Below are 57,671 nucleotides of genomic sequence, written 5' to 3' on the forward strand. Positions count from 1 at the left end.
CTTTCAAGGTCCCCAATGCACCACCAGCTAAACGATTTAACGGTCCAAGTTTTAAGGTCTTTAAAACCTGATTGAGTATTGCTGTTGCAATCCATGTTAAAACAATAATGACCAAGACAATAAATGCAAACGCAGCAATTTTCTGCACTACAGGATCCTGACTCAGTGCAGACATAGAGGGCGCGATGATATTGGCATATTTTGCACCGACAATCAGTGCAAAGATCCATCCTATCAAGTTCGCAAAGGCTTTCACGAATCCTTGTCGCAAACCGTTTAGCCCTCCAATGAGCAATATAATCAGTAGGATAATGTCTAGGGTATTCATCGTTTAGGTCATAGCATTAACACAGTCTTTGATCAGTGTAGGACCTGTATAGATCATACCACTATAAATTTGAACTAAGCTCGCACCTGCTTGTTGTTTTGCAACAGCTTGTTCTCCCGATAAAATCCCACCGACACCAATTAAAGGAATTTTACCCTGTAATAATTTAGAAAATGCAGCTAAACACGCTGTACTCTTTTCAAATACAGGCGCACCGGACAAGCCACCCGCTTCATCGCCATACGGCAAACCTTCAACCCCTTCACGAGATAAAGTTGTATTGGTTACAATAAGCCCATCGATTTTAAACTGCAACAATTGTGAAGCAATAAATTCAATATCTGCTGCATCTAAATCTGGTGCAACTTTCAAAACAAGCGGAACATAGTGCTGCAATTCTTCGGCCAATGCTAACTGACGTTTTTTGAGTGTTTCTAACAGTTCAGTCAGTGCATGCCCACTTTGTAAAGAGCGCAGATTTTTGGTATTCGGTGAAGAAATATTCACCGTAATGTAAGACGCGTAGTGATAAACTTTTTCCAGACAAATCAAATAATCGGAAACAGCGTCCTCAACAGGTGTAGAGGCATTTTTTCCAATATTGATTCCCAAAATACCTTTAAATTTTGCTGCTTTGACATTCTCAACCAATTTGTCTACCCCATCATTATTGAATCCCATACGGTTAATGATGGCTTTGGCTTGAGGAATACGGAAAAGACGTGGATGCGGATTGCCTTCCTGCGGTTTTGGTGTAATAGTTCCAATTTCAATAAAACCAAATCCCAAACCTGCCAAGGCATCGATATATGCACCATTTTTATCCAAACCTGCAGCCAACCCAACTGGATTAGGAAACTCAATCCCCATACAAGTGACTGGTTTTGACGCAACGGTTTGACGCATCACACCCATTTTATGGGCAGATTTAAGCATGGATAATGTGAGTTCATGTGCACGCTCTGGTGCTAAAGAAAACAACAAAGGGCGAGCAAGTGAATACAACATAGCTATAAAAGTCTACTGCTTTTTAAGTTGCCACATTATAGGCACAGTATGCTGAAAAGGCTATGCTTGAACTGTGTTTATTTTCAGTACTTATTGCACCGTCGCTGTTAATTTAATCTGCGCGCCTTCTTTCACCAGTTCCATCTTTTCCAAGCTGACGCCCATCTGCGCAATTTGAGTCAGAAAGTTTGCCAGAACAGCGTAATTTTGATGTTGCGCAACAATTTGAAACTGCTCACCAACCTGCTGAGAGGCAACAGAAAGCCCTTGCTGTTGTGCAACACGTTGAATTTTATCTGCCGTGGTTAATGCCAAATCATCCGCTGGCTTCATGGTGACAACATTACTTTGCATCCACACCACAAGATCTTTCATTTCATTTAAACGCAACTGTTGTTTTTCTGCAGCTTTATGGGTATACCACAAGGCTGCACCAACCGCGGCAACAATCACAAAAATCGTTGTAAAAACAACCATGATGCGTTCACGTGCTGACATTTTTTCCAAATTGTCAGCTACTTTTTCAGACCAAATGTCTAAGCGGTTTTGAAAGTTTTCCATCGTTTTCATCATTGTATTTTCACTAAACCGACCACAGTCGCACCCTGAGTCTGAATATTACCCAATTCCGCCTTAAAACCTTGTTGGTTTAATTGCTTTACCAAAGTCTGTAATGCCTCCGAACTCTTTGCAACCAAATCCATGTTTAAGACAGAAGTTTCATAATTAACCCGATTGGCTATAATCTGATGTTGCATCAAAATTGGTCCAACACGACTGAGCAATTGCAATGCCTGTGTATTCGCACCCTGACTGAGTTCAAGTTTATTTTTAAACTGACGTTGTACGGATTCTTCTGTAATTCGCTGTTCATTGGGGAACCATTTTTTATATTGATCGACTGCAATCAATGCCGTTTGATCGGCAACTTTTTTCAGCTTAAACCAGCGTAATGTATCATAACTCAGTTGTGCAACAATCAAAGCCACCACTAAAACTGCACAAGCTTGCCAATAACGAGATATTCCCTCATTTGCCTGTTTGGCTTTAGGCAGGACATTAAATGGATGCTGCTTCGCCTTTTTGATTTCCGTAAACTGATAATTAAATGGCTCACGCTGTTCAGTTGTTGCTACAGCAAATAAACTGGTCGCTTGTGCGTCGGTCAGGGAACTATATAAAAAAGTTTTTTCTCGATCCGCAAAATCCAGATACAAACCAAGATCATCGATCGAATTGCCGAGAAACTCATTCTCACGCACCAACAATTGTCCATTAACATTAGCTAAAACCACCTGCCCACTTTCAGGAATAGGCAACATTAAAAAGTCAGGCAATAAAGCGACGATCTTTAAAGGAACCAAAGACAAAGAATGTTGCATCGTGGTAATCGTGTGTTGATTCACCCCCAACACTGAAACTTGGTCTGGTTGCTGAAAGTGCGAAAAGACTTTCATTTGGTCAATCGGTAAAATGACATACTCTTCAAGTAAATACTTAACACCATCTGCACCCAACTGTTTATATTGAGTCTTGCTAAATTTTTGCTGAAGAATCTGCACTTCACGACTTGGAAAGAAAACAACTGCTTCTTCGCCTTGGTAAAGTTTAATATCTTGAATTAATTGTTCTAGGCTCGAAGATGTGGTCCAATCACTTCCTCGAGACCATTGCCAAACCCCATTGGCTTCAGGCATCCATAAGTACAACATTTATCGTTTTCTGCCGTGTGTTCTTTTAACAATGCTTTTATACAGTTGGAATAAAGGCTTTATTTTGAGTCGATAGACCATTTGCGATGACTGTTTGCTCATAGATCCGAGCTTCTGCCAAGGCAAAAGGATTAAAATGCTCATGTGTCAGTTGTTCTGCAATATGCCCAACTACATTCATATGACATACCACCACAATACGTTCAAATGGTAATTGTGACAACCATTCAATTGCTATTTTTGCATCATCTTCAGGCTTAATTTTGTCACAGACCAATACCGATATCTCTGGAAAATAAGCCTGTATATGGGACAATGTTTCCTGTGCCCTCAATAATGTACTCACAACAAATACATCTGGGCGTACTGTTTCTTTCAAAAATTGTGCTGTTTGTTCCGCTTGTAAATGTCCACGTTCTGTTAGAGGACGTTTACTGTCCACACCATTGATCGCTGGGGCTGCTTCACCATGACGCACCAAAGTCAGTTGCATAAGATTTCCTTTTGAATACTGCACTGATTATAACGAGGCTTTGTTACAGATCTATCTCTAAATCCCAAATTGTAAGGAATTAAACCTCATTATGAGGCAACACAAATTCCACATCACTTCGATGTCCATTTTTCATCAATGAAACAGCGATATTAAGGGGTGGCGCCCCTTCGAAAATAACTTCATAGAGCGCTGTGGTTATCGGCATATAGACGTCCAGCTCTTTAGCGCGTGCATTCACTTGTACAATGGTATTGATCCCTTCTGCTGTTTGTCCCAATTCCTTTGTCGCTTGTTCAAGTGTCTTTCCAGAACCTAAGGCAAAACCAACTTGATAATTCCGACTCAATGGACTATTGCAGGTTGCAAATAAATCCCCAACCCCAGACAAGCCAAGAAATGTCAATGGATTGGCACCCAGTTTAACAGCAAATCGACTCATTTCTGCCAATGCACGGGTAAGAATCATACTTCGTGTATTTTCACCCACTTTGTACGCTACTGCCATCCCCATGGCCACTGCATAAATATTCTTTAATGCACCACCTAACTCGACACCATGCACATCATCACTGCCAAAAACCCGAAACAATGCGCTATGCAAAGCTTGTTGTACTGCATAACGAACCAACTCACTGTCACTTGCGATGACTGTACCTGCGGGTTGCCCAGCCATAATCTCTTTGGCTAAGTTTGGGCCCGAAAGTACACCATAAGGTACTTCAGGCAGTTCTTCACAAATAATATCACTCATGAAACTGAAACTTTTGGCTTCAATTCCTTTGGTCAAAGACACTACAGCTTGTGCACTAATGAATGGCTTGATCTGGCGCAACACATCTCGAAATGAATGACTGGGAATAGCAACCAAAATAATGTCACGGTCACGCACCGCTTTTTCCAAATTTGACTCAGCACGTAAACCTGCTTCTAATTGAAAGTCGGGAAGATAGCGCTTATTGATATGTGTAGTATTGATTTCATTTGCGATGGCTTCGTCACGAATCCAGATCATGGTATCACAACCATTGCGTACTGCCGTGTTCGCCATTGCGGTACCAAAACTACCGCCCCCCAATACAGTCACACGCAGTGCTGTCTTTTGATCCAATACTACGGGTTCAATTAAATCTTTAAATCGTAAATCCGACATTATTATTATCCTAAAAACTAATCCTGAAATATTACATGTGAATGTTTAACGAGTTTTCAGACTTGAGCTCTCGTTATTTTGTGATTAATTCTGCCAAAAATGAACATATGCTTGAGTGTCATTTTCGGGACGCGGTGCAATTTCTTTTGCAGCTGTCCCCACGTAAACAATACCTGAAATTAAATCACGATCTGCCAAACCAAGTGCTGACTTTAAGTGTTTAGATTCAACCACCGCCCCACTACGCCACATCGTTGCAAAACCTTGAGCCTGTAAAGACAACAAAAAATTTTGAATCGCTGCACCACTACTTAATATTTGCTCGAAAAATGGAACTTTGGGATGATCTTGAAATTTAGTCACAGCCAAAACCAAAATCGGTGCGCGAAACGGGTGATGTTTTACCCTTTCAATTTGAGCAGAGTCAGTTTCCCCTAAATCCGCAATAGATTGAGCCAACAATTCTCCAAACGCCTCACGCTGTTGACCTTCGACCACAATAAATTGTGTTGGTTTTAAACGATGATGGTCTGGCGCAGCAAGTGCTGCCTGAAATGCAATATTCAGTTGCTGATGTGATGGCGCAGGCTCAATCAATTGACCAATCGATTGACGTTTGTGGATATTGTCATGTACTGCTTTGAAATTTAAATCTGACATTGACCTAGCTGTAATCTATTTAAATGGACTGTTTGTAAGATTAGCATACTCTAAAATCATTAAGCTATCTCAGCAAAAATTTACTCAACAGCCACGTCAATTTTTTAAAGAAAATGCTCAAGCTGAATTTTAGTTCTGAAAATTGTTATGTTCAACCCATAGCCGTATTTATCAATAAGACCAATAAAAACTGCAAAAATTATACATGTTTTTCAATATTTAGCACATATTCTATGTTCAAATCATGGCTAATTAAAAAATTCTTTTATTTAATCAACGATAATTTGGAGTCATTATGAATAAATTAACAGCGCTTTCGCTCCTAGCCAGTTCTGCACTATTTCTAAGCGCATGTGCATCCAACCCAACTCAAACTTTAGCCATTCAAAAAGCCGACAATCAATATGAAGTCACAGGTTTAGGTAAAGATCAAATTACTGCAAAAAACAATGCCATTGTTGCTGCCAACAAAACTTGTGGCAAAAAAGCCGCACCCGTCTTAATCAATGAAAAAACTGAATATCATGGAACTTTAAATGGTGTGGTCGATGAACAGACTGGCAAAATGATCACTGCTGCGGCTGGAGTGATCGGTTCTGTCATGGGCAAAAACTACGGAATCGAAAAAGATACTGACTACCAAACCACTTTAACTTTTAGCTGTAAAACCAATTAATCTGATGATTTCAATTAAACATCCCACCTAATGAACCGTCCCAATAATTTGGAAGTTTGATTAAGTGGGATTTTTAGTTTGATCTGTATCAATTGAATTTAAATGCTCAACAATAACCTTCCAAGCGCGTCAAAGGTAATTTCTGTCCAATGGCCTTTTCAATCGTCGGTAAATTAAAGGCATCGTCTTCTGACAAGAAACTGATACTAACCCCCTGAGTTCCTGCACGCCCTGTACGCCCAATACGGTGTACATAATCATCAGACTGTTCAGGGAGGGTAAAATTGATCACATGCGATACACCATCAACATGAATACCACGACCAGCAACATCTGTTGCAATCATAATATTATGTTTACCATTTTTAAATTGATCCAACATTTTCAAACGCTTATCTTGTGCAATCTCGCCAGAAAGCATGACCACTTTATAACCATCCGCCTTTAAATGATCATACAATTTACGGACCTGATCACGGCGATTGGCAAAAATCATCACTTTTTCAATCGGTTCATCCGTTAAAATTTCACGCAATAACTTATATTTGTCTTTCTTTTCGACGACATAAACGCGTTGTTCTACATCCGCATTGGTTTTCTTTTCTGGTTCAATTTCTACTGTGACGGGTTCGAAAAGCCATTGCTGTGCGAGATTAAGCACATCATAACTGAAAGTAGCGGAAAACATTAAAGTTTGACGTTGTTCTTTACGTGGAGAGAAACGTACAATACGTTTTACTGAAGGGATAAAGCCCATATCCAATAAACGGTCAGCTTCATCAATGACCAAAAACTCGATTTGATCTAACCAAATTTCCTTCTGTTCAGTAAAATCAATTAAACGACCAGGTGTCGCAACTAAAATATCAACAAACCCTTGATCCAACTGCTTTCGCTGCTTGTCAAAATCTACACCACCCACCAACGTGACGACATTTAAATCACTATATTTCACCAAATCCTTGGCGTCATTTTCAATTTGAATCGCCAACTCTCGTGTCGGAGCAAGAATCAAAGCACGCGGCTCTCCGCGATAGCGTTGCGTCTGAATCGGATTGGTAAGTAAATCATTAATAATACTGACTAAAAATGCAGCGGTTTTTCCCGTACCAGTTTGAGCACGCCCGATTGCATCATGTCCTGCCAAAGTATATTTCAATACTTTCTGTTGGATGGGGGTCATTTCTTTAAACCCTAAAGCATCAATCGCTTGTTTAAGTTGCGGATGTAAATTAAGGGTTTCGAAACCTGATGACATAAATACGAGCTCTAGCTGTAGACACTTTGAATTGTGCCCATTATAAACAAAAAACGCCCCAATTTATAAAAAATTGGAGCGCCACTTAAATTTTTAAAAATTTAAGATTAGTCTAAAGGCTGAACTTCTTCAGCTTGAAAACCTTTTTGACCTTGCACAACGCTGAATTCAACACGCTGACCGTCACGAAGTGAACGATGACCTTCACCTTGAATAGCACGGAAATGAACGAAAACGTCATCACCGCCTGCGCGTTGGATAAAGCCGAAGCCTTTAGTGTCGTTGAACCATTTAACTACGCCTTGTTCACGAGCTGTCATAAGTTAATCCTCAGTTATTAAGAAAAGGGACCACCCGGTGTTGCAAACAGCAGAGCAAACAAAGTTTTAAAATATTTTGTAATTTCAAAGCTTGTAATCATTCTGTAAAACTATTAACAAAATCCCGGTTACATCCATTTGTAATAGGGTTCAAAACAACAATTGTTTCTGATAAATCCTAAATACGCAACGAGCTTAACATGGGTTTATGACAATTAATAGAATTTTTTTTGATAATTATTTTCGATATCAAGCTTATTTTTTATACACCTTGAATATTATATTTTATCAACGCAAGAATATTGCAAATTGTGTTGGGTAGTTCTAAGAAACTTGCTAAAATACTACGTCCTTAACAGTGTTATATTTTTGCCATAAAATGAATAAAACTTTAGGTCAGACACCTATTGATACAAACCCAACCGAAATTGACAGTATGGGTAAACCTTGCCCGATGCCTTTGTTAATGTTGAAACGTGAATTAAAAAAAGCTGTGCCACAGCAAATGTTCTTGTTAAAGTCATCTGACCCACACAGTATGATCGACATTTCCCGTTACTGTGAAATGCATCAGCTTGACTGCCAATTGACTCAAGTATCTGAGCATGAATTTCATTACTTAATTGAATCTTAATTATTTTCAATTAAAATTTATTTTTGCAAATTTGCATATATGTTTACATTTCTATACCCAAATTTTCTTACTTATGTACAATATTCGAATTAAGATGAATGCATTAGTAATACGACCAAATTCCTATAAGGAGAACTCATGAGTGACAGCAGCAATCAGTTGATGCCCCTGTCCTTATCTGCACCAGGTGTTAACTTAGGTGCTTATATCAGCACCGTAAATCAGATTCCTATCTTGACAGCTGAGCAAGAGAAAGAGTTGGCTGATCGTTATTTCTATGATCAAGATTTAGATGCTGCAAAAATGTTAGTGATGTCTCACTTACGTTTCGTAGTTCATATTGCCCGTAGTTATGCAGGTTATGGCTTACCACAGGGTGACTTAATTCAAGAAGGCAATCTCGGTTTAATGAAGGCTGTTAAACGCTTTGACCCTAATATGGGGGTTCGTTTAGTGTCTTTTGCAGTGCATTGGATCAAGGCTGAGATTCATGAATATGTGATCCGCAACTGGCGAATTGTAAAAATTGCAACGACAAAAGCACAACGTAAATTATTTTTTAATTTGCGCAGTCTTAAAAAATCGAGCAAAAAACTCACTCTTGAAGAAGCACAATCGATTGCCAAGGACCTGAACGTTACACCAGAGCAAGTCTTGGAAATGGAAGGTCGCTTGACTGCTTATGATGCAGCTTTTGAAGCTCAAGGTGATGATGACGATGAAGGCTCAACGCATGTTGCTCCCGCCCTATATCTAGAAGATAATCGTTACGATCCAGCGCGTTTAGTTGAAGAAGAAGATTACGAAGAACAAAGCACCTCCGCTTTGCATGATGCAATGGAACAGTTAGACGATCGCTCAAGAAACATTTTGCAACGCCGTTGGTTAGATGATGATAAATCTACATTACACGAGTTAGCGGCAGAATATAATGTTTCAGCCGAGCGTATTCGCCAATTGGAAAAAAATGCCATGGATAAAATTAAGATTGCCATGTCATCCAACTAATTTCCATCTGCAAATACATTGGTTTGAATAAAAGGGCGATCTGCCCTTTTATTTTACCTAGCGTTTTATTGAATCTCACATCTTCATAGATTTTGCCTTTAATCCGAGTTAAATTTTATGTTATGGTTATGCGCAAATTGATGCAGATGAATGGCTTATGTGGATTGCAATTTCAGCACTGAATTTAGCACTTGCAGTAATCTTAGGTGCATTTGGGGCACATGGCTTAAAAGCCCGAGCAACAGAAGCACAATTGGCTTGGTGGCAAACTGCAACGGATTATTTCTTCTATCATGCCCTGGGTTTATTGGCATTGGCAGTACTCAGTAAAGTCATTCCACAACTTCCAATCAAAGCCAGTTTTTTGCTGATCCAGATTGGAATCCTATTTTTTTGCGGTTCATTATATATCATGGCACTCGGTTTACCGCGTGGCTTGGGTGCAATTACACCGATTGGCGGTGCACTGATGATCGCTGGCTGGCTGGTGCTTGCCTGGAATGCCTTAAAATACGCGAAATAAATCTGTTTTGATTTTTTTAAATCACAATTTGCGCAATCGAATGGAATGTCTATGCAAATTTTCTTAAATGGTGAGCCCCAAGAAACCTCTTGCCAAAATCTTCTACAACTGGTTCAAGAACTTTCGCTGGAAGGTAAACGCTTTGCAGTTGAAATGAATGAAATGATTATTTCCAAAAGCAAACTTGAACTCACCCCTATTGCTGAAAAAGACCGTATTGAAATCATTCATGCGGTTGGTGGCGGCTAATTTGGAGCTCTCCCATGCTAGATTTACCTATTGAAAACTCTCCACTGATAATTGGTTCACGCACCTTCCAGTCCCGTCTTCTTGTCGGTACCGGCAAATATAAGGACTTGCAGGAAACAGATTTAGCCATCCAAGCCAGTGGTGCCGAAATTGTCACCGTTGCAATTCGACGTGTAAATATTGGGCAGAATCCAGATCAACCTAATTTGCTGTCAGTGATCCCGCCTGAAAAATATACTCTCCTTCCCAATACTGCAGGTTGTTTTGATGCCAATAGTGCGGTACGTACCTGTATGTTGGCTCGTGAACTGTTAGATGGGCATAACTTGGTTAAACTGGAGGTATTAGGTGATGAGAAAACCCTTTACCCTAACGTAACTGCAACACTGGAAGCTGCGCGCACATTGATTGATGATGGTTTTGAAGTGATGGTTTACACATCGGATGATCCTATTGTGGCCCAAGAGCTTGAAAGCATGGGCTGTGTTGCGATTATGCCTTTGGGTAGTCTGATTGGTTCCGGTCTTGGAATTTTAAATCCACATACCATTTCCATCATCAAAGAAAATGCGAGGGTTCCAGTATTGGTTGATGCTGGTGTCGGTACTGCAAGTGATGCAGCAATTGCAATGGAATTGGGTTGTGATGGTGTTTTGATGAATACTGCAATTGCTGCCGCACAAAATCCCATTTTGATGGCTTCAGCAATGAAAAAAGCTGTAGAAGCGGGTCGTGAAGCTTATTTAGCAGGTCGTATGCCACGTAAACGCATGGCAAATGCAAGTTCACCTGAGACAGGTTATTTCTTTAAATAGCTGCCATCAAATCGCTTCTTGATGATTCACTGAAAGACTTAAATTACCTAACTGTATTTTTCGAAATTCTTTTAGGCTTAAATATCTTAGGGTCTGTTGACATTTCATAAATGCTTTGCACTGTCGCAAATATGGACAAATTGTCAGCAGCCCCTAATAAATCAATTGAGAAAAATTATGTTTAAAATAATAAATACGAGTCTTTTTCTTATTGCCTGTTCACCCATCATAAGTTTTGCAAATCAGCCATCGGATGCTTTAAAAAAATTTGTACCACACGATTGGGAAATACTCAGCCAAGCCAGAGGTGATTTGAATCAGGACGGAAAAACTGACATTGCACTGCTGATTCAACCCAAAAACAAACATCAACACAACCGGAAGCTTTTGGTTCTATTTGATAAAGATCAACGACCACAACTCAAATTCAGTCAACACATTCCAAACTGGACCTACCATGCAAGTGAAAAGTGTACCGACGATGCTTTAGATGATTCCTCCTTGAGAATAAACCATCAACGTTTAGAATTGATATTCAGTAGCATGTCATCATGTAGTAATACCTATGGTTTAGTCACGACGTACAGTTTTAAATTAAACAATAGCCACTTCGATTTAATTGGTTATGACTCATCTTATCTAGATAAAATTAATGGTAAACAAGACGAAATTAGTATTAACTTTCTGACGCATAAAGCCAAACTAAGCTCGACTGCAAATATTTTTGCTGAAGTTGAAACACCACCTAAAGTGATTTGGAAAACAATCAAGTCAGCAAAAAGTTATACTCTGGAAAATATTCCTTGGGAGAATGAAGCGTTAGTTCTCAACTTTAGTGTTCAGTGGATTGGAGAAAAACAATGAAGAATAAAATACCGCTAATTTTATTTTGCATGCTAACTACATATTCAGCTTTTCTTTGGGCTGATACTCGAACAAGCTATCAATCCTTTGTCCCTCAAAACTGGAACATACTTAGCAGAGCACAAGGTGACTTAAATGGTGATCAGCAGCCAGATCTTGCCTTGATTATTGAGGATACTGATCCAAAAAATATTGTCAAAAATGATCGTTTAGGCAATCCTCAGCTCAATTTAAACCGTCGAAAATTATTGATTCTACTTAAATCCCCTCAAGGTTATCGTCTTGTAGCAAGTAATTCCACTTTACCAAGTGAAGGAGACCCGGAATCCCCTTGTCTTGCTGATCCTTTAGGCGAAGACAATTCACTCAGCATCAAAAATGGATTAGTGCAAATTAATTTACATTATTGGCTCAGCTGTGGTTCGTGGTATGTGAGCAATCATCTTTTTACTTTCCGCTACCAAAACCAATCTTTTAAGTTGATAGGCTATGATACTACTGACATTCATCGAGCATCTGGCGAAATCAATGCGAAAAGTATCAATTTTTTAACAGGAAAAATCAAAAAAACTTCGGGTGGCGATGCTTTTGAAAATCAAAAAGCCTCTCAGCAAGAATCTTGGTCAAAGTTAAAACAAAAATATACACTCACATTAGAACAAATTGATTTCAAGCATTATGGAGAATATGAATAAAGTAGTTTGAAACCTGATCAAGCCAATATTAGATTGATGATAAAACTTCATTCATTAGATCTCTTCCATAAATCAAAAATGATCATATGGAACAAGCCATAGGGATAATAAAAATTTCCTCTCTGTTAGAAAAAAGATTCAGATCAGGAGATTATATGCTGGTTAATAGTTTGAAAAAGGGCTTATCAGAGAAAACGCTTATAAATTTCATAGGATCAAAATAATGTATGGTGAAAAATTATTCTATCTATTTTTTGCATTCATAAACTGCTCAAACTGGGTTATGGCAGATGCCATTGAAACCAAACTTCAAGTTTTTATTCCCCCAAGGCTGGAAAATACTCAGCGAAGCTGAAGGTGACTTAAATAGGGATCAGCAGGCAGATCTGGTGTTAATTCTTGAAAACACTGATCAAAAAAATATTGTGAATGATGGCTCATATGATAAAAACCAGAAAATTCACGACTCAACCTAAATGAGCGCAAATTGCTGGTTCTATTTAAAGATGATCAAACTTACCGCCAGATTGCCAATAATGATTCACTTACAAGGGAAAGCAATAGTGAAAAGAAATGCCTAATTGATCCTCTAATTGTAGACCACTCCCCCATCATCCAGAATGGATAACTCAAAATCTCTTTAAATTTTGGATTTCTTTGTGAATCATAGGGGGATTTTTAATAATGTATATACATTCCGTTATCAAAACCAAGTATTTAATCTAATTGGTTACGATTTACATTAATTTGATCGACCATCAGGTAATAGTCGTAGTGACAGTACTGATTTTTTAACCAGAAGATTCAAACAAAGCTTAAACACTCCTGAGCTTAATCTTAAACACACTCCACAAATATCATAGTCAAAATTAAACAAAGCATCTTTACTCAAGTTGGAGCAGATCAATTTTGGGCTGTATCGCCACCGCTAGCTTCTCGTAAAGCAGGAAACAACTGTTTAATGAAAAGTGGTTTTACAACCCATGTGCTAAAACTCGAATTTTGATTTCAGCCACATGGTCTTTGACTTCAAGCTGATATTTTTGCATATGTTCAGTGTGTAAGTGAGCATTCAGATACTCAATACTTTCCCATTTTTCAAGCATGACAATCAAATCAGCATCCCGAGTTTGATAATTCACATCAACATTGGCATCCACCAAAAGCTGATAGCCATGACAGCCCTGTTCTTGCAATACTATTGGTGTAATTTTTTTAAAAGCTTGAATGATCTGTTCTTTATGTGGGCCATTCGGATGGGCATAAATTTCAGCAATAATCGTCAACATTTTACGTTCCTCAGCATTTTGAATGAGTTATTGATTTGCATATCTTAAGCAAAAAGTCGATGCAAATGATCACGATATTGCTGCTCATATTGCCTAACTTGAGGTGCTTTAATCACATCATTTACAATAAAGGTGTCTAGGCTGTGCATCCCTAAAAATTGATTGGCTTTATGGAAAGGTAAATAAACACCATCTACACCCACACCATGGAAGAATTGTTCTGGATCATCAAATGCATCTATAGGTGCATTCCATGTTAGTGACAACATATACTTTTTGTCATGGATCAATCCACCTGAACCATATTTTTTTGACACATCAGAACGTGTACGACCATCATTGGCATATAAGCTTCCATGACCTGTTGTGAATACATCATCGATATACTTTTTCATTGTCCAAGGCGCCCCCATCCACCAACCTGGCATTTGGTAAATCACTGTATCTGCCCAAAGGTATTTTTCTACTTCTTCCTGAGCATCGTAACTTGCGTCTGTACGAGTCACTTTCACAGAATGTCCTAAATCTGAAAGTACCTGTTCAGCCAAAGCGGTTAAAGTATCGTTTAGCTCACCATTTGAATGTGCAAACTGTTTTGCGCCATTTACAATCAGAATCTTACTCATTACTCACCTGTGTATCGTCAATGTTTTAAACCAATGGCGTCACTATAATGATAATTTTTAGTGTAAAAAATGCATGAATAAGCAAAATATTATTGACTAAAAGTCAACAATAACCTTAAACAATTGATTGAGATATCTGAGCGAAATCGATAGAAATTGATCAAGCATAAAAAAAAACACCCGAAGGTGTTTTTTAAATGATTTTTGCGTCAAGGAATTAAACCTTCATCTCGCATTGCAATCTGCACAGATTGGCGTTCAGCCACTTTATTGCGTAAAGCTACAATATTGGTAAACGGCGTTAAATCATGCTGAATATAGTTCGACCAGTTGGTGAGTACAAATAAATACGCATCTGCTGGACCAAAACGGTCATTGACCAAATAATCATATTCAGATTCAGCGAGATAGTCATCTATATACTTCAACATCTTATCCAATGTTGCATAACCACGTACTTTTTCGTCTTCGGTAATTGCTGGATCAAAAAATACAGCATATTCATCATGTAATTCAGAGTTTAAATAACCTAGCCATTCCAATACTTTGGCACGTCCCAAACCTGATGGTGGGATCAAATCTTGTTTTGGGTCATGTTGAGCAATGAATGGAAGAACTGCGACATTTTCAGTCAAAATCAGACCTGGATTGATTTCTAAAGCTGGAACATAACCTTTAGGATTAATTTCGTAATAATCTGCACCCTTTTCTGTTTTATGTGTTTTTAAATCAACACGTTCAAGGTCAAAATCAACATTAATTTCATTCAATAAAATATGAGCAGCTAAAGAACATGCACCTGGTGAATAATATAACTTCATATCTAATCCTTGTTATATGACTGTTTAAGTTGTAAATGGCTTTATCGGCAATTTCAAGTCAAGAAACATAAAACTGCAAATCAGCATAGATTTATAAAATAGCTACAACTTGAATATTCAGCAAAATGAAGACTTTTTCAAGTCAAACTTAGCTGCATTTTCACTAAAAGATGTTTTAACATACGCATCTTTAAAGAATGATGAAAGGTCTATAGTGATTAGTCTAAAAAAGACAGAATGGTTGTCCAATATCCGTACAGATGTACTTGCTGGACTAGTTGTGGGCTTAGCACTTATTCCTGAATCTATTGCTTTTTCTGCAATTGCGGGTGTTGATCCTCAAGTGGGTCTGTATGCTTCTTTTTGTATCGCTGTCACTATTGCTTTTTTTGGTGGTCGCACAGCCATGATTTCTGCAGCCACAGGCGCTATGGCATTGCTTATGGTAACTTTGGTCAAAGATCATGGTCTACAATATTTATTTGCTACCACAATCTTAACTGGCATCATTCAAATCCTCGCAGGCTATTTCAAAGTCGCAAAATTAATGCGTTTTGTTTCTCAGTCTGTGGTGTATGGATTTGTGAATGCATTGGCAATTTTAATTTTTGTCGCACAAATTCCCGAATTGCAACGTATGGATTTGACCGCCTATCTATTTGTTGGATTAGGACTACTTGTTGTCTATTTATTTCCTTATATCCCCAAAATTGGCAAACTGATTCCCTCACCTTTGGTATGCATCATTGTACTTAGTCTGGTCGCAATTTTGTTCAGCACGGATATGCGTACTGTAAGTGATTTAGGTAAATTTCCTGATACATTGCCTATTTTCCTTATTCCTGAAATACCGCTTAACCTTGATACTTTAAAAATTATTTTTCCTTATGCAGTCACTTTGGCAACTGTCGGTTTACTTGAAACCATGATGACAACTACCATTGTTAATGAAGTCACGCAAACTGAAGGTGATCGCCATAAAGAATGTCGTGGTCAAGGTATTGCGAATATAGCCAGTGGATTTATGGGCGGTATGGCAGGTTGTGCAATGATTGGACAATCGATTATCAATGTTTCTTCAGGTGCACGTACACGTTTGTCAACACTGGTCGCTGGAGTATTTTTACTGTGTTTGGTGGTCTTTTTTAAAAATTGGTTGGCTTATATTCCAATGGCTGCTTTGGTAGCAATTATGATTATGGTGGCATTCACAACTTTTAATTGGGACTCACTCAAAAACTTTTCCAAACATCCGAAACAAAGTAATACAGTCATGCTGACAGTAGTTGTTATTGTATTGATGACCCATAACTTAGCTTTGGGAGTATTGGTTGGTGTTCTATTATCTGCACTGTTCTTGGTAAATAAACTTGAAAGTGAAGTTCGAGTGCATTCTGAATTGTTAAACGATAGCCGCCACTATTATATTTATGGACAAATCTTTTTTAGCAGTGCCGAAAAGTTTTTCCAATTTTTTAATTTTCATGAAGCAACAGAAAAAGTCATCATTGATTTAACGCATGCACATATTTGGGATATCACCTCGGTCAATATGTTAAAGCAAGTACAAAATAAATTTCTACAGAATAATATTCAAGTTGAAGTGATTGGTATGAATGAAGCAAGCCGTATGCTTGTAGATCAATTTAGTACATCAGCAGAAAGCACTACTTCATGATCTGAGAAGTGATATAAAGCATGAAGTTTTGTAGCATCACTGCGAGTAAATCACATGTTTGAAATTTAAACGGCATCAGCTTAGGTTGTATGCTGTTTGTTTTCCGCAGGCAATCTACAAAAAACTCTAATTTTCATGTTCTAAATCATGTTTAAGTCGTAAAATACCTATTATCAGGTATAGCGCAGTAGCTAAATATCTGAAAAACTAGATACATTAAGCATCAACGAGCTTTTTGACATCATGAACAATGAGTTAAGTCTACCTGTACCTGTCATCATTGTAGAGGATGAACCGCTTATACAAAAAAGACTGGCTGATATATTGGTGAATATTGGGTATTCAACATCAGATTTAGCTTTTGCTCAAAGTCTAGCACAAGCCAAAGAATTACTTGAAATATATTCTGCATCTTTTGCCTTGGTTGATTTAGGACTTCCAGACGGAAATGGAATTGAATTTATAGAAATTTTAAAAAACTATGATCCGACCATCACGGTTTTAGTGATTTCGGCATGGAGTACTGAAGATGCGATTCTCAACGCATTAAGTGCAGGTGCAACAGGATATGTACTCAAAGAACGTGATGATATTGAAGTCGCACTTTCAATCAGAAGTGTTTTACGGGGCGGCGCACCTATTGATCCATTTATTGCTCAAAAAATTTTAAAAAAATTACACTTCAATGAAAAAAATGATGGCAACAAATCCATAACTGGCCAAAAAACAACTGAAAATGAGAGTATTTTATCAAAAAGAGAACTTGGAATTTTAGAGCTGGTTTCACAAGGTTTAAGCAATAAGGAAATTGCAGATCTACTTAATTTATCTCGCTATACCGTTGAATCTCATATTAAACATATTTATCGGAAACTTGCGGTATGCAACAGAGCAAAAGCCATCGATACAGCACGCAACATGGGATTACTCAATTAACACTCAATGTTATTGGTTTTCTGTATCTGCTTTTAGCAACTCTGCAAACTGCATGTTTTGCTCAAGCAAATCTGTTGAATCAAAGTCTTGAGGGAGATGCACATTGCCATTTTCAAATTCTCAATATACAAGTTGCCCAAGCGAAGGCAAATCAGCCAGAACGTGTTCCTCAAACAGGATGGGAGCATGTTCAGTTACCCGATGATTGGGAAAAGCGTTGGCATCATTATACAGGTAGTGCATGGTATAAAATTCAATGGCGTTATCAATGTAGTCAAGACCATCAAGCCATTGCGCTTTTGATAGAACGCATTAATTTAGCTGGTGCGATTTATAGTAATAATGAATTGTTATGGAAAGATAAGTCTCTCGTTGAACCTTTATCAAGAAGTTGGAACATGCCTAGATATTGGGTTCTTCCTTCATCCTCTGTTCAAAATCACAAAAATGAAATTTTAGTCCGTGTTGTTGGTGTTTCTTCACAACATTCTGGGTTAGGCAAAATTCGATTTGGGCGTGCAGAAGATATTGTTAATCAAAATGATCAACTGATTTTCGAACGACGTACTTTATTTTTAATCAATATAATCATCAGCTTTGTTCTTGGAACCATTGGCTTTACGATTTGGCTATTCAGGCGTGAAGAAAAAGCCTTTGGCTGGTTTGGCCTAACCTCATTTTTCTGGGTGTTATTTGCGTATAACATTATATCGACGGTACCTATTCCATTTACAGATACTTTATTTACGGCTCGACTTAATTTAATTTTTTTAGTCGGTTACGTATATTGTCTATGTTTATTTGCGTGGCGGTTTGCGCTTCAACAATACACATATCTTGAACGTTTACTTTTAGCAAGCTTCATCATTTGCATCTTGGCATTACTCTTTACGCCTAACGCATATTTGGACAAAATCTTACTGATTACATTTCTTTATGCAGGTCTGGTATTTATTTTTAACTGCCTGCTGTTTCAATGGGTTGCATTTAAAAAACCCAAAGTCGACATTTTACTTTTAGCTTTTATTTTTTTGATTTATCTGGTGATTATCGTTCATGACCTCTACACCATGCTCAATTATGATGATCAACACCTCTATTGGACACCATTTGCAGCACCAATCACAAGTTTGGCAATTTCATTTATTCTGGCTTATCGAATCTCACAAAATGTTTCCCGAATTGAAAAGTTCAATCAAACACTTGAAGAAACGGTTGAGACAGTTACTTTTCATTTGGAACAGTCTTTAGAGAAAAAACACCAACTGCAAATCGATAATATGCGTTTACAGGAACGTTTGAATTTGTCTCATGAATTACATGATGGGCTGGGTGGTTCAATTGTACGTTCAATGATTTTACTTGAGCATAGTGAACATATCGAAAAACAACAAGTCCTCTCCATGTTTAAACTTTTACGGAATGATCTCCGACAAGTGATTGACTCAGGTACAAGCTTAGGTGAAAAAGTTCCAGAAAATCCGATCATATGGGCTGCACCATTACGCCATCGATTTGTTCAACTTTTCGAAGAAATGGAAATTGAATCGACATGGATATTTGCTGAGAATTGGTTACTGAAACCACCACCTTTGATTTGTTTAACCTTATCACGTGTGGCGGAAGAAGCCTTGACCAATATTATAAAACATAGCCAAGCTTCAGATGTCGAGGTTGCTCTGGTTGAAAATGCACGTCAACAATTGGTTTTAACCGTTCAAGACAATGGTATTGGTTTTGAAGTTGATCAAGTCCAGTCAGGGCTGCATGTTGGATTACAAAGCATGCAGGTTCGCGTAAAGCGAATTGGAGGGAGCTTTGAGATACATTCACAGCAAGGATTTACTGTAATACGTGCCGTCTTACCCCTAAAAGATAAGAATGAATAAATTTTAAAATCAAAAAGAGAAACTAAATCTCTAGTTTCTCTTTCCTTAAATTGTTCGAGCCTATTTCTTTTTAGGGCGTGCCAAAACCGAGGTTACTGTCAATAACACCAAGCCAATTAAAGACCACAGCCCTGTGCTTCCTCCACTACTTTTAGCCCCTGTTGTAGGTGAATCATTTAAATCTAAATCTACAACAACTGGGTCATGGTCAGAAGAACGGAATGCATCTGTACTGTAGAAAGATGCAATTTGCTCTTCTGTTTTAAACTCTTCGTTGTAATCAAGAGCCGTAGGTTCATCAGCATTGATGTGCCATGCAAAAGTACGTTTAACCATTGGATATAAGTTGGCATCTGCAATGGCATGATCTAAATTACCTGCACCACCATTCCCTGTTGCATCACTCGCAACACCAAAGACATAACTATAAGCGAATTTACCTTGACCAATTTTTTCATCATTTAACAATACCTTATAGTTGGCTTTTTCAAAGGCTAAGATTGGATCTTCTTTGGCATAACTGTTCATATCTCCAACCAATAAATAATGAGGCTTTTCAGCTTTAGTCGGATTGGTTGCAATCCATTGAATCAATTTTTGTACTGCAGTTACACGGGTAGGATTCCAGCAGCCTTGACCATCATTTTGGTTGGCTTCAGGTGATGCCTTATCATCAGGACAACTGCCTTTAGATTTTAAATGGTTGGGTATAACCGTAAAAGTTTTCCCGCCAGTCACGGCTTGGAAGCTTTGCGCCATAGTGACACGATTTTTCTGCGTCAAATCATCATAAACCACTGGGTTACCCACAGTTTTTACACGCTTACTATTATAGATAATCGCAACTGCGATCACATCAGTTCCTAATTTATCCATATTTGGTGGAATAACATATTTCCAATCTGCCCCCAAAGCCTTGGTTAAATAAGCGACTGCACTTTTATCACCATAACCATTGTTGGCAATTTCCATCAAACCATATACATCTGCATCAATGGTTTTAATTGCGTTGACGATTTTTGCATGTTGGCGGTTAAATTCTGAAGCAGTGTTTGCACCACGATCAGGTTTAACGCCAATCAAAGGAGAATTGTCATAGTTTAAGACATTGAATGCAGCAACACGGACTTGCTTAGTATCTTTAGCAGGAACATTTGCATTTCGAGAATTAGTATCTTTGACAATTTCAGGTAAGGTTTTATTTTGAACTGGCTGGATACGCCAGGCATTAAAACGATATTCTAAAATCCCTTCAACATTCTTTAACTGATAACCTGTCCGTAAGGTATTGGCAGCATTAAAATTTACTGGAAGCCAAGGTGTTCTATTTTGATTATTATAACCATCATCTAAAATAATTTTTGATAACAGGTTGGTTTTGGCTAGTGCAACTGCTTCTGCTGATTTTGCAGGATATAAGTTGGTCGGGATATATAAACGTCCCAGACTTAATGACAGCTGACCATAACGACCATAATCATAGTTTTCACTGACCGTTAAAGTTTGTGGCATTTTCACCAACATCCCTTGATAACGTTTAGGTGAATTGCCTGTTGCATCCGTTAAATTTGAAAATGGAAGTTGAACCGGTGTTGCACTGACTAAGTTGGCAGCTTGATTATTACAGGTACCAATATTGTTACTGAGTTGATCAAGCTGTAACTGATTTTGATAAGTCGTTAAACGTCCCTTAAGAATCACTTCCTCACCCGCTTTTCCACCAATGACTGGACTTCCAGCAGGAATATATACAAAAATTGCATTACTCAAATTCGCTTTGGCTTTTGTGTCAGGCGTTTGGATATAAAAACCTGAAAATCCATCCTGATAACGATAGTCGGCGGTAATGACCCCTCGAACGATGTACTGCTGATTCTGTGTAGCAGACTGCAAATCTGCAATAGGAGTATCAGCTGTGCTACAACTCAAAGCATTTCCTGTTGGCGGGGTTGTTGTGTCTGCACCTAAATAGGTATTGAAGGCATTACGATCTGACCATTTTGTCCACTCGCTATCCAAGTCGAAGGCGCTATTGGGATCTACTGAACTCACATCATTTTTATTTTTTATTCTGCTTAGGCTATTTTGATAACTGGTAATCGTTGTTCCCCAACCTCCACTTGCTGGACGTTCACCAATACGCCCAAAACGATCGACTGGAGTTCCTTTATATAAAAGAACCAATGCATCATCACCATTGAATGTCAAACCAGCGACTTGATTTACCTTAGTTCCAATTTCTGCTTGTAATTCACTGCGACCCAAAATAAATTTTGCTTTGCCGGCGAGATTTCCCTGTAAGGCAAATGTTGCTGATTTGCTCGTTACCCCATTGGTGTATTGCTGAATTTCATAATCCGCGAGATTAACTGCTGTTGCATCTGGATTATAAATTTCTAATCCTTTTTTATTGGCAGCACCATCGATATATTGACTAAACATCAATTGTGCATGGCTTGAAAATGAACAACCCAATAAAGCAAGGCTTAAACATAGAGTATGTGGTTTTAAAATTTGCATGATTTTTAACATTTGTTGAAATTTACAGCAGATTAATTTTTATTAATGACAATATCGTGAATTCAGATCATCCGATTGCAAGCTTTTGCCCCGGGATGGCTGATCAAATATCATAGCAATTTAAAATAAAGTGCTAAAATATCTGATTTTCAGATGTTTTTGTATAAAAAAGCACCCTTTCGGGTGCAAGAGCATGGAACTTTAATAAAAATATAAAGGATCGAAAATTAAATCATTCACTGCATTTGCTGTAATTTAGCCACTTCTTGTTGCTTGAGTAGATTACGCTGAATCTTTCCACTAGAAGTTTTTGGCAAGTTTGCGACAAATTCAATTTCACGCGGGTATGAATGTTTGGATAGACGTGATCGAACATAGTTTTGTAATTTAACATTTAATTCATCTGAGGCTAAAAATTGCGGCTTGAGTACAATAAAAGCTTTAACGATTTCTGTTCGTTCTGGATCAGGCTTTCCAATCACTGCTGATTCCAAAACTTCGCTACATTCAAGTAGTGTACTTTCTACATCAAAGGGTCCAACACGATAGCCTGACGTTGTAATGACATCGTCTGCACGCCCAATAAAATCAATTCCGCCTAACTCATTGAGTCGAACTGTATCACCTGTTAAATAATACTTTCCGACAAAAGATTTGCGGTTATTTCCGCCATACCCTTTAAACCAGGTGAGTGATGATTTTTCAAAATCAATTGCCAAAGTTCCTATTTCTCCAGGTTCCACCTCTTTGTGGTCTTGATTTAAAACTGCAAAACGATGTCCAGGATTTGCAAAACCCGCAGAACCTACCTTGACGGGGTGAGATAATGCATGATGATTACCGATCACCATACCCAATTCTGTTTGTCCATATTGATCATATATGTTGACGCCAAGATCATGGTTAAACCAATGGATTACTTCAGGCGTTAAAGGCTCTCCCGCACTGCTGACTACACGTAAATGGTCTTTGATTGAAGCATCAAATTTTTCTTTAAAACCAAAGAACATACGAAAAGCTGTGGGAGATCCAGTCAAATTACTGACTTTGTACTTTTCAATAATTTCCAATGCATGGTCTACACTGAAGGCACGTTCATCCATGATAATGCTGTGTCCCAACCCCAATGGTCCGGTGATACCATAATATAAGCCATATGCCCACCCCGGATCCGCCAGATTCCAAAACGAGTCTTCTTCACGTAGATCAACGGCATGACGCATATATTCTTTAAATGCTAAAACAGCTTTGAGAGGCACAGGAACTGACTTGGCTAAACCCGTGGTTCCTGAAGTAAACATCATTAAGAAATCATCTTCAAAAGTTAACATAACCGGATGATGTATTGCTGATTGCTTGGCCAACTCCCCCCAAAAATCAGCTTCTTTACTCTGACAAAAATCAGAGGCATGAACAGTCAGAATATGAGGTAATTCAATTTGATCCAATTTGCTACGTTGTTCTTGATTGGTGACCATTAACTGCGTATTGGCAGCTGTAATACGATGTTCAATTGCTTTAGATTCAAAAGCAGTAAACAAAGGTTGATAGATTGCGCCAATTCGCCATGTGGCCAAAATGGTAATAAGTAATTCAGGCGTACGTGGTAATAATCCAGCAATACAATCTCCAGAATTTAAACCAATTGATTGGAAATAATTTGCCAACTGTCCAGAAGCCTCTGCAAGCTGCTCAAATGTCCATTGTGCTGATTCGCCTTTTTTTCCTTCCCAGATCAAAGCAACTTTATTTAAACCGACAAAACGCCCACAACACTCTTCATAGGCATTCATCGACTCTGGGTTTCCAACCAATTGTTCATTGATCAACTTGGCATAATCAAATTCCAGATAAGCCTGTTCCAGTGTTTTCATGTCAATATCCTTGTCTTTGTCAACACACCATCTCGATGTGCAATTCCATATCTGTGTTCTAGCTTTTATTGAACTGCTAAATCATTCAGCATTTGTTCCAGTGCTTATAGATAAACATGATTAGAATTCATACACAATTTCCAAATACCTCAATTCTGCTGCGGTATTTGGACATGTATAACGGTGCGAAAAATACCCATAAAAAGACCAGCATGATGCTGGCCTCTCGATCAATTTGATAGCATCTTTCAGCTTTGCATCATTCAGTTACGGCGCGTGCAATCACTAAACGTTGGATATCGGATGCCCCTTCATAAATCTGACTGACACGAACATCTCGATAAATTCGCTCAACAGGAAAGTCAGAAACATAGCCATAGCCACCATGTATCTGTATGGCATCAGAACAGACTTTTTCTGCGATTTCCGAGGCAAAAAGTTTTGCCATCGATGCCTCTTTTAAACAAGGCAAACCCGCATCTTTCAAACTTGCAGCATGGTAAATCAACTGACGTGCTGCCTCGATTTGAGTTGCCATATCGGCAAGACGAAATGCCACAGCTTGGTGCTGAACCAGTTCTACACCAAAAGCTTTACGTTGACTGGCGTATTCAACGGCAGCTTCTAATGCTGCACGAGCCATACCTACACATTGCGATGCAATACCAATTCGTCCTGACTCTAAATTCGATAAGGCAATTTTGTAGCCTTCACCTTCATTGCCCAATAAGTTTTCAGCAGGAATTCGACAATTTTCAAAAACAATCGTCGCAGTATCTGAACAACGTTGCCCCATTTTGTCTTCAATGCGGGAAACGATATATCCCTTTGTATCAGTTGGAACAATAAAGCAAGAAATTCCCTTTTTGCCAGCTGTCTTATCTGTCATGGCGAACACAATTGCAACTTGTGCATTTTGTCCCGACGTAATGAATTGTTTGGTACCATTAATGACCCATGCATCGCCATCACGTTCAGCTTTACATAACAAAGCACCAGCATCTGAACCTGCCTGTGGCTCTGTTAAGCAAAAGCAACCAAGCCAGCGACCTGTTGCCAAAGGCATTAAATAATCTTGTTTCTGCTGTGCTGAACCATATTTTTGGATAATTCCACAAGGTAATGAGTTTTGTACACTGACAATCGTAGAAATTGCTCCATCACCTGCTGCAATTTCTTCAATCGCGACAACCAAAGACATATAGTCCAAACCAGCACCCCCCCATTGCTCGGCTACGGTCATTCCCAATGCCCCCAAATCTCCCAGTGCTGCTAATTGCACTTTCGGAAATTGTGAATGCTTATCTCGCTCAGCAGCCGTTGGCTTGAGTTCATTTTGAGCATAATTGCGCATCATTTCCTGAACCATCTTTTGATCATCATTGAGTATCATTCGAGTATCCCTCTCAGTGGGTTTTAAAAGATTTTGAACATGACTGTCCTGATGCCAAGCTCAAGCATGTAAATAAATCAATGAAATTAAGGTCAAATTTGTCCAATACCGCCTTTTGAGCAGTATGGGACATTATTTTTTAGGTGTTTTACTTTACAAATGGCAAGATCAATAGCTGAAGCTAAGTGCTTTTGAAATGCATAAATGAGATTAGACTTACTTCGGTTGCATACGGATTGCACCATCTAAACGAATTGTTTCTCCGTTTAAATAACTATTTTCACAAATATGTCCCACAAGCTGTGCAAACTCTTCAGGTTTTGCCAGACGTTTTGGAAAAGGCACCATTTCACCTAAAGCATCTTGAACATTTTGTGGCAAAGCTTTCAGCATCGGTGTTTCCATAATACCAGGTGCAATGGTCATGACACGAATGGCATGCTGCGACAGCTCTCTTGCCAAAGGTAAAGTCATTGCGACAACAGCACCTTTGGACGCCGCGTATGCAGTTTGCCCAATTTGCCCATCAAAAGCCGCCACTGAAGCAGTGTTGATAATGACGCCACGCTCTTCTTCTCCGGCTGCAAGTTCATAACGTGAAATCACATCTGCAGCAAAGCGAAGCATATTAAACGTTCCTGATACGTTAATATTTAAAACCTTCTGAAATGCATCCAAGGCATGAATGCCGTTTTTCCCCAAAACCTTTGCAGAAGGACCGATACCTGCACAATTGATCAAACCATTGAGCTGTCTGTGATCTTGTTCTAGTTGCTTAAAGAATTGTTCTACCGCAGTTTCATTGGTCACATCCAATTGAACAAATTTGGATTTTTCACCAAGACGCTTTTGCATTTCTTCACCAAGCTCATGATTCATATCCACCATGATCACGCTTGCCCCTTGAGCAACCAAATATGATGCAGTTGCAGCACCGAGACCAGATGCTCCACCTGTTACAACAAAGACTTTTCCTTCAATTTTCATTTTTCTTCCTTATTCATTGTTAAATAAATAGCGATAGATTTTAAATTAAACCTATTTTCGACTTAAGATGAAGAGTAAACATAGTCAAGCTTGAGTACAATTTCCAAAAGTTGCATCCTGTATGATGGATTTGGACAATTTAAAAATTTTAAGTAACTTAACCACTCATTAAATGCGCTCACAAGATAATGGAATATAATGTGAACAATCAACATTTCATTGAAAGTAAAGGAACCATATCAATTACACTCGTCCATGAGGCACTGATTGGTGCCAAAAATAAAGGATTCAACATTGAAAAAATCTTGGCCAATGCTGAGATTCCACTTGAGCTTTTTTATGCACCCAAGGCACGGGTTGCAGTTTCAAGCTATGCAAAACTTTGGACTGAAATTGCAGATCAAATGAATGATGAATTTTTTGGTATGGATTCTCATCAAATGCGTCGGGGCTGCTATAAATTACTGTCAAAAATGGTCATGCAAGCTGAAACACTTCATATTGCCATCGAACAAATTCTACAATTTTTTAATTTTGTACTTGATGATTTTTCAAGTAAATTGCTGATTGATGAAAACTATGCCTACATTGTCATTACAAATAAATTACAACCCAAAGCCATGTTTTGCTATGCTACCTATATCATGCTGATTCATAGTTTGATCTGTTGGCTAGCTGATCAACGCATTCTGCTTAAACAATTGCAATTAAAATGCACAGCCCCTGAAGATGATCAAGATTATCGTGTTCGTTTTTGTGACAATATCAGTTATCAAACCGATGAAAACTACCTGCAATTCGATGCAAGCTACTTAAAGATTCCCGTTAAACGTGACCAAAAATCTTGGCATGCATTTATCAAAAGCAGCCCTGAAAGTCTGCTATTAAGATTTAAGAATCCTTTGGCATTGAGTTCTATAGTACGCAAAAAATTACTTTCTCTTTCACCTTGTGCTTGGTTGGAGCTGGGTGAATTAGCTGAACAACTGAATATTTCGGAAGCAACGATCCAACGTCGTTTAAAAAGCGAAGGTACAAGCTATCAACAGCTTAAAAATGATATCCGCTGTGATATGGCAATTGATCTTCTAACCACAACAACGCATACCTTACAAGACATCAGTGAATTATTGAATTTTCAAGATGCAAGTGCATTTCACCGTGCTTTTAAAAAATGGACTGGCGTAAGTCCTGGCGCTTATCGAGAACATAAACATTGAATCTAAAACGGATGGAAGTAGACGGCTTTCAAGGAATGAGATCATCATCTTGATCAAATAGATATCGAAGGTATTTTATTCGCCTAAAATTCAAAAGCTGTACTCTGATTTACAGCTTATCTGAACATGGTTGCAAATTCACCATTATTAGTATATTTTTCACCCAACTCAAAGCAGTCTTTTCTGCTTACTCCCTGTGGTACCCTCCTCCCCTTTAATCAGCTTTCAGGTCACTAACATGATTAAGATGATTGATGTACTAGAACAAAATCTAGTTCAAAATTTTATCCACTCCCTTTCTGCTCAAACTGAACATCTAGATGAGTTGATAGAAGGAATTTTAAAAGCTTCAGACCCTGATGTTGCAGATGCAATCAATGACTTTCTGAATATGAACAATGCTTCGGATCTTGCTCAAGCACTTGATATCCACCAAGAACGTATTGAAGCGATTCAATCAGGTTTGGCAATGAAAAAAGAAAATATTGCAGATACAGCGAAAATTGTAGCACTCTGTCTTGCGCTTGAAACCAACGCCTTGGACCGAGTTGAAGTTGCGGATAGCCTCGAAGATTTTCCAATATAAAGACAGGCTCAAAAAAAACGGCTCATCATGAAGCCGTTTTTTTATATCTAAATCGCAAAAAATGCTAAGATTTTTTTTCACTATTGCTTTCAGTTAATCTTCTTTATCTGAAGCAAGCTGACAGGTACAAATATTATTGATGAAAATCAAAACATTAATGAATTAAATATCGATAATTCTGTTTTATTGAAGTGCTTATCAATTATTATTTTTTGTGCTGATGTCATAAAAAATATACAAATCTACTCTGTTTTTCTCTTTGAACTTTAATGGGGTATTTATGAAATTTTTTGCTCAAAAAATGACGGCTTTAGTCTCTGGCTTTACACTGAGTTTAGCGGTGACATCATCTTTCGCTGTCGTCCCAACAACACTAAAACTCGACTATGCTTACTATGCGCCAACAAGTTTAGTGGTTAAAGAGCAAAAATTATTAGAAAAAGCCTTACCGAAAACAGCAATCAAATGGGTATTTAGTCAAGGTAGTAATCGTTCACTTGAGTATCTAAACAGTGGCAGTATTGACTTTGCATCCACCGCTGGTCTGGCAGCTGTATTGAGTCGCGCCAATGGAAGTCCAATCAAAACGGTTTATATTCAAAGCCAGCCAGAATGGACAGCTTTGGTCGTGGCTAAAAATTCAACCATCAAATCATTGAAAGACTTAAAGAGTAAGAAAATAGCAGCAACCAAAGGGACTGACCCATTCCTTTTTACGCTTCAGGCACTTGAAACTGTTGGTTTAAATAAACGCGATGTTCAATTGGTCCATTTGCAGCATCCAGATGGTAAAACCGCCCTGGAACGTGGTCAGGTCGATGCATGGGCTGGGCTTGACCCGTTGATGGCTTCAGCACAGTTACAGTCAGGTGCTAAGCTTCTGTATCGTAATATTTCATTTAATAGCTATAGTGTTTTAAGTGTTAAAGATCAATTTGCAACACAAAGTCCTGAGGCTATAAGTGCCGTGATCAAAGCTTATGAGCAAGCACGTCAATGGGCGAAAGCAAATCCTGATAAACTTGCAGAGCTGTTGGCGCGTGAAGCAAAATTACCACTTGAGGTCGCCAAACTTCAGCTCAGCCGAACCAATCTCGACCAAAACATTCCAACTGCAAAACATATCAATGCCTTAAAAAAAGCTGGAACAATTTTGAATGAAGAAGAGTTGGTACGCAAAGGCACCAATGTCAACCTAGTCGTTGATCAGTTATTTGACAGTAAATATGCACAAAAAGTTGTTGGAAAATAATGAATAAAATCTCTGCTTCAGCGTCAAATACAATTGTGCCTACTGAGGTTAAAGGTTCTGCAGTCAAAGCCAATTTATTGAAATGGCTAAAAGCAATCACCGTCCCTGTTTTGATCTTGCTCATATGCGAATATCTTGTTCAAACGGGCTGGATTGAACCCTATTTACTCCCAGCCCCCAGCAGTTTACTTGAATCATTTCGAGATCTGGCACAAGGTGACTTATTCACACATGTATATACCAGTACATGGCGAGTTTTCTTCGGCTTTTTTGTAGGAAGTGGGCTTGGGCTTATCTTTGCAATCGCTGTAGGTTTAAACCAACAGATTGAAGCATTTTTAGAACCAACATTCTCTGCAATCAAATCAATCCCCAGCCTTGCATGGATTCCTCTATTGCTATTATGGCTAGGAATTGATGAAGCTTCTAAAATTACTTTAATCGCCATTGGCGCATTCTTCCCCACCTATACCAATACAGTTTCAGCCATTCACAATGTAGATAAAAAATTATTTGAAGTCGCCAAAGTCTATCGACTAAGCCCTATACAAACAATTTTTCAAATCGTTCTCCCTGCTGCTTCACCAGGAATTTTAGTGGGGCTGAGAAATAGTTTAAGTTTGGCTTGGATGTTTATGATTGCCGCCGAACTGATTGCAGCAACACAAGGGATCGGTTATTTACTCAGTGATGGTCGAGAAACTTCACGACCTGACATTGTTATTATCGCGATCATTTTATTGGCTGTACTGGGTAAACTAACAGATACGCTGATGAAATGGATTGAAAACTGGTTTTTGCGTTGGCGCACTTAAATCAAGTTAAATACGGCTTTTGCTGAGCCGTATTCTTAATTTTCCTATCTGTAACTTGCATTTATGGTTTTTCCTATGGAACACTGTTGCCGTTACATATAGGTAGACCGTATGATCATTCGTGATAAAAGTAATAGCTTCGCCCTTCTTTTTGCTTGGCATGGCACCATTCTTCCCAAAGTCTTGCCTGCATTGGCATTCGTTGTGCTGATCTCCACCGTTTTAGTGTATTTATCTTCCCACCATTATTTTACTTTTCCTGCTGTGCCTGCAATTGGATTTACTGTATTTGGTATTATCCTTTCTATTTTCTTAAGCTTCAGAAATACAGCTTGTTATGACCGCTGGTGGGAAGGTCGTAAATTATGGGGTGCATTGATCGCTACTTCCCGTCATATTTCACGTGACAGTCATGTTTTATCAGAACAGCAACGCCAAGTGCTCATGTATCGTGTCATGCTTTTTACATGCTTACTCAGGAATCGTCTACGCAATCAAAATCAATCCATTGAATTTTATATAAACAAAGTTGGCTTTGATGATTCAACTTTTAACCATCTCTCTCAACACATGAATGCTGCTCAATATGTCTTAGAACATATTCAAAAATCCTTGGTGACCTCGCTTCATCACGGTGAAATTTCGGATATTATTTATCAGGGGTTAAATCAACATATTGTTACTTTGGGGAATATTCAAGCAGGTTGTGATCGCATACTCAGCACCCCATTACCTTATTCTTACTCAGTCTTGTTGCATCGTACCGTATATTGCTTCTGCTTAATCTTGCCTTTTAGCCTAGAAGCCAGTCTCGGTATCTGGACACCTGTCATTGTGAGTCTAATTGCTTATCTGTTTTTAGGTTTAGATGCTTTAAGTGCGCAACTTGAAGAACCTTTTGGCCTACAAGAAAATGATTTGCCTTTGGATGCAATTACCCGATTAATCGAAAGAGAAATGCTGAGCTCACTGGGCGAGGATTTGCTCGAACCGATTCAATTGGTCAAAAGTAATTTGACTTAACATGACTTTTTTAATTGTTCGGTTTTAACACTGCATGATTTTAGCTTCGATCAGCATGCAGATAAACCGCAATATATTTGAACTGAAGTTGTGAAAATGATCTCTTGATACGGTTCAGGAAAAAGCTGCTTTTGACACACCCTAGATGTTTAGAATAAAAGCATGGATAAATAAAAAAGCTTGACCAAGTGATCTAATCAAACATTTGGTCAAGCCTTTTTGGACAACAAGGGATTAATTTGGCCACTGACCTAAAGTTACACGATTATTGCCACCATAATCTTTGACCGTTCGAACTTGTTTAAAACCCGCACCTTTAAATATCTGCTGTACGGCTTCTGCCTGATCATAACCATGTTCAAGTACGATCCATCCCTGCGTCGCAAGCCATTTTTTACCCTGCTGAATAATATGTTCAATGTCGGCTAAACCATGATGATCAGCAACCAACGCACGTTCAGGTTCAGAAGCAAGCTGCGACATATGTTCATCTTCAGCGTCGATATAAGGAGGATTAGAAACAATCACATCAAAATACTGCCGATTCAATGCCTTAAACCAGCTACCCAAGTAAAACTTCACCTGCTGCAAATCGTGCTTTTCAGCATTATGTAATGCAACCTCCAATGTCGGCTCATAAATATCCGTAGCAATCACGGACCAGTTCGGACGTTCACTTGCCAATGATAAAGCAATCGCACCAGTACCTGTACCAAGATCAACAATACGACAATCTTCTGGTAAATCTAAATGTAGTACTGTTTCAACCAAAACTTCCGTATCAGGACGAGGAACCAAAGTATCTTTGGTTACTGTTAAATCTAAAGTCCAAAATGGCTGCGAACCTGTCACATAAGCCAACGGTTCACCAGCGGCAATACGTGCCAAACCATCGGTATACTGCTGTACTTGCTCAGTCGTTAATTCCTGTGTTGATTTAAGCGCCAAATCAAAAGCATCAATTTTTAGAATATGTTCAAGTAACCAAGCATTCTCTTGACGCTCATAACTTTCTGCCTCTCCGCGTAAGGCCAATGCCTGTGCAATATTCATTAGCCACCGTTTTGTTGAGCAAGCATTGCCAATTGATCAGCTTGATATTCACGGTGCAAACTATCCAAAAGTTCAGTCAAATCACCTTCCATCACAGCATCCAACTTATATAAAGTTAAATTGATACGGTGATCAGTCATACGACCTTGTGGATAATTATAGGTTCGAATTCGTTCTGAACGATCACCCGACCCGACTAAATCACGACGCATTTCAGAAGTTGCAGCATCGGCAGCAGCACGTTTTGCATTTTCTAAACGTGAAGCTAATAACGCCATCGCTTTGGCTTTGTTTTTATGCTGCGAACGCTCATCCTGACATTCTACGACTGTTCCCGTCGGAATATGGGTAATACGGACTGCTGAATCCGTTTTGTTAATGTGCTGACCACCTGCACCGGATGCACGATAGGTATCGATTCGTAAATCAGCAGGATTAATATCGACTGTAGTATCAACATCAACTTCTGGAAGAATTGCGACTGTACAAGCAGAAGTATGTACTCGGCCTTGCGACTCTGTTGCCGGGACACGTTGTACACGATGCGCACCACTTTCAAACTTCAAGCGTCCATAAACGCCTTCACCATTGACCAGGCATATGATTTCTTTATAGCCACCATGTTCACCTTCATTTTCAGATAAAATTTCAATACGCCAATTTTGTGACTCAGCATATTTGCTATACATACGGAATAAATCACCTGAAAAAATCGCGGCTTCATCGCCACCTGTTCCCGCACGAATCTCCAAATATGCCGAGTTAGCGTCATTGGGGTCTTTAGGAATCATGAGAATATTCAACTCAGATTCGAGTTGTTCAATTAAAGCCTTATTCTCTTTGATTTCCTCAACAGCCATATCCTTAAAATCTGGATCGCTTAACATCACTTCAGCTGTTTCAATATCTTCTTCAGCCTGCTTATACTTTTTCCACACTTCAGTAATTTCTGATAAATCATTATGCTCACGTGATAAATTGCGAAAGCGTTTATTGTCAGAAATCACTTCAACATCTGCCAATAATGCCTCTAATTCTTCATGTCGATCACAAAGTTGATCTAATCGTAAACGTAACGATTCTTTCATTTTAAATACATTCTCAAGCTAAGCCTTAGCCACATTTCAAGATTTAAATACAATCTCAATCACACGGCTAAGAAAATTCTAAAATTGTGTATAGTTTACCGATTCTGCCATTTAAATGACACATTTATATAGGCTTTCAGCCATGAACTTAACGAATTTATAGATTGATCTACATGCTTTATGCCTATTCATACCAGCATAGTCTTCATCATCTCTCCTTTTTGTCCTGCTGTTTGCATGTTTTAAAATCACTTTTAATAGAAAACATACATTCAGATACCAAACGTTATCAATTTTCGGATTCATCTCCACAATTTTTGAAAAAACTTTTGTTACATTTGCTTCATCGAATACAGATAGAGCTGTCCAACTAAGGACATGGAGCAACACATGAAATTTAATACAATCTTATTTAGTACTGCATTAGCAGTCACATCAATGTTTACAGTAGGTGCCCATGCTGACAACTCAACACGTATTGCAGCAACTTCGGCTTTAGGAAGTGTTGTAGGTACAGCTGTAGGTAAACAGATTGGCGGCAATACTGGTGCAATGATTGGTTCAGCCGTTGGGGGTGCTGGTGGTGCAGCAGCTTCAACCAATAGAAGAGACCGTACAGCTGCTGCTATTGGTGGTGGTTTAGGTGGTGTTGGTGGCTATACCGTAGGTAAAAATATGGGCGGTACTACTGGCGGCTACATTGGTGCAGCAGCTGGTGCAGCGGGTGGTTCTGTTTTAGGGAAAAAAGTTTCTCAAGATCGTCATGCAGATCAACGCAAGTACAATAAAAAGTACTACAAAAAACATCGTCGTCATCACTAATTGATTGACAATATCATCGAGCACCTTCGGGTGCTTTTTGTATTGTTTCATCATAGACAATTCATCTTTTGTGCGGAGGTATAAGACCTTCCCTCACCCTTGGCAAACCGTACTTCTTAGTTTTGGTATATCTCGAATATTAAAGTCAGATCAATTTAAAATGAGATTGTAGACAGTGTAAACTGTCAAGATTTTCTTTAGTTGATAAAGGTAAATCCAACAATATATGGGCTTGCTTATTGGTCCACCATCATTTTATCTTTTTTAATTCACTGTATGTTTTTCGCCTCGACATGATTGCCATATTGCTATCTTAGTATGGGCTTAATACTAAGGGTTCTATTTAAAAAATTTAATATTCACATAATATGAATCAATTAAAGACGAAGAAATACAATCTAGAAACAAAACACAGAAATTGCTTACATTCAAATCCATAATTATTGCTATATGTTTCGCTATTCTGCACTCAGGTTAAATAATTTGAAGAAGCTTCGAGAAGGAGTTTGAAATGAAACTACAAGCAATACTTGGTGCAACAGTTCTTGCAGCAACACTGGTGACAACTGCACATGCAGGTAATTCAACCAATACCGCCTTAACATCTGCGCTTGGCGGTGTAGTCGGCGCAGCGATTGGTCAACAAATGGGTGGCTCAACTGGAGCAATGATCGGTTCAGCGATTGGTGGTGGTGTTGGTGCTGGCGCCGCATCCAATAAACGTGACCGCAATGGTGCAATCATTGGTGGCGCTTTAGGCAGTGCAGGTGGTTATACGGTAGGTCGCAATGTGACAGGTACCTCAACAGGGGGTTATATTGGCGCTGGTCTTGGTGCTGCTGGTGGTTCAGCTTTAGGTAAAAAAGTCAGTGAAGATCGTCGTTATGATGATCGCTATGACAGTCGCTATGGGCGTTATAATGATCGTTACGATCGAGGCTATGGCTACCGCAATGTTGACTACCGTTATAACGATCGTAACTATCGTCATGATAACGGGCATCACTATGGTCAATACAAAAACAAGAATCGTTGGAACAATTGGAAAAATTAATTCGATTATTCAATGGATATAAAGATTTTTAATCAAGCACCGATAGGTGCTTGATGTGTTTTTGCACTAATACAAATTACATCAGCACCCACAAATATCGATAATTTTCGATATACATTACTCCACTTATATCGTACTATTTCGATATATGATTATATCGAGTGGAAAAATGACACCTTTGAATGATTCAGTATTAAACAATACCAAGTTTTCCATTTTAGAGCTTGCACCTGTTCGCGAAGATCAAACGGTTGCGTTCTCTCTCAAACACACGTTAGAACTTGCGCAACATGCCGAGAGTTTGGGTTTTGATCGTCTTTGGCTGGCTGAACATCATAATATGGACGGCATTGCCAGTTCTGCAACAGCAGTACTATTGAGCTATATTTTGGCAAATACAGACTCTATAAAAGTAGGTTCAGGCGGAATTATGTTACCCAATCATGCGCCCCTCGTTGTTGCAGAACAATTTGGTACTTTGGCAACACTTTATCCGGATCGTATCGAATTAGGTTTAGGACGTGCTCCCGGGACTGATCCTCTGACCATGCGTGCATTAAGACGTGGTCGTCAAGAAACCGAAGATCAATTTCCACAAGATGTCTTGGAGATCTTGAGCTATTTTGCAGATGCTCATCCAAATCAAAGAATTAAGGCTACTCCTGGACAAGGCACACATGTTCCTGTGTGGCTTTTAGGTTCAAGTCTATTTAGCGCACAACTCGCTGCAAAATTAGGACTTCCCTACTCGTTTGCATCACATTTTGCACCGAGAATGTTGGGGCAAGCCATTCAGCTTTATCGTGAAAACTTTCAACCTTCCGAATATTTGGATCAGCCTTTCGTTTCTATGGGTGTACCCACTGTCGTCGCTCAAACAGATGAAGAAGCTGAATATCTTGCAACCAGTGTCTATTTGCGAATTCAAGCTTTGCTGACTGGGCAAAGTTTAAAACTCAGACCACCTGTTGAAAACATGGAAGGTCGATGGTCTGTTTCAGAAAAAATGGCTGTACAAAATTTCCTCGCGATGGCACAAATAGGCTCGCCAGAAACAGTAAAAAAAGGCTTGACTCGACTTCTTGAACAATATCAAGTGGATGAATTTATTTTTACTTGTGATATCTATGACACATCGAAACGTTTAGATAACTTTAGCTTATTAATGGATTTAAAAAAATAATACAAACCTATTGCCTTTTCCTCTTTACCAAAATGAAATGTGAGTTTTCATTTTGGTTTTTTTTGATTTCAATATTATTAAGCCATTAATTTAATTATGAATATATAATTAACTATTTTTTAAAGCACGAATCAATTCAGCAGAAAAATGAAAAGATTTGCCATCTCTTTTCAAATCAGCATAATAGAACATATAAAAATCAGTAGAATATCAACAAGGAACAACAATGAATCAATATATCAATAAGCCAACACCCGCTTTTGTTGCCGTAAGCTGGGTGGCTTTGCTTGCTGGTGCTGCCGCCTATTGTGTGGGTCTGTTTAATGCACAAATTCTCTTAAATGAAAAAGGCTATTATCTCATCTTGATTCTCTATGGATTATTTTCTGCCGTTTCATTGCAGAAAATTGTTCGAGACAAGCTAGAAGGACAACAAGTAACGTCTATATATTATGGCTTATGCTGGGCTTCAGTAGTAATTTGTGTTGTGCTTTTGGCATTAGGATTATGGAATGCCAACATGACACTAAGCGAAAAGGGTTTTTATATCATGGCATTTTTGCTCAGTCTATTCGGAGCTGTTGCCGTACAGAAAAATATTCGTGATTTGGAATACCTGAGAACACATACACAGCCTGAATTGGGACATTCAGTTACACCGCAAATGGAAATAAAAGAAATTGAAACACAAGAGGATAAACTTTAATTTATTCCATACCTTGATGAGCAATCAAAGTAAAGAATCAGACCATTCCATTTCAATCCCTAAAGTAAATGATTGATTGAACACTTCGCCTGACTTTTTGTTGGGCTTTTTAAAATCGAAAAATATGCAGTGAGAATCCAACTCATTGATTATCACTCTTTTAAACTTTAAATTTAAATAGATTCAATCTATTAAAAAATAAATCACACACTCTTCTCACAATCTGTATAAGACCATAAAGCCAGCTAAATATAAATGATTGAAATAAAAGACTTGCATGAATAATTATGCTGCTTGACTGTATCTTAATGATCTGTAGTTAAATTGATATTTTTATCACTTCACTATGAATAATTTCGCCAATCTATTTAAAATTAAATGAAATAAAATAAGCAACGGTATTGACCAATGACCATGCAGAACAATTGAGCTCTACACAGATATCATGGGCAGGTATCGACAACAATCCAGATATTCGGGCAGATCAGAAATAGGAAAAATTTTTAAATCTGAGAATTACAAGATCATGCTTTAGATGCTGTTTTAGCAGATTTCTTATTACAGCATTGCATCTATAAAATATGACTAGGGAGATTTTGAAAAAGCTTTACCTCCGTAGATGAAGTGGGTTATATCAGTAAATGTCACGATTTTCTGCGACTTATAAATAAAAAAAGGAATAATTATGCTCAACAGGAACAAGAGCCAAAATGAAGGTTTTTTTCAAAACCAATCAGAGTTTTTTAAACAATACACAGGTAAAATCATTGCATCTTCAGAAATTAAATTACATGACTTTTCTGGATTAAAAGTTGCAATTATTGGAATTGATCAGTTTACGGTAACGCAGCTTGATCAGCTTTTACAGCATGCTGAACGCGTCAAAGTTTTCCAAATTTCTCCCGTTTTTGTATTACCTCAAACAGAACGCGGCATAAATAAACTTATTTCACATCCTCTGATTATTAAAAATCGTCGTTTATTTAACCATCGTATTAAATCAATGTTGGCAATCCGATATTTAGATGCTCAAGTTCAAGACCAGTGGTTAAAACGACAGCTTATGCCTAATCTGGCAATGAAAAATAAAGTCTTTTTGAAATCCGATGATTATTACACGGCCTTACAACACCCTCGTTGCAAGCACATTGCTTGGCCGATTGTAAAAATTACCTCCCATTCAATACAAGGCATGGATGGAATAGAGCATGTCGTTGATGTAATAATTCGTACCTACACATCGTAAACATGAATAAATTAAAAGAAGGAGGCATTCCCTGCTTCCTTTTATTTTGTCTGTCCGATATAGCGATAACGATTGCCAGTCTTTTGATAGCGTAAGTAATGATCCGTCAATTTTCCAGAATTATTGATGAGCATAATATCGACATTCTTCAAGTCTTTAGAAATACGGATAAAGTCATTCAACGGACGCTCCCAATCCTGGCAATCGTTTGCAACGTCTATTGAGTCCAAATTTTTCGTTTTTGTTTCAAAAATTTGCACTGGGGCGAATTTATCTTGGTTCAATATGAATGAATTTATACGATAAGTTCTTGAACATGTACTCCCAACAAAAAGACTAGTAATGAAGTACACATCCTTATTTTCAATTTTAACTTGCGCAATGTTATCGATAAATCCAACTTCTGCTAAATCTTGAGTGATTGGCGCAGTTTTAGCTTTCAATTGAATCAAATTGGTAAACTCCCGCATGGTACCCCCACCAGAAATATCCATCGTATAAAATTTAATTTTGCGGTCTGGACTAAAATGAATTTTCAACATTTTCTTTTCAGTCAGTTTAGGAAAAGAATAAGCGAAACTTGCAGGATCCTTTCTTATTTTAGTTTTAATTGCGTTGGAAATATTTTCATTGTACTGATCGCATTCGTTTCGTGATGAACAACCTGCTTGATAATATTTCTGAATCAGAGTGGTTTCAAAATCCTTTAAAGATTCTGCATGTAACTGCGTTATCATCATGCCCGATAGGCAAAAAAACATAGAAATTGAATTTATTTTTAATATCTTTTTCATATAACTACTCAACATTATCATGATACTCCATAATTATTTTAAAAGAGCAAAATGTGCATTCTGCTCTTTGTCGTGCTTCTATTATATCCACAAGATAATTATTAAAGACGACTTATCCGATTCTGCGTTTTAAGCCTGTCATTTGCAGTACACGTGTTGAAATTTCTTCAATCGACATTTCCGAAACATTCAAATATTTGATTCCTTCAGAAATATAGATTCCTTCTACAGCACGAAGTTCCATCTGACATTGTGAAAAACTTGCATATCGGCTATTGGCTTTTCGTTCTGAACGAATTGCGACCAGACGCTCGGCATCGATCATCAAACCAAACAACTTATTTTTGTGTTCTTTCAGTACCGCTGGCAATCTATTATCGTCTAAATCTTCTTCAGTTAATGGATAGTTCGCCACGCGAATTCCAAATTGCAAAGAGAGATAAATGGATGTTGGTGTTTTACCTGAACGTGAGACACCTATTAAAATCAAATCCGCTTTGTCATAGTGCCGTGTGCGTGCACCATCGTCATTGTCTAAAGCAAAATGTACGGCATCAATACGTGCTTTATAAGACTCAGAATCGGTTACTGCATGGGTCTGTCCGACTAAAGTTGTAGGCTGAGTTCCTAAAACATCAGACAATTTACTAATAAGCCCTTCAAAAACATCAAGATTTACTGCATTTGCCGTATTAATAATGTCACGCACATAAGGGTCAACCAAAGTATCGAATACCAAGGGTTGCTGACCATCTTTATCGGCTCTTCGATTGATTTCTTCAACTACATTCATCGCCGCTTCTTCAGACGTAATATAGGGAATGATATGAATATCGAACTTTACATGGGGAAATTGCGCTAATAACGAATGTCCAAGGGTTTCAGCTGTGATCGCTGTACCATCAGAAATAAAAAATACGCTCCGCTTTATTTGGTTACTTTCTGACATTAAAAATCTCCTCAAACATTTGTCTTAGCGATGTATAATCTTTATAGTAAGCCCATCTTACATGACTATCACTTAGTTGAATCAAAATGCTAAGTTTTTTGTTATAATTTCATGCCAAGATAGTGATTAATACTGCATAAGTGGAGTAACAACTTTGGAAGCACGCGTAATCGGTCTGGAAAAATTAGGTAAACACGACGTTGAGATCGTGGGTGGTAAAAACTCTTCACTTGGGGAAATGATCAGCCATTTAGCAAATGCTGGCGTATCTGTACCAGGTGGATTTGCAACGACTGCTGATGCATATCGCGAATTCCTAGAGCAAAGTGGCTTAAATGCTAAAATCAATGCAGAGCTTGCAACATTAAATGTTGATGATGTGATTGCACTTGCTGAAACTGGCGCAAAAATCCGCCAATGGATTGTAGAAACTCCACTTACTACAGGTCTAGAGGCTGAAGTTCGCGAAGCATTTGCTGCACTTTCTAATGGCAATCCTGACATTGCCGTGGCTGTTCGTTCTTCTGCAACTGCAGAAGATTTACCTGATGCTTCATTTGCTGGTCAACAAGAAACTTTCTTAAACATTCGCGGTATCGACAACGTTTTGATCGCAATTAAAGAAGTTTTTGCTTCTCTTTATAATGACCGTGCGATTGCTTACCGTGTACACCAAAACTTTGCACATGACATCGTTGCCCTGTCTGCAGGCGTTCAACGTATGGTTCGCTCTGAAACTGGTGCTGCGGGTGTAATGTTTACACTCGATACAGAATCTGGTTTCCGTGAAGCAGTATTTATTACTGCTTCTTATGGTTTAGGTGAGATGGTTGTACAAGGTGCAGTTAACCCTGACGAATTCTATATTTCAAAACCACTTCTTAAAAATGGCAAACATGCTGTTATCCGTCGTAACCTTGGTTCTAAACACCAAAAAATGATTTATGGTGAAGAAGGTGCTGCAGGTAAATCTGTGGTTGTGGTTGATGTTGAAAAAGCTGATCGCCAACAATTTGCTCTTAATGATTTAGAGCTTCAAGAGCTTGCTAAACAGGCATTGATTATTGAAGAACACTATCAAGCGCCTATGGATATTGAATGGGCAAAAGATGGTGATGATGGTCAGATCTACATTGTCCAAGCACGCCCTGAAACAGTCAAAAGCCGTGAAAATGTTGGCACAATGGAACGTTACCTTCTTAAACAAAAAGGCACTGTTCTTTGCGAAGGACGTTCAATCGGTCAACGTATCGGTTCAGGTAAAGTGCGAATCGTAACGTCTATTAAAGAAATGGATAAAGTACAAGAAGGTGACGTACTTGTTTCAGACATGACTGACCCAGACTGGGAACCAGTGATGAAACGTGCAGCTGCAATCGTCACCAACCGTGGCGGTCGTACTTGTCACGCAGCCATTATTGCTCGTGAATTAGGGGTTCCTGCAATTGTCGGTTGTGGCAATGCAACAGAAGTACTTGTGGATGGGCAGGAAGTGACTGTCTCTTGTGCTGAAGGTGATACAGGCTTTATTTATGAAGGTTCGTTAGATTTTGAAATCCAACGTAATTCTATTGAATCTATGCCTAAACTTCCGTTTAAAATTATGATGAACGTTGGTAACCCTGACCGCGCATTTGACTTCGCTCAGATTCCAAACGAAGGTATTGGTCTTGCACGTTTAGAGTTCATTATCAACCGTATGATCGGTGTACACCCGAAAGCATTGTTAAATATTGACAGCCTGCCACGCGAAACTCGTGCTGCTGTTATGGCACGTACTGCAGGTTATGCATCTCCAATCGAATTCTATGTTGAAAAATTGGTTGAAGGTATTTCTACGCTTGCAGCTGCATTTGCAGATAAACCAGTGATTGTTCGTATGTCTGACTTTAAGTCAAATGAATATGCGAACTTAATCGGTGGTAAGCTCTATGAGCCTGAAGAAGAAAACCCAATGCTTGGTTTCCGTGGCGCTAGCCGTTATGTATCTGACAATTTCCGTGACTGTTTCGAACTTGAATGCCGTGCATTGAAAAAAGCACGTGATGAAATGGGCTTAACCAATATTCAAATCATGATTCCTTTTGTACGTACTGTATCTGAAGCGAAGCGTGTAATTGAATTATTGGCTCAAAATGGTCTGAAACGTGGTGAAAACGGTCTCAAAGTGATCATGATGTGTGAATTGCCAACCAATGCATTATTGGCTGAACAATTCCTTGAACATTTCGACGGTTTCTCAATCGGTTCAAATGATTTAACTCAATTGACCCTTGGTTTAGACCGTGACTCAGGCATTGTTTCTCATCTATTTGATGAACGTGATGCTGCGGTTAAAGCCCTTCTTTCTATGGCAATTCATGCGTGCCGTAAAGCAGGCAAATATGTGGGTATTTGTGGTCAAGGTCCTTCTGACCATCCAGATCTTGCAAAGTGGCTAATGGAACAAGGTATTGAGTCTGTATCTTTAAATCCTGACTCTGTACTAGATACTTGGTTCTTCCTTGCAGAAGAAAAAACCAAACAGGCTTAATCAGCACACTCAAAAAGACCCTCCTGTAGGGTCTTTTTTTGTTTTTAACAATCATACCGATTTCTTGAATACATTTACTTTCAAATGTTGAACATGTGATTGTGTATTAAAATTCTCCCCACAGACATTCGAAGTTAAACATATCTTCAAAATATTTATTCTTTATAAAAGCAACATGATATTGCTTCATATTTTAAGATTTCGTGTAAATTTAATATTAATATAAGCAAAAATCGAGTATACATAGTGAATTACAAGGTAGATGACTATGGCTAATGATCTGCTTAGCCAACCTCTGCTGTTTTTGTATTTTAGATTTATTTTGAGAATTGAGTTTTATGCAAATTTACTTGGCGAGAAATAACCAACAAGCTGGACCCTATTCAATAGAACAACTGAATCAGATGCTTGCGAGCCAGCAGGTATTATTAACTGATTTAGCTTGGCATCAAGGAATGACTGAATGGAAAGCACTTGGTGAACTTACACAAGGTAAACTTGTCTATGAACCTGTTGGTTATATTGCACCGACAACTTTTACACCTGAACATCCCGCTCAGCAAAACCAAGCAATTACCAACATAAAAGTTGAAAGATCCACTAAAAAAGCAATTAAAGCTGCACCTGTAGGCAAGCGTATTTCAGCAAAACTCGTCGATTTTGCAGTATTGTTTTTACCGCAAATTCTTGCGATTGCTTATTTTATGCCTGAAAGTGCAGTCAACATTGCTGAAGGCGGATTTTCTAGAGAAAGCCAAATGCAGATCGCTGAAATAATCAGTAAAAGCATACCAAACTATGTCAATATTGGTTTAATGATATTCGTATTGGCAATCTTGATTATTCAATGTTTTATGATTACTAAGTCTGGTCAGTCGATTGGTAAAAAAATATTCAAACTTCAAATCGTTGATGTGAATACCAATGAACTACCGGGGTCATTCAGAGGCTTTTTTGTACGTTCGTTTTTATTTCTAATTCTCTCTCAGTTGATGAGCATTGTTCCACTTATTGCAATTGTATTTATTGTTGATTTATTTATGTTTTTTTCAAAAAATAACTTTGCACTCCATGATCGTCTAGCAAAAACCAAAGTGATTGATCTTGCAGAATAAATGAAATGGCGGTGACCCCGCCATTTTTGATACTAAATCACGAAAAAATAATAATTTATGTTTTTGTTTTTTTTATAATTCCGACTAAAAATATCAGGTATTTTTACATTAATATATTCATGCCCTATCTATAGCTAAGTTTGCCGATATGAGGCATAATGCCCTACAACGTAGCGGTGTCAGATCATTGAGAATGTTTTCTATTTGTAAACAATAGTCATTTTCAATCATGCGACACTTTAATCGCTATCCCATATTTATATAGGGAATGGGACTCTTCACCGAGGTTGTAAAATGAGACAAACGACTTTAGCTGTATTGTCTTTATCTGCGATGGCTGCACTCTTAACAGGGTGTGGTGGTGATTTAGTACTTCTAAACTCGAAAGGTCCAGTTGCTGAAGGTCAAAGTAGCCTGATGATGACTGCGATCTACTTAATGCTTTTGGTCGTAATTCCTTCGATCTTAATGGCATTGTGGTTTGGTTGGAAATATCGCGCGTCGAATAAAGATGCAGACTATAAACCTACATGGGCACACTCGACTGCAATTGAAATTGTCGTATGGGGTATCCCGTGTATTATTATTGCTATTCTTGCGTATTTAACATGGTGGGGTTCACATAAGTATGATCCTTACAGACCATTAACAAATACTCAAGGTCAGATGGAAGAACATTTAAAAATTCAAGCTGTCGCTGAACAATTTAAATGGGTATTTATCTATCCTGAACAACAGATAGCTACAATTAACGAAGTTCGTTTCCCAGTCAATAAACCAATTGAATTTCAAATCACTTCTAACTTCACAATGAACTCTTTCTTCATTCCTAAGTTAGCAGGTCAGGTTTATGCAATGGCAGGTATGCAAACTAAGTTACATATGCTTGCAGAACATCCAAGTCCAGCAGAAGGCTACCGTGGATTCTCAGCGAACTATAGTGGCTATGGCTTTACGCAAATGCGTTTCCGTGCTCACGCTGTTTCTGATGCTGATTTCAACGCATGGGTAGAAGCAATCAAGGCAGGCAAAGGTACTTCAATTAATCCTGAAGCCATCCAAAAAGCTACACTTGATGCGACTGAATTTGCTACGCTCAAAGATGGTGACCGTTCTAAACACCAGATTGAAGCAATGCTGAACAATGCGCATACGCCAGAAGAAATTAAAGCTGCACACGAAGCTGAACGTAAAGGTCCATTCCCTACTAAGCCTCATCCTGTGACTTATTATTCTTCAGTTACGCCTGACTTGTTCAAGAGCATTATCAACACTTACATGAGCAACTATCATGGTGCAGACCATGCAGGTGCTGAACATGCAGGTGCTGAACATGCAACTGCTTCTGTAGGGGAATAAGACATGTCTTTGTTATTAGGTAAACTCAATTGGGACGCGATCCCTAAAGAGCCTATTGTACTTGTGACAATGGTCGTTATGGCCCTTGGCGCAATTGCAGTTTTAGGCGGTATCACCTATTTCAAAAAATGGGGATATCTCTGGAATGTATGGTTTAAATCAGTAGACCATAAAAAAATCGGTATTATGTATATCCTTGTATCTGTAGTGATGCTACTTCGTGGCTTCGCTGATGCAATCATGATGCGTCTTCAACTGTTCCTTGCAAAAGGTGGCGGTGAAGGTTATTTACATCCAGACCACTACGATCAGATCTTCACCGCACATGGTGTAATTATGATCTTCTTCGTAGCCATGGGTCTAGTTGTAGGGATGATGAACATTACTGTACCACTTCAAATTGGTGCACGTGACGTTGCATTCCCATTATTGAACTCTGTAAGTTTCTGGTTATTTGCTGGTGCTGCTGGTTTGATGATGGTTTCGCTTGTATTAGGTGAATTTGCTGCGACTGGTTGGATGGCTTACCCTCCACTTTCAGGCATTCAATATTCTCCTGGTGTTGGTGTTGACTACTATATCTGGGCACTTCAGGTTTCGGGTCTAGGTACGCTTCTGACAGGTGTTAACTTCTTTGTTACCATCATTAAAATGCGTGCGCCTGGTATGAAACTTATGGACATGCCGATCTTTACTTGGACTGCACTTTGTACAGCCGTTTTGATCATCGCATCGTTCCCAGTATTAACAGCAACTATTGCAATGTTAACACTGGACCGTTACTTCGATTTCCACTTCTTCACCAACGAGCTTGGCGGTAGCCCAATGCTTTACGTGAACTTGATTTGGACTTGGGGTCACCCAGAAGTTTATATCTTGGTATTGCCTGCTTTTGGTCTTTACTCAGAAATCGTTTCAACGTTCTCTCGTAAAACGTTATTCGGTTACAAATCTATGGTGTATGCAACAATTGCAATTACTGTACTGGCATTTGTCGTATGGTTACACCACTTCTTTACCATGGGTGCTGGTGCCAACGTTAACGCGTTCTTCGGTATCATGACCATGATTATTGCGATTCCTACTGGTGTGAAAATCTTCTCTTGGTTATTCACCATGTATAAGGGTCGTATTACATTTACATCACCAATGTACTGGACACTTGGTTTCCTTGTGACTTTCGGTATCGGTGGTTTAACTGGTGTATTAATGGCTGTTCCACCAGCTGACTTCTTAGTACACAACTCATTGTTCCTGATCGCTCACTTCCATAACGTAATTATTGGTGGTGTAGTATTCGGTATGTTCGCAGGTATCACTTTCTACTGGCCAAAAATGTTTGGTTGGAAGTTAAATGAGACTTGGGGCAAAGCATCTTTCTGGTTCTGGTTCTTTGGTTTCTATTTTGCATTCATGCCACTTTATATCCTTGGTTTCATGGGTATGACTCGTCGTTTGAATACATATGACAACCCTGAATGGGATCCGTACCTGGCAATCGCTTTGTTTGGTGCTGTACTTGTCGCTATCGGTATTGCTTGTTTCTTAATGCAAGTCATCGTAGGTTTCTTACAACGCCATGACAACATGGACCACACTGGCGATCCATGGGATGGTCGTGTACTTGAATGGTCTACTTCTTCCCCTGCTCCGTTCTATAACTTTGCTGAAATTCCAAAAATCAATGGCATTGATACTTTCTGGAATGACAAAGAAAACGGTGTTGCTTATGCACGTCCTGAGAAATATGAAGATATTCATATGCCAACCGACCGTGCTGCAGGCTTTGTTATCGCGTTGTTCATTACATCAATGGGCTTTGCTTTAATCTGGCATATCTGGTGGTTAGTCGTTGTAACTTTCCTTGGTGCTGTTATTAGCTTCATCGTAAGTTCATTCACTAAAAAAGTGGACTACTATGTACCTGCTGCTGAAGTAGAACGTATCGAAAATGAACGTTATGCTTTACTTGAAAAACACTTGAAGAAGGACTAAGGATATGGCTGAAGTACTTCATCACGACAACCATGGACATGATGAACATCATCATCACGATGATACAGACATCACCGTCTTTGGTTTCTGGACATACTTGATGAGTGACTTGATTTTATTCGGTACACTCTTCATCGCGTTCGCTGTATTAAGCAGTCATATTCCGCCTGGTACGCCAAGTCCCAAAGAGTTATTCGGTGAGTCTTTAGGTTTCGTCCTTGTAGAAACTTTTGCTCTCTTGATTTCTTCTGTGACTTTTGGTTTTGCGGTTCTTGCTTCTTACAAGAAAAATGTCAACCAAGTGCTTATGTGGTTAATTATCACTTGGCTCTTTGGTGCAACATTCATCGGTATGGAACTTTATGAGTTCAATCATTTAGTTCACGCTGGTCATGGTCCGAGCCACAGCGCGTTTTTATCTGCGTTCTTCACACTTGTTGGTACGCACGGTATTCACGTAACTTCTGGTTTAGTCTGGATGATCGTGTTGATGGTTCAAATCAAGAAATATGGTTTGACACTACCTAATACGCGTCGTCTTGCTTGCCTAAGCTTGTTCTGGCACTTCCTTGACATCGTTTGGATCTGTGTATTCAGCGTAGTTTATTTACTGGGAGCTTTATAATGAGTCATGATCATAATGCTGCTGGTGCTTCGCACGGAAACATCAAACAATACTCGATCGGTTTCATCCTTTCTGTCGTTTTGACCATCATCCCATTTGGGATGGTGATGAAAGGCATGACTGGTGGTGCAGTTGTTGCAACAATCGCGATCACCGCTGTTGCTCAGGTTCTTGTACAGTTGATTTTCTTCTTGCACATGAACTCATCTTCTGAACAGCGCTGGAATGTGATTGCATTCATCTATACGATTCTGACGATTGCAGTTCTCTTAATTGGTTCTGTATGGATCATGAACTACTTACATTCAAACATGATGCTCTAGGGTGTCATGTTGAAAAAATATCTATTCCTGACTAAGCCAGGAATTCTCTTTGGTAACTTCGTTACCACTTTGGGCGGCTTTTTCTTAGCCGCTCAAGGTTCAGTAGATTTCCTTTTACTTCTCATCACACTCATTGGTACAACACTTGTTGTTGCTTCCGGTTGTGTTGTGAATAATGTCATTGACCAAGACATTGACCAAAAAATGCAACGCACAATGAATCGTGCGCTTGTCAAAAAGACCATCAGTCCAACAGTTGCTTTATTTTTTTCTGCTGTACTTGGTTTAATTGGCTTTGCTTTGTTGTGGTTTTTTGTCAACGCCTACGCATTTGGCTTTGCTGTACTTGGCTTTGTTGTGTATGTGATTTTTTATAGTCTTTGGAGTAAGCGTACTACAATTCATCAAACTGTGATTGGGAGTATTTCTGGCGCAAGCCCTCCTGTAATTGGATATACTGCTGTTTCCAATGAATTTGATATTGCTGCTTTGCTGATTTTTTTAGCTTATGCGCTTTGGCAAATGCCACATTCTTGGGGAATTGCAATCTATCGTTTTGACGACTATAAAAATGCAGATATTCCTATTTTACCTGTAGCACGTTCGATTTTTCGAACCAAAGTTGAAAGTTTGATTTATGTTGTACTTTTTGCTGCGGTTTTAAATGGTTTATATTGTTTTGGCTATACCAACATTTTTTTCTTAATCACGTTTAATGCTTTGTGTGCTTATTGGCTGTATTTGTCAATTATCGGGTTTAAAGCAGAAAATGATCAGGTTTGGGCAAGAAAATATTTTTTGTATTCAGTAATTTTAATTACAGCGCTCAGTTTTAGCTTTAGTTTTAGTTACGTCTCCCCTGCACCACATTTGCCACTGTTTTAAAAAAGATAGAGTTTACTCTATCTTTTTTTATCTGCATAAATAAAATTAAAATATTAAAATCCTTATTATAATGATAAGCACTTTATGCTTTTTAAAAATAAAATACTTCAATATGTCCTTTTTGTCGGTTTACCTTTGGTTGTTTATCCTACTTCTGGTTTTGCTGGCGCTGCGCAAGAAGTCGCATCACCAACTTTTGACCTAAACACTCATCAATATCGTATATTAAACCTCCCCGTACTCTATCCAACCAACGACAATAGAACTAACATAATGCTACTGCTAAGTGACAAAGGTTTAGCAACTATCAAAGCATTTGAAGTTGATAAAATGAGTTTATGGGATACGTCTAGTGGCTTAGTCCCTTTTTATCCCACCGAATTAACTCAAGCATCTGAAAATAAGATCCCAAACAAACGTGCTTTTTATAATGTAAATGATCACGTCTATGATGAGCGCTGTATAACGCTAAAATCTGGTGCTGAAGTTTTTCTTAAACAAGTTTCAAATCACAAAAAAATGTCTCAAGACGAAAAAAGTAGCTTGTTAGAACAACGAAATCAGATCAAAGATTGTCAACAAACAATTCCACTGATTCAAGTCAATGCACAATGGACACAGTCCGCTCAACAGTATGCTTCTTATTTAAATGGGATCATTTTATTTTATAAAGCTAACTATTCCTCAGCAACTAAAATATTTACAGCATTAAGCCAAGTTAATGACCCTTGGTTAAAAGAAACAGCTCAATACATGCTCATCCGCACTACATTAAATGAGCTGTATAGCCAGTCATTAGGAACTTACGGCGATTTAGACACTCAAAAAGTTGATCAATCGCTTCTTAAAACTTTTTTTAATCGCATTACTGATTATTTTAAGCTTTACCCTAAAGGTCAATACGTAGCCAGTGCCAGAGGTCTTTTACGTCGAGGCTACTGGATTGCCAATCAACAAGATGCGCTAGTTAAAGAGATGATTTGGCAGATGGATCACCCCAAATCAGATTATTACAATCTCGACATGTCCACATTTGCGGCCGAAATAGATCGTAAGGTCTTTGGTTTAGAAAACTTCAACGCAAAAACGCTCAATGATCCTTTCTTTTTAGCCATCTATGATCTTATGCATATGCGTCAGAGTGATTCTACGCAGTACCGGCCAATTAGCTGGTCTGAGTTAAATGCACAAAAACCTGTATTTAAGGAACAACCTGAACTGTTCCGTTATTTACAAGCTGTTCATTTACATTTTATTCAAAAAAAATCACAAGATGCATTAAATTATTTACCAGAACAAAAAATCAATTCCATTCAAAATTATTTAGAACTCAGCCAATACACGCTTAAAGGGGTTATTCTTGAAAAAAGTAGTGATAAGAATCTGGTTGAACAATATTGGAATCATTTATTCGCAATTTCTTCTAATCCTTATCAAAAAAATTTGGCAGAAGTCGCCCTAGCGATTCATTATAAAAACACCAATAACCAAAATGCCTTTTTAGGAAATAATTCAAAAATCAAACAAGCAAGCTTACAGAAAGCATTCATTACTCAAATTGCCGATGTCAAAGCATTGGAAAGCATTATTACTGCCAAAGACAGTTCATCAGATAAAAAGAATCTGGCTTTATATACATTATTAAATAAAAGCTTAATGACTCAAAACTATATGGTATTCAACAAAGCCTATACCACATGGTTACCTCAAGATGCCTCAGAATACAAAGCATACAACAGTAAAATTAAAGCTTATAAGTCAGAACCCCTCTTTGAAGTTTTTGTTTGGAATGGTCATGAAATTACACCAACGCTCAAATGCCCTAAATTAAGTGCCTTAACAGCTGGCTTAGAAAAAAATCCGAAAAATTTAACTTATCGTTTATGCCTAGGCGAATATATGCGTAATCAAGGCAGTGCTTTAGAAAATTTTTATGGTGACTATTACTATGGTCCAAGTTTTAGCCAGTCGAAAAATGCCTTTATAGGTGAAACTTTTAGTCGTGGTGAGGTTTATAAAGAAATTATTAAATCGAATTCTAAAAGTGAGTTACAAGCTTATGCACTTTATCGCGCTGTTATGTGTTATTCGCCGAGTAGTATAAATGTCTGTGGTGGCACAGACGCTACAAAATCCACACGCAAACGATGGTACGCACAGATTAAACGTGACTATCCAAATACCACATGGGCAAAATCTTTAAAATATTATTGGTAGCTGATTCATGCTTAAACAGATTTTCTCGGCTCTACTGACAATCCAATGTTGTTTAGGATTAATGGCATGTCAACCGAGTCAATCTGCGACAGCCTCAGATCAGGTCAATGCAAATGACTACAATGCCTTTTGGATTTGGGGAAATATCAAGTCTGCGCCTTACTTAAGTAAAGCAAAGGAAATCTATATTTTACAAGGTGAAGTTAGGCTGGAGAAAAATTCCAACCAATCTATCTTGATCCAACAGGGCATTTCTGTGGTTAAAATTCCACATCAGAAAGTATGGTTAGTTTTTCGAAATCATCATTTAAATTGGCAAAGCACTGAAATAGAAAAAATTTTACAACGCGTTCGACAGTGGGAAAGTGCAGGCAATCATATTCAAGGTATTCAAATTGACTTTGATGCACCAACTAAAAATTTAAAAGCATATGGCTTATATCTACAACAGCTTAGAAAGCAGTTACCACAGCATTATCAACTCAGCATCACCAGTTTGATGGATTGGGCCAATCTGCGTGATCCAGATACACTTAGGCTATTTAGAGAAAATATTGATGAGATGGTGATTCAAACTTATCAAGGCTCTACGACTATTCCAAATTATCAGACTTATTTGACCAAGGCTTCAACATTGAAACTGCCTTATAAAATTGGCTTGGTACAACATGGTAAATGGGATCAGCAACTTAAATTTGATACTGATCCAAACTTTAAGGGCTATGTGGTGTTTTTATTACGACAAAATAAATCATAAATTAATCCAACCCATAAATTCACGTTTTTGTTTTAATCAATTTATCTTCTAATTGAGTAACCCAATTAACTTCCAAAAAAAACTGAGTCGTTCTCAAACCGAGCAAACAAATCATCCATTCTTTCAGCATATTTAAGATCCAATTGATGCCATAGTTCTTGGGGAAGTGGGATAAATTCCAATGTGTCTGAACCCTCAGAAGCTTTACTGAAACGGATTTCATACTCAGGATGTAAAATTTCATTGAGTGCTCGTAAAGTTGTATCACGATCAGCACCTTTACCTTGATAAGGTATAAGCAATGATTTTTCACCGAACTGAATTGTAATGGTAAATCCCTGTTTATTATCAGCACCTTCAAGTTTTGCAGACAGTTGACCAGTTTCTAGAATTTTTTCACAATATTCAATAATTGCATTATCTTCTTCTCCCCAATCCACCACCATGACAATGTCATAACGTCCATCAAAAACATTGAAATAGAAGTCTTGGTTAGGATTTTCAATATAAGATTCAATAGTTTCAAGTTTTTCAGCACTGTAGTTTGTCATAATGGATATCCATGTTTTTATTATTTTTAATCTAAATAATTGCTCCGTGAAATTCAATCTTGGTTCTGTATAATATTTACGGGCTCTCCCAATAAATAATTGAATAATAAATTGTGTTTGCTTACAAACTTTCCTATAATAGGCGCTCGCAATTTTTGCGGCATAATCTATTGCTTTTAACTATTGTCTAAAGCATTACAGATTGTGACTCCTTGCTTCATTCTTTTTGAATGGGGCTGTATAAACCGTAAGGAGCTGACAATGCGTCACTACGAAATCGTAATTCTGGTACACCCAGACCAAAGCGATCAAGTTGTGGGAATGGTAGAACGCTACATTTCTCACATCAAAGATGCTGAAGGTCAAATTCACCGTCTTGAAGATTGGGGCCGTCGCCAATTGGCTTACCCAATTAACAAAATTCATAAAGCGCACTACATTTTGATGAACATCGAATGTAACCAAACTACGCTAAATGAATTAGAAGAATTGTTCCGTTATAACGATGCAATCCTTCGTAACGTGATTATCCGTCGTGAACACGCAATCACTGAAGAATCATTACTTGCTAAGAGTGCTGAAGAAAAACGTGCGCGTAAAGCTCAACGTGAAGAAGCACAACAAGCTCAAGATTCTGTTGAAGCATAAGGAGAACATCAATGGCACGTTTTTACCGTCGTCGCAAGTTCTGCCGCTTTACAGCTGAGAACGTTACGTACATCGACTACAAAGATATCGACACTTTAAAACAGTACATCACTGAAAATGGCAAGATTGTTCCTAGCCGTATTACAGGTACTAAAGCTCGTTACCAACGTCAATTGGCGCTTGCTATTAAACAAGCTCGCTACTTAGCGTTGATTCCTTACACTGACAATCATAAGTGAGGTTGAGCCGTGGATATTATCTTATTACAACGCATTAAAAACCTTGGTAAATTAGGCGATAAAGTATCAGTTAAAGCTGGTTACGGCCGTAACTACTTAATCCCTCAAGGTAAAGCAGTTGCTGCGACTGAAGCAAACACTGCTGCTTTTGAAGCTCGTCGTGCAGAACTTGAGAAAGCTGAAGCTGAAGTTTTAGCTGCTGCTCAAGCACGTGCTGATCAATTGAACGAAGTGAATATCGTTATTACTGCGAAAGCGGGTGATGAAGGTAAACTATTTGGTTCAATCGGTACTCGTGACATCGCTGACGCGTTAACAAATGCTGGTCTTGTTGTAGACCGTGCAGAAGTTCGTTTACCGAACGGTGCGCTTCGTCACACTGGTGAATTCAACATCGCAATCCAATTGCATCATGATGTTGTTGCTGAAGTTCTCGTTACAATCGTATCTGAGTAATTTCCGACCAAAAAAAAGAGCATACTTTTGTATGCTCTTTTTTTATCTTTAAATTTTGACTTTTATCAAAGTCTTTTACTCTACACATCCCTGGCTTATCGGTATTACTGTTAGATACTTTTCGCATTTTGCATTAAGATAAGTGAATACTCTAGTATATCCATACATCACGTTAATCACGTTTTCGTACGATTTAAAATCAAGGTCTTATATGTCTCAGGCAACCGCCACAGCTCAACAGAATTCTTTTAATGCTGATGCAAAAAATAAAGACAATGCACAGTTAAAAGAATTTCGTACGCCACCCCATAATCTGGCAATTGAACAAGCTGTACTTGCTGCATTAATGACTGTCGCTGAGTCTTTTGAACAAGTCAGCGATACTTTAAATGAAAATGATTTTTACGCAACGCGCCATAAATATATCTTTCGTGCAATCGAGAAACTTGCTCAAGAAAGTTCTCCCTATGATGCAGTTTTAGTCAATGATTGGTTAATTAAACAAAATTTACTAGATGCTATCGGTGGTGAAGAATATTTGATGCAATTGATGGCGGATTCCCCTTCAAGTTTTTATAACTTAGAAACCTATGCTGGGAAAATTAAGGAATTTGCGACTTTAAGAAATATGATTAAGGTCGGTAATGAGATTCTGCAAAATGCATATGACACCAAAGGCCGTGATGTCAGTGAAATTTTAGATCTTGCTGAGACCAATATTTTCTCTATTGCAGAACAACATAACAATAATGCTAAGGCACAAGGTCCTAAAGCAATTACTTCCGTAGTTGCTGACGTATTTGATAAATTAAATGAACTATCGCAACTGGACGGCAATATCACAGGTTTAACCACAGGTTTTATGGAGCTAGACAATAAAACTTCAGGTATGCAACCCGGAGATATGATTATTGTCGCAGCTCGTCCGTCCATGGGGAAAACCACATTTGCCATGAATCTGGTTGAAAGTGTTTTGTTCAACTGTGATTTACCAGCATTGGTTTTCTCAATGGAAATGCCAGCAGATTCCATTGCAATGCGCTTGATCTCAGCTTACGGTAAAGTCCATCAAGGACATTTACGTTCAGGAAAACTGGATGGTGATGAATGGTCTAAAGTGACTGGTACAATTTTACAGCTTCAAGAAAAGCACCTCTATATCGATGACTCTTCTGCACTCCCGCCAACAGAGGTCCGTGCCCGTGCACGGCGTATTGCCAAACAACATGGTGGCAAGCTGGGATGTATCATGATCGATTATCTACAGTTAATGAAAGTGCCCGGTATGGGCGATAACCGTGTAGGTGAGATTGGTGAAATTTCACGAAGCTTAAAAGCGCTTGCTAAAGAAATGATGTGCCCTGTTATTGCATTATCACAGCTTAACCGTTCTTTGGAGAACCGTCCAAACAAACGCCCAGTTATGTCAGACTTACGTGAATCAGGTGCGATTGAGCAGGATGCCGATTTAATTATGTTTATCTACCGTGATGAGGTATATAACAAAGAATCAAAAGAAGCCGGGACTGCTGAAATCATCATTGGTAAACAGCGTAATGGACCTATTGGTACAGTACGCCTCGCCTTTGAAGGTCAGTATACGCGATTCAGTAACCTATCTCCTGAGTACTATGCTCAGTATGAAGACGAAGAATAAGTTTGATCTTAGCCGTAAAGAGACTTTTACTCAAATCTTGGATTTTAAAGTCTCTTTCAATTCATCAATATTTCTGATCCAGTCGTCATAGTCATCTGAATCCTGCCATAGCTCATCCAATTCAGAACTTTCAGAAGTCAATAAATTTAATGCAAGCAAAGCTTTTGGAATCAAGGCATAATTGTGCTTATTTTTATTCTGCGCCAACCATTTTTCTACAGATTCAGGAAAGTATTCGTTATCCGCAATCTCCTCTGTAAAAGATTTAGCTAAAACTTCTGCTGCTGCATAGGCAATACATCCCAGATCAGCATCAATAAACTCTTCTGTGGTCATATCGATGATTTGATCAAACGCATCCTCAATTACGTCATAACCGTCATGCTCTTTGAATTCATATGCCCAATCACTGGCTGTATCATTCCCAAAAGGTTCATGTGACCATGTTCCCATACACGTCTACCTTAATCATGAAGCTGAATATAAAATGTACGATTTTGTAAAAAAAATAAAGATCAATATTTTTACAAATTATGTTTAGCCAAAAGTACAAGAATTTTATCGATACAAAATCAATAACCCATTAAAAACATAAATGTTCATGTCCATTTAGTCTTGATCGGACTACAATAATCTTGGTTCTGATCATGATCTTTTTAAGACAACATAGAACCATCACTACATTTCCAACAGCATAATTTCATCAGTTTTATGCTGTATTTGCCATTCCCAAGGAGTAACCAGGGTGCGCCAAGCAACAGTTTATATTGACAGCGAAGCGCTGCAATATAATTTAAACCGTGTCAAACAACTTGCCCCAACCGCTAAAATTGTCAGTATGGTAAAAGCCAATGCATATGGTCATGGCGTCAAGGATTGCTTAGCCGCCTTAAATTCAACCGATGCTTTTGGAGTCGCCTGCCTTGAGGAAGCTTTGCAAATTCGTGAATTGGGATATCAACAACCGATTACCCTGATTGAAGGTATTTTTAGTGTAGATGAAATGCCAATCGTTCTCGACAATCACCTCGAAGTAATGGTTCATCACCAACAACAAGTTGATTGGTTGCGCACTCATAAAGAACAATATATCAAAAAAGGGCTTAAAGTCTGGATCAAGCTCAATAGTGGCATGAACCGTCTGGGCTTTAAAGTTCCAGAAATAATTGAAGTCATCCATTTGCTCAAAGCAGATGGCTTTAATTGTGTCTTGGCAATGCACTTTGCCAATGCTGATGTCGAATCTCATCCGTTAAATGAACAGCAAAAGCAACAATTTTTACAGGTTAAAGCAGCCTGTTCACCCATTTTAGCCTCATGTTGTAACTCTGCTGCTATTTTTAAATGGCCTGAACTCAATTTTGATTTTGTGCGACCGGGAATCATGCTTTATGGTGCTTCACCATTTGCTGAGCAATCTGCACATGATCTTGATATTCGACCCGTAATGACATTTACCGCAGAGATCATTGCTTTAAATCATATTCAAGCAGGAGAATCTGTAGGTTATGGTTCCACTTTCATTGCCGAGCAAGAAATGGATATTGCCATTGTATCTATCGGCTATGGTGATGGGTATCCCCGTGCTTATCTCAAACAAAACTATGTTTCTGTTCATGGAAAAGCAACACGCGTTATTGGTCGTGTCGCCATGGACATGATCGCCATTGATGTCACTGGATTGAATGCACCGATTGGAACAGTGGTCGAGCTTTGGGGTAAAAATCGTTTAGTCGATGATGTAGCGACAGCAAATGGTACAATCGGCTATGAATTATTATGCCGTATGACTGGTCGTCCAAAACGTAAAAAAATTTAAATATTTTGCTGTTTTTGTTGTGCGTGCCGTACAGAATAAAAATCATGAATATGATAGAGATATGCCCAATATCTCTATCAGTCAGAAAAAAGATGCAATGCTTGGTAGCATAGGCAAAACTGTCATAGCACGACGCATAACCTGTTTAAATTTAGCAACAAGATGGATGTCTTTTAAGTTAATGCTTGAAACATAATAAAGTTGAACTAATTCCATGTTCTTAACATTTAAAAATGATCATGGAGATGAAAATAGTCCATAAAGATTAAATTTTAATTAATGCCGCTTTCGA

Annotated in this window: 58 protein-coding genes (1 of these 58 only partly in view); 36 read left to right on the forward strand and 22 right to left on the reverse strand. The window is 38.4% G+C overall.

Translation table 11 applies throughout. From position 1 onward, the window contains the following. The 7 genes from OSH00_RS15370 to OSH00_RS15400 all read right to left on the reverse strand — a co-directional run. Window positions 1-328 carry the 5' portion of a CvpA family protein gene (locus OSH00_RS15370; RefSeq protein WP_266131174.1) on the reverse strand. It extends 263 nt beyond the left edge of the window, so only the first 328 of its 591 coding nucleotides appear in the window; its start codon is at window positions 326-328; its stop codon lies beyond the left edge, outside the window. A 3-nt stretch (window positions 329-331) separates the two neighbouring features. Beyond that, the gene (locus OSH00_RS15375; protein WP_266131175.1) at window positions 332-1,336 is read right to left on the reverse strand and encodes a quinone-dependent dihydroorotate dehydrogenase; all 1,005 of its coding nucleotides are present in this window, start codon (window positions 1,334-1,336) and stop codon (window positions 332-334) included. Window positions 1,337-1,426: 90 nt separating this feature from the next. Next, on the reverse strand, window positions 1,427-1,906 hold the full coding sequence (gene gspM / locus OSH00_RS15380; protein ID WP_266131264.1) for a type II secretion system protein GspM: 480 nt from the start codon (window positions 1,904-1,906) through the stop codon (window positions 1,427-1,429). Beyond that, a complete protein-coding gene (gene gspL, locus OSH00_RS15385; RefSeq protein ID WP_266131176.1) occupies window positions 1,906-3,048 on the reverse strand; it encodes a type II secretion system protein GspL in 1,143 nt (380 codons plus the stop codon). Before gspL ends, gspM begins: the two co-directional genes overlap by 1 nt. A gap of 37 nt (window positions 3,049-3,085) precedes the next feature. Beyond that, window positions 3,086-3,541 carry a phosphohistidine phosphatase SixA gene (gene sixA / locus OSH00_RS15390; protein WP_266131177.1) on the reverse strand — a complete coding sequence of 152 codons (456 nt, stop codon included), beginning with the start codon at window positions 3,539-3,541 and terminating at the stop codon, window positions 3,086-3,088. Between the two features lie 79 nt (window positions 3,542-3,620). Continuing rightward, the gene (locus OSH00_RS15395; protein WP_266131178.1) at window positions 3,621-4,694 is read right to left on the reverse strand and encodes an NAD(P)H-dependent glycerol-3-phosphate dehydrogenase; all 1,074 of its coding nucleotides are present in this window, start codon (window positions 4,692-4,694) and stop codon (window positions 3,621-3,623) included. Between the two features lie 84 nt (window positions 4,695-4,778). Then, entirely contained in the window at window positions 4,779-5,354 is a 576-nt protein-coding gene (locus OSH00_RS15400) for a nitroreductase family protein (RefSeq protein ID WP_266131179.1), read from the reverse strand. A 295-nt stretch (window positions 5,355-5,649) separates the two neighbouring features. Here OSH00_RS15400 and OSH00_RS15405 point away from each other — a divergent pair, with 295 nt between their 5' ends. Next, window positions 5,650-6,030, forward strand: coding sequence for a hypothetical protein (locus OSH00_RS15405; protein WP_266131180.1), 381 nt, complete (start codon window positions 5,650-5,652; stop codon window positions 6,028-6,030). A 106-nt stretch (window positions 6,031-6,136) separates the two neighbouring features. On the opposite strand, the gene rhlB is transcribed toward OSH00_RS15405, so the two are convergent. Continuing rightward, the gene (gene rhlB, locus OSH00_RS15410; RefSeq protein WP_266131181.1) at window positions 6,137-7,288 is read right to left on the reverse strand and encodes an ATP-dependent RNA helicase RhlB; all 1,152 of its coding nucleotides are present in this window, start codon (window positions 7,286-7,288) and stop codon (window positions 6,137-6,139) included. A gap of 107 nt (window positions 7,289-7,395) precedes the next feature. After that, entirely contained in the window at window positions 7,396-7,608 is a 213-nt protein-coding gene (locus tag OSH00_RS15415; RefSeq protein ID WP_004824348.1) for a cold-shock protein, read from the reverse strand. A gap of 379 nt (window positions 7,609-7,987) precedes the next feature. Between OSH00_RS15415 and OSH00_RS15420 the strand changes: the two genes are divergently transcribed. The 8 genes from OSH00_RS15420 to OSH00_RS15455 all read left to right on the forward strand — a co-directional run bounded on the left by OSH00_RS15420 (window position 7,988) and on the right by OSH00_RS15455 (window position 12,872). Then, complete coding sequence (locus OSH00_RS15420; RefSeq protein WP_266131182.1) at window positions 7,988-8,242, forward strand: sulfurtransferase TusA family protein; 255 nt, start codon at window positions 7,988-7,990, stop codon at window positions 8,240-8,242. 138 nt (window positions 8,243-8,380) lie between these two features. Continuing rightward, the gene (gene rpoH, locus OSH00_RS15425) at window positions 8,381-9,250 is read left to right on the forward strand and encodes an RNA polymerase sigma factor RpoH (RefSeq protein WP_004824351.1); all 870 of its coding nucleotides are present in this window, start codon (window positions 8,381-8,383) and stop codon (window positions 9,248-9,250) included. 157 nt (window positions 9,251-9,407) lie between these two features. After that, the gene (locus tag OSH00_RS15430) at window positions 9,408-9,773 is read left to right on the forward strand and encodes a DUF423 domain-containing protein (RefSeq protein ID WP_196075632.1); all 366 of its coding nucleotides are present in this window, start codon (window positions 9,408-9,410) and stop codon (window positions 9,771-9,773) included. Window positions 9,774-9,824: 51 nt separating this feature from the next. Beyond that, window positions 9,825-10,022, forward strand: a complete 198-nt coding sequence (thiS, locus tag OSH00_RS15435; RefSeq protein WP_004824354.1) for a sulfur carrier protein ThiS — start codon at window positions 9,825-9,827, stop codon at window positions 10,020-10,022. Window positions 10,023-10,051: 29 nt separating this feature from the next. Further along, entirely contained in the window at window positions 10,052-10,837 is a 786-nt protein-coding gene (locus OSH00_RS15440) for a thiazole synthase (RefSeq protein ID WP_266131265.1), read from the forward strand. A gap of 177 nt (window positions 10,838-11,014) precedes the next feature. Further along, complete coding sequence (locus OSH00_RS15445; RefSeq protein WP_266131183.1) at window positions 11,015-11,701, forward strand: hypothetical protein; 687 nt, start codon at window positions 11,015-11,017, stop codon at window positions 11,699-11,701. Beyond that, window positions 11,698-12,396 (forward strand): hypothetical protein, encoded by a 699-nt coding sequence (locus OSH00_RS15450; protein WP_266131184.1) that lies wholly within the window; start codon window positions 11,698-11,700, stop codon window positions 12,394-12,396. Before OSH00_RS15445 ends, OSH00_RS15450 begins: the two co-directional genes overlap by 4 nt. A 290-nt stretch (window positions 12,397-12,686) precedes the next feature. Next, complete coding sequence (locus OSH00_RS15455; RefSeq protein WP_266131185.1) at window positions 12,687-12,872, forward strand: hypothetical protein; 186 nt, start codon at window positions 12,687-12,689, stop codon at window positions 12,870-12,872. 498 nt (window positions 12,873-13,370) lie between these two features. Here OSH00_RS15455 and OSH00_RS15460 read toward each other — a convergent pair whose 3' ends face one another. The 3 genes from OSH00_RS15460 to gstA all read right to left on the reverse strand — a co-directional run bounded on the left by OSH00_RS15460 (window position 13,371) and on the right by gstA (window position 15,132). Then, window positions 13,371-13,685: a putative quinol monooxygenase gene (locus tag OSH00_RS15460; RefSeq protein WP_266131186.1), complete on the reverse strand. Its 315-nt coding sequence runs from the start codon at window positions 13,683-13,685 to the stop codon at window positions 13,371-13,373. Between the two features lie 44 nt (window positions 13,686-13,729). Next, window positions 13,730-14,311 carry an NAD(P)H-dependent oxidoreductase gene (locus OSH00_RS15465; protein ID WP_266131187.1) on the reverse strand — a complete coding sequence of 194 codons (582 nt, stop codon included), beginning with the start codon at window positions 14,309-14,311 and terminating at the stop codon, window positions 13,730-13,732. Window positions 14,312-14,520: 209 nt separating this feature from the next. After that, window positions 14,521-15,132 carry a glutathione transferase GstA gene (gene gstA / locus OSH00_RS15470; RefSeq protein WP_004824362.1) on the reverse strand — a complete coding sequence of 204 codons (612 nt, stop codon included), beginning with the start codon at window positions 15,130-15,132 and terminating at the stop codon, window positions 14,521-14,523. A 214-nt stretch (window positions 15,133-15,346) separates the two neighbouring features. Between gstA and OSH00_RS15475 the strand changes: the two genes are divergently transcribed. The 3 genes from OSH00_RS15475 to OSH00_RS15485 all read left to right on the forward strand — a co-directional run bounded on the left by OSH00_RS15475 (window position 15,347) and on the right by OSH00_RS15485 (window position 19,635). Next, a complete protein-coding gene (locus OSH00_RS15475) occupies window positions 15,347-16,810 on the forward strand; it encodes a SulP family inorganic anion transporter (protein WP_266131188.1) in 1,464 nt (487 codons plus the stop codon). Between the two features lie 243 nt (window positions 16,811-17,053). Beyond that, entirely contained in the window at window positions 17,054-17,746 is a 693-nt protein-coding gene (locus tag OSH00_RS15480) for a LuxR C-terminal-related transcriptional regulator (protein ID WP_266131189.1), read from the forward strand. Beyond that, window positions 17,692-19,635 carry a sensor histidine kinase gene (locus OSH00_RS15485; RefSeq protein ID WP_266131190.1) on the forward strand — a complete coding sequence of 648 codons (1,944 nt, stop codon included), beginning with the start codon at window positions 17,692-17,694 and terminating at the stop codon, window positions 19,633-19,635. The genes OSH00_RS15480 and OSH00_RS15485 overlap by 55 nt, the downstream gene beginning before the upstream one ends. Before the next feature lie 60 nt (window positions 19,636-19,695). Here the strand turns inward: OSH00_RS15485 and OSH00_RS15490 are convergent, their stop codons facing one another. The 4 genes from OSH00_RS15490 to OSH00_RS15505 form a co-directional block, all read right to left on the reverse strand. After that, window positions 19,696-22,155, reverse strand: coding sequence for an ExeM/NucH family extracellular endonuclease (locus OSH00_RS15490; protein ID WP_266131191.1), 2,460 nt, complete (start codon window positions 22,153-22,155; stop codon window positions 19,696-19,698). Between the two features lie 236 nt (window positions 22,156-22,391). After that, complete coding sequence (locus OSH00_RS15495; RefSeq protein ID WP_266131192.1) at window positions 22,392-24,029, reverse strand: AMP-binding protein; 1,638 nt, start codon at window positions 24,027-24,029, stop codon at window positions 22,392-22,394. A gap of 259 nt (window positions 24,030-24,288) precedes the next feature. Further along, the gene (locus OSH00_RS15500) at window positions 24,289-25,422 is read right to left on the reverse strand and encodes an acyl-CoA dehydrogenase family protein (RefSeq protein ID WP_266131193.1); all 1,134 of its coding nucleotides are present in this window, start codon (window positions 25,420-25,422) and stop codon (window positions 24,289-24,291) included. 216 nt (window positions 25,423-25,638) lie between these two features. Then, window positions 25,639-26,409 (reverse strand): SDR family NAD(P)-dependent oxidoreductase, encoded by a 771-nt coding sequence (locus tag OSH00_RS15505; protein ID WP_266131194.1) that lies wholly within the window; start codon window positions 26,407-26,409, stop codon window positions 25,639-25,641. A gap of 188 nt (window positions 26,410-26,597) precedes the next feature. Between OSH00_RS15505 and OSH00_RS15510 the strand changes: the two genes are divergently transcribed. The 5 genes from OSH00_RS15510 (at window position 26,598) to OSH00_RS15530 (ending at window position 31,305) form a co-directional block, all read left to right on the forward strand. After that, window positions 26,598-27,629 (forward strand): AraC family transcriptional regulator, encoded by a 1,032-nt coding sequence (locus tag OSH00_RS15510; protein WP_266131195.1) that lies wholly within the window; start codon window positions 26,598-26,600, stop codon window positions 27,627-27,629. Between the two features lie 238 nt (window positions 27,630-27,867). Beyond that, complete coding sequence (locus OSH00_RS15515) at window positions 27,868-28,215, forward strand: hypothetical protein (RefSeq protein WP_266131196.1); 348 nt, start codon at window positions 27,868-27,870, stop codon at window positions 28,213-28,215. Between the two features lie 301 nt (window positions 28,216-28,516). Next, a complete protein-coding gene (locus tag OSH00_RS15520) occupies window positions 28,517-29,467 on the forward strand; it encodes an aliphatic sulfonate ABC transporter substrate-binding protein (protein ID WP_266131266.1) in 951 nt (316 codons plus the stop codon). Beyond that, window positions 29,467-30,282, forward strand: coding sequence for an ABC transporter permease (locus OSH00_RS15525; protein WP_266131197.1), 816 nt, complete (start codon window positions 29,467-29,469; stop codon window positions 30,280-30,282). Before OSH00_RS15520 ends, OSH00_RS15525 begins: the two co-directional genes overlap by 1 nt. A gap of 111 nt (window positions 30,283-30,393) precedes the next feature. Beyond that, window positions 30,394-31,305, forward strand: a complete 912-nt coding sequence (locus tag OSH00_RS15530; RefSeq protein ID WP_266131198.1) for a bestrophin family protein — start codon at window positions 30,394-30,396, stop codon at window positions 31,303-31,305. A gap of 234 nt (window positions 31,306-31,539) precedes the next feature. On the opposite strand, the gene prmC is transcribed toward OSH00_RS15530, so the two are convergent. Then, entirely contained in the window at window positions 31,540-32,358 is an 819-nt protein-coding gene (prmC, locus tag OSH00_RS15535) for a peptide chain release factor N(5)-glutamine methyltransferase (protein ID WP_266131199.1), read from the reverse strand. Next, window positions 32,358-33,446: a peptide chain release factor 1 gene (prfA, locus tag OSH00_RS15540; RefSeq protein WP_004824393.1), complete on the reverse strand. Its 1,089-nt coding sequence runs from the start codon at window positions 33,444-33,446 to the stop codon at window positions 32,358-32,360. Before prfA ends, prmC begins: the two co-directional genes overlap by 1 nt. Before the next feature lie 390 nt (window positions 33,447-33,836). Between prfA and OSH00_RS15545 the strand changes: the two genes are divergently transcribed. The 5 genes from OSH00_RS15545 (at window position 33,837) to OSH00_RS15565 (ending at window position 38,457) form a co-directional block, all read left to right on the forward strand. Next, window positions 33,837-34,268, forward strand: coding sequence for a hypothetical protein (locus OSH00_RS15545; RefSeq protein WP_266131200.1), 432 nt, complete (start codon window positions 33,837-33,839; stop codon window positions 34,266-34,268). 511 nt (window positions 34,269-34,779) lie between these two features. Further along, the gene (locus OSH00_RS15550; RefSeq protein WP_196074844.1) at window positions 34,780-35,322 is read left to right on the forward strand and encodes a glycine zipper domain-containing protein; all 543 of its coding nucleotides are present in this window, start codon (window positions 34,780-34,782) and stop codon (window positions 35,320-35,322) included. A 169-nt stretch (window positions 35,323-35,491) separates the two neighbouring features. Beyond that, on the forward strand, window positions 35,492-36,505 hold the full coding sequence (locus OSH00_RS15555) for an LLM class flavin-dependent oxidoreductase (protein WP_266131201.1): 1,014 nt from the start codon (window positions 35,492-35,494) through the stop codon (window positions 36,503-36,505). A gap of 226 nt (window positions 36,506-36,731) precedes the next feature. Next, complete coding sequence (gene yiaA, locus OSH00_RS15560; RefSeq protein WP_266131202.1) at window positions 36,732-37,211, forward strand: inner membrane protein YiaA; 480 nt, start codon at window positions 36,732-36,734, stop codon at window positions 37,209-37,211. A 685-nt stretch (window positions 37,212-37,896) separates the two neighbouring features. Next, window positions 37,897-38,457 carry an NAD(P)/FAD-dependent oxidoreductase gene (locus OSH00_RS15565; RefSeq protein ID WP_266131203.1) on the forward strand — a complete coding sequence of 187 codons (561 nt, stop codon included), beginning with the start codon at window positions 37,897-37,899 and terminating at the stop codon, window positions 38,455-38,457. 41 nt (window positions 38,458-38,498) lie between these two features. Here OSH00_RS15565 and OSH00_RS15570 read toward each other — a convergent pair whose 3' ends face one another. Then, on the reverse strand, window positions 38,499-39,251 hold the full coding sequence (locus OSH00_RS15570) for a hypothetical protein (RefSeq protein WP_266131204.1): 753 nt from the start codon (window positions 39,249-39,251) through the stop codon (window positions 38,499-38,501). A gap of 112 nt (window positions 39,252-39,363) precedes the next feature. Further along, window positions 39,364-40,200, reverse strand: coding sequence for a posphoenolpyruvate synthetase regulatory kinase/phosphorylase PpsR (gene ppsR, locus OSH00_RS15575; protein ID WP_196074840.1), 837 nt, complete (start codon window positions 40,198-40,200; stop codon window positions 39,364-39,366). Window positions 40,201-40,354: 154 nt separating this feature from the next. On the opposite strand from ppsR, the gene ppsA reads away from it, so the two are divergent. The 9 genes from ppsA (at window position 40,355) to OSH00_RS15620 (ending at window position 52,009) form a co-directional block, all read left to right on the forward strand. Next, window positions 40,355-42,733, forward strand: coding sequence for a phosphoenolpyruvate synthase (gene ppsA, locus OSH00_RS15580; protein ID WP_266131205.1), 2,379 nt, complete (start codon window positions 40,355-40,357; stop codon window positions 42,731-42,733). 338 nt (window positions 42,734-43,071) lie between these two features. Next, window positions 43,072-43,848, forward strand: coding sequence for an RDD family protein (locus OSH00_RS15585; protein ID WP_266131206.1), 777 nt, complete (start codon window positions 43,072-43,074; stop codon window positions 43,846-43,848). Window positions 43,849-44,142: 294 nt separating this feature from the next. Continuing rightward, a complete protein-coding gene (gene cyoA, locus OSH00_RS15590; RefSeq protein ID WP_266131207.1) occupies window positions 44,143-45,207 on the forward strand; it encodes a ubiquinol oxidase subunit II in 1,065 nt (354 codons plus the stop codon). 3 nt (window positions 45,208-45,210) lie between these two features. Further along, window positions 45,211-47,202: a cytochrome o ubiquinol oxidase subunit I gene (cyoB, locus tag OSH00_RS15595; RefSeq protein WP_004824415.1), complete on the forward strand. Its 1,992-nt coding sequence runs from the start codon at window positions 45,211-45,213 to the stop codon at window positions 47,200-47,202. A 4-nt stretch (window positions 47,203-47,206) separates the two neighbouring features. Next, entirely contained in the window at window positions 47,207-47,827 is a 621-nt protein-coding gene (gene cyoC / locus OSH00_RS15600) for a cytochrome o ubiquinol oxidase subunit III (protein ID WP_196076435.1), read from the forward strand. Next, window positions 47,824-48,150, forward strand: a complete 327-nt coding sequence (gene cyoD / locus OSH00_RS15605; protein WP_026040388.1) for a cytochrome o ubiquinol oxidase subunit IV — start codon at window positions 47,824-47,826, stop codon at window positions 48,148-48,150. The genes cyoC and cyoD overlap by 4 nt, the downstream gene beginning before the upstream one ends. A gap of 6 nt (window positions 48,151-48,156) precedes the next feature. Beyond that, complete coding sequence (cyoE, locus tag OSH00_RS15610) at window positions 48,157-49,035, forward strand: heme o synthase (protein WP_266131208.1); 879 nt, start codon at window positions 48,157-48,159, stop codon at window positions 49,033-49,035. 84 nt (window positions 49,036-49,119) lie between these two features. Continuing rightward, window positions 49,120-51,252 carry a PA5441 family protein gene (locus OSH00_RS15615; protein ID WP_266131209.1) on the forward strand — a complete coding sequence of 711 codons (2,133 nt, stop codon included), beginning with the start codon at window positions 49,120-49,122 and terminating at the stop codon, window positions 51,250-51,252. 7 nt (window positions 51,253-51,259) lie between these two features. Beyond that, window positions 51,260-52,009 (forward strand): DUF3142 domain-containing protein, encoded by a 750-nt coding sequence (locus OSH00_RS15620; RefSeq protein WP_266131210.1) that lies wholly within the window; start codon window positions 51,260-51,262, stop codon window positions 52,007-52,009. Window positions 52,010-52,074: 65 nt separating this feature from the next. Here the strand turns inward: OSH00_RS15620 and OSH00_RS15625 are convergent, their stop codons facing one another. Further along, complete coding sequence (locus OSH00_RS15625; RefSeq protein WP_266131211.1) at window positions 52,075-52,560, reverse strand: hypothetical protein; 486 nt, start codon at window positions 52,558-52,560, stop codon at window positions 52,075-52,077. A gap of 261 nt (window positions 52,561-52,821) precedes the next feature. Here OSH00_RS15625 and rpsF point away from each other — a divergent pair, with 261 nt between their 5' ends. The 4 genes from rpsF (at window position 52,822) to dnaB (ending at window position 55,560) form a co-directional block, all read left to right on the forward strand. Then, window positions 52,822-53,208, forward strand: coding sequence for a 30S ribosomal protein S6 (gene rpsF / locus OSH00_RS15630; RefSeq protein WP_004824425.1), 387 nt, complete (start codon window positions 52,822-52,824; stop codon window positions 53,206-53,208). Between the two features lie 11 nt (window positions 53,209-53,219). Beyond that, complete coding sequence (rpsR, locus tag OSH00_RS15635) at window positions 53,220-53,447, forward strand: 30S ribosomal protein S18 (protein ID WP_004719336.1); 228 nt, start codon at window positions 53,220-53,222, stop codon at window positions 53,445-53,447. Window positions 53,448-53,456: 9 nt separating this feature from the next. Beyond that, on the forward strand, window positions 53,457-53,903 hold the full coding sequence (rplI, locus tag OSH00_RS15640; protein ID WP_004824427.1) for a 50S ribosomal protein L9: 447 nt from the start codon (window positions 53,457-53,459) through the stop codon (window positions 53,901-53,903). A 211-nt stretch (window positions 53,904-54,114) separates the two neighbouring features. Then, window positions 54,115-55,560 carry a replicative DNA helicase gene (gene dnaB / locus OSH00_RS15645; protein WP_196076967.1) on the forward strand — a complete coding sequence of 482 codons (1,446 nt, stop codon included), beginning with the start codon at window positions 54,115-54,117 and terminating at the stop codon, window positions 55,558-55,560. A gap of 30 nt (window positions 55,561-55,590) precedes the next feature. Here the strand turns inward: dnaB and OSH00_RS15650 are convergent, their stop codons facing one another. Then, window positions 55,591-56,013, reverse strand: coding sequence for a DUF4259 domain-containing protein (locus OSH00_RS15650; protein WP_266131212.1), 423 nt, complete (start codon window positions 56,011-56,013; stop codon window positions 55,591-55,593). A 292-nt stretch (window positions 56,014-56,305) separates the two neighbouring features. Here OSH00_RS15650 and alr point away from each other — a divergent pair, with 292 nt between their 5' ends. Beyond that, a complete protein-coding gene (alr, locus tag OSH00_RS15655) occupies window positions 56,306-57,379 on the forward strand; it encodes an alanine racemase (protein WP_266131213.1) in 1,074 nt (357 codons plus the stop codon). Window positions 57,380-57,671: the final 292 nt, after the last annotated feature.

It is taken from the genome of Acinetobacter nematophilus, from assembly GCF_026344175.1.
GTDB classification, from domain to species: Bacteria; Pseudomonadota; Gammaproteobacteria; order Pseudomonadales; family Moraxellaceae; genus Acinetobacter; species Acinetobacter nematophilus.

Bases quoted from the DNA above. Each gene is read 5' to 3' on its own strand.
- OSH00_RS15375 (WP_266131175.1), bottom strand. From the start codon at position 1,336: ATGTTGTATTCACTTGCTCGCCCTTTGTTGTTTTCTTTAGCACCAGAG.
- gspM (WP_266131264.1), bottom strand. From the start codon at position 1,906: ATGAAAACGATGGAAAACTTTCAAAACCGCTTAGACATTTGGTCTGAA.
- gspL (WP_266131176.1), bottom strand. From the start codon at position 3,048: ATGTTGTACTTATGGATGCCTGAAGCCAATGGGGTTTGGCAATGGTCT.
- sixA (WP_266131177.1), bottom strand. From the start codon at position 3,541: ATGCAACTGACTTTGGTGCGTCATGGTGAAGCAGCCCCAGCGATCAAT.
- OSH00_RS15395 (WP_266131178.1), bottom strand. From the start codon at position 4,694: ATGTCGGATTTACGATTTAAAGATTTAATTGAACCCGTAGTATTGGAT.
- OSH00_RS15400 (WP_266131179.1), bottom strand. From the start codon at position 5,354: ATGTCAGATTTAAATTTCAAAGCAGTACATGACAATATCCACAAACGT.
- OSH00_RS15405 (WP_266131180.1), top strand. From the start codon at position 5,650: ATGAATAAATTAACAGCGCTTTCGCTCCTAGCCAGTTCTGCACTATTT.
- rhlB (WP_266131181.1), bottom strand. From the start codon at position 7,288: ATGTCATCAGGTTTCGAAACCCTTAATTTACATCCGCAACTTAAACAA.
- OSH00_RS15415 (WP_004824348.1), bottom strand. From the start codon at position 7,608: ATGACAGCTCGTGAACAAGGCGTAGTTAAATGGTTCAACGACACTAAA.
- OSH00_RS15420 (WP_266131182.1), top strand. From the start codon at position 7,988: ATGAATAAAACTTTAGGTCAGACACCTATTGATACAAACCCAACCGAA.
- rpoH (WP_004824351.1), top strand. From the start codon at position 8,381: ATGAGTGACAGCAGCAATCAGTTGATGCCCCTGTCCTTATCTGCACCA.
- OSH00_RS15430 (WP_196075632.1), top strand. From the start codon at position 9,408: ATGTGGATTGCAATTTCAGCACTGAATTTAGCACTTGCAGTAATCTTA.
- thiS (WP_004824354.1), top strand. From the start codon at position 9,825: ATGCAAATTTTCTTAAATGGTGAGCCCCAAGAAACCTCTTGCCAAAAT.
- OSH00_RS15445 (WP_266131183.1), top strand. From the start codon at position 11,015: ATGTTTAAAATAATAAATACGAGTCTTTTTCTTATTGCCTGTTCACCC.
- OSH00_RS15450 (WP_266131184.1), top strand. From the start codon at position 11,698: ATGAAGAATAAAATACCGCTAATTTTATTTTGCATGCTAACTACATAT.
- OSH00_RS15455 (WP_266131185.1), top strand. From the start codon at position 12,687: ATGCCATTGAAACCAAACTTCAAGTTTTTATTCCCCCAAGGCTGGAAA.
- OSH00_RS15460 (WP_266131186.1), bottom strand. From the start codon at position 13,685: ATGTTGACGATTATTGCTGAAATTTATGCCCATCCGAATGGCCCACAT.
- OSH00_RS15465 (WP_266131187.1), bottom strand. From the start codon at position 14,311: ATGAGTAAGATTCTGATTGTAAATGGCGCAAAACAGTTTGCACATTCA.
- gstA (WP_004824362.1), bottom strand. From the start codon at position 15,132: ATGAAGTTATATTATTCACCAGGTGCATGTTCTTTAGCTGCTCATATT.
- OSH00_RS15480 (WP_266131189.1), top strand. From the start codon at position 17,054: ATGAACAATGAGTTAAGTCTACCTGTACCTGTCATCATTGTAGAGGAT.
- OSH00_RS15485 (WP_266131190.1), top strand. From the start codon at position 17,692: ATGCAACAGAGCAAAAGCCATCGATACAGCACGCAACATGGGATTACT.
- OSH00_RS15490 (WP_266131191.1), bottom strand. From the start codon at position 22,155: ATGCAAATTTTAAAACCACATACTCTATGTTTAAGCCTTGCTTTATTG.
- OSH00_RS15495 (WP_266131192.1), bottom strand. From the start codon at position 24,029: ATGAAAACACTGGAACAGGCTTATCTGGAATTTGATTATGCCAAGTTG.
- OSH00_RS15500 (WP_266131193.1), bottom strand. From the start codon at position 25,422: ATGATACTCAATGATGATCAAAAGATGGTTCAGGAAATGATGCGCAAT.
- OSH00_RS15505 (WP_266131194.1), bottom strand. From the start codon at position 26,409: ATGAAAATTGAAGGAAAAGTCTTTGTTGTAACAGGTGGAGCATCTGGT.
- OSH00_RS15510 (WP_266131195.1), top strand. From the start codon at position 26,598: ATGGAATATAATGTGAACAATCAACATTTCATTGAAAGTAAAGGAACC.
- OSH00_RS15515 (WP_266131196.1), top strand. From the start codon at position 27,868: ATGATTAAGATGATTGATGTACTAGAACAAAATCTAGTTCAAAATTTT.
- OSH00_RS15520 (WP_266131266.1), top strand. From the start codon at position 28,517: ATGACGGCTTTAGTCTCTGGCTTTACACTGAGTTTAGCGGTGACATCA.
- OSH00_RS15525 (WP_266131197.1), top strand. From the start codon at position 29,467: ATGAATAAAATCTCTGCTTCAGCGTCAAATACAATTGTGCCTACTGAG.
- OSH00_RS15530 (WP_266131198.1), top strand. From the start codon at position 30,394: ATGATCATTCGTGATAAAAGTAATAGCTTCGCCCTTCTTTTTGCTTGG.
- prmC (WP_266131199.1), bottom strand. From the start codon at position 32,358: ATGAATATTGCACAGGCATTGGCCTTACGCGGAGAGGCAGAAAGTTAT.
- prfA (WP_004824393.1), bottom strand. From the start codon at position 33,446: ATGAAAGAATCGTTACGTTTACGATTAGATCAACTTTGTGATCGACAT.
- OSH00_RS15545 (WP_266131200.1), top strand. From the start codon at position 33,837: ATGAAATTTAATACAATCTTATTTAGTACTGCATTAGCAGTCACATCA.
- OSH00_RS15550 (WP_196074844.1), top strand. From the start codon at position 34,780: ATGAAACTACAAGCAATACTTGGTGCAACAGTTCTTGCAGCAACACTG.
- OSH00_RS15555 (WP_266131201.1), top strand. From the start codon at position 35,492: ATGACACCTTTGAATGATTCAGTATTAAACAATACCAAGTTTTCCATT.
- yiaA (WP_266131202.1), top strand. From the start codon at position 36,732: ATGAATCAATATATCAATAAGCCAACACCCGCTTTTGTTGCCGTAAGC.
- OSH00_RS15565 (WP_266131203.1), top strand. From the start codon at position 37,897: ATGCTCAACAGGAACAAGAGCCAAAATGAAGGTTTTTTTCAAAACCAA.
- OSH00_RS15570 (WP_266131204.1), bottom strand. From the start codon at position 39,251: ATGAAAAAGATATTAAAAATAAATTCAATTTCTATGTTTTTTTGCCTA.
- ppsR (WP_196074840.1), bottom strand. From the start codon at position 40,200: ATGTCAGAAAGTAACCAAATAAAGCGGAGCGTATTTTTTATTTCTGAT.
- OSH00_RS15585 (WP_266131206.1), top strand. From the start codon at position 43,072: ATGCAAATTTACTTGGCGAGAAATAACCAACAAGCTGGACCCTATTCA.
- cyoA (WP_266131207.1), top strand. From the start codon at position 44,143: ATGAGACAAACGACTTTAGCTGTATTGTCTTTATCTGCGATGGCTGCA.
- cyoB (WP_004824415.1), top strand. From the start codon at position 45,211: ATGTCTTTGTTATTAGGTAAACTCAATTGGGACGCGATCCCTAAAGAG.
- cyoC (WP_196076435.1), top strand. From the start codon at position 47,207: ATGGCTGAAGTACTTCATCACGACAACCATGGACATGATGAACATCAT.
- cyoE (WP_266131208.1), top strand. From the start codon at position 48,157: ATGTTGAAAAAATATCTATTCCTGACTAAGCCAGGAATTCTCTTTGGT.
- OSH00_RS15615 (WP_266131209.1), top strand. From the start codon at position 49,120: ATGCTTTTTAAAAATAAAATACTTCAATATGTCCTTTTTGTCGGTTTA.
- OSH00_RS15620 (WP_266131210.1), top strand. From the start codon at position 51,260: ATGCTTAAACAGATTTTCTCGGCTCTACTGACAATCCAATGTTGTTTA.
- OSH00_RS15625 (WP_266131211.1), bottom strand. From the start codon at position 52,560: ATGACAAACTACAGTGCTGAAAAACTTGAAACTATTGAATCTTATATT.
- rpsF (WP_004824425.1), top strand. From the start codon at position 52,822: ATGCGTCACTACGAAATCGTAATTCTGGTACACCCAGACCAAAGCGAT.
- rpsR (WP_004719336.1), top strand. From the start codon at position 53,220: ATGGCACGTTTTTACCGTCGTCGCAAGTTCTGCCGCTTTACAGCTGAG.
- dnaB (WP_196076967.1), top strand. From the start codon at position 54,115: ATGTCTCAGGCAACCGCCACAGCTCAACAGAATTCTTTTAATGCTGAT.
- OSH00_RS15650 (WP_266131212.1), bottom strand. From the start codon at position 56,013: ATGGGAACATGGTCACATGAACCTTTTGGGAATGATACAGCCAGTGAT.